Annotated in this window: 53 protein-coding genes (1 of these 53 only partly in view); 24 read left to right on the top strand and 29 right to left on the bottom strand. The window is 64.5% G+C overall.

Features of this window, described 5'->3' with window-relative positions; translation table 11 throughout:
- Positions 1-590, bottom strand: a 590-nt coding sequence (locus EP376_RS12625) for an ABC transporter ATP-binding protein (RefSeq protein WP_164744928.1), incomplete at its 3' end; no start/stop codon positions are given.
- Between the two features lie 74 nt (positions 591-664).
- A complete protein-coding gene (locus EP376_RS12630) occupies positions 665-1,648 on the bottom strand; it encodes an extracellular solute-binding protein (RefSeq protein ID WP_127655968.1) in 984 nt (327 codons plus the stop codon).
- A gap of 163 nt (positions 1,649-1,811) precedes the next feature.
- On the opposite strand from EP376_RS12630, the gene EP376_RS12635 reads away from it, so the two are divergent.
- The gene (locus tag EP376_RS12635) at positions 1,812-2,951 is read left to right on the top strand and encodes an ROK family transcriptional regulator (RefSeq protein ID WP_127655969.1); all 1,140 of its coding nucleotides are present in this window, start codon (positions 1,812-1,814) and stop codon (positions 2,949-2,951) included.
- A gap of 96 nt (positions 2,952-3,047) precedes the next feature.
- On the opposite strand, the gene EP376_RS12640 is transcribed toward EP376_RS12635, so the two are convergent.
- The 8 genes from EP376_RS12640 to EP376_RS12675 form a co-directional block, all read right to left on the bottom strand.
- Positions 3,048-3,710 carry an aspartate dehydrogenase domain-containing protein gene (locus tag EP376_RS12640; protein ID WP_127655970.1) on the bottom strand — a complete coding sequence of 221 codons (663 nt, stop codon included), beginning with the start codon at positions 3,708-3,710 and terminating at the stop codon, positions 3,048-3,050.
- Between the two features lie 68 nt (positions 3,711-3,778).
- The gene (locus EP376_RS12645; RefSeq protein WP_127655971.1) at positions 3,779-5,038 is read right to left on the bottom strand and encodes an ABC transporter substrate-binding protein; all 1,260 of its coding nucleotides are present in this window, start codon (positions 5,036-5,038) and stop codon (positions 3,779-3,781) included.
- A gap of 7 nt (positions 5,039-5,045) precedes the next feature.
- On the bottom strand, positions 5,046-6,023 hold the full coding sequence (locus EP376_RS12650; RefSeq protein ID WP_127655972.1) for a branched-chain amino acid ABC transporter permease: 978 nt from the start codon (positions 6,021-6,023) through the stop codon (positions 5,046-5,048).
- The gene (locus EP376_RS12655) at positions 6,020-6,934 is read right to left on the bottom strand and encodes a branched-chain amino acid ABC transporter permease (protein ID WP_127655973.1); all 915 of its coding nucleotides are present in this window, start codon (positions 6,932-6,934) and stop codon (positions 6,020-6,022) included. Before EP376_RS12655 ends, EP376_RS12650 begins: the two co-directional genes overlap by 4 nt.
- Positions 6,931-7,653: an ABC transporter ATP-binding protein gene (locus EP376_RS12660; RefSeq protein WP_127655974.1), complete on the bottom strand. Its 723-nt coding sequence runs from the start codon at positions 7,651-7,653 to the stop codon at positions 6,931-6,933. The genes EP376_RS12655 and EP376_RS12660 overlap by 4 nt, the downstream gene beginning before the upstream one ends.
- Positions 7,650-8,417 carry an ABC transporter ATP-binding protein gene (locus EP376_RS12665; protein WP_127655975.1) on the bottom strand — a complete coding sequence of 256 codons (768 nt, stop codon included), beginning with the start codon at positions 8,415-8,417 and terminating at the stop codon, positions 7,650-7,652. The genes EP376_RS12660 and EP376_RS12665 overlap by 4 nt, the downstream gene beginning before the upstream one ends.
- Positions 8,414-9,487: an aldo/keto reductase gene (locus EP376_RS12670; protein WP_127655976.1), complete on the bottom strand. Its 1,074-nt coding sequence runs from the start codon at positions 9,485-9,487 to the stop codon at positions 8,414-8,416. Before EP376_RS12670 ends, EP376_RS12665 begins: the two co-directional genes overlap by 4 nt.
- Positions 9,484-9,870, bottom strand: coding sequence for a TIGR04076 family protein (locus EP376_RS12675; protein ID WP_127655977.1), 387 nt, complete (start codon positions 9,868-9,870; stop codon positions 9,484-9,486). Before EP376_RS12675 ends, EP376_RS12670 begins: the two co-directional genes overlap by 4 nt.
- A gap of 71 nt (positions 9,871-9,941) precedes the next feature.
- Between EP376_RS12675 and EP376_RS12680 the strand changes: the two genes are divergently transcribed.
- Together EP376_RS12680 and EP376_RS12685 are read left to right on the top strand one after the other, a co-directional pair.
- Positions 9,942-10,589, top strand: a complete 648-nt coding sequence (locus tag EP376_RS12680; protein ID WP_127655978.1) for a GntR family transcriptional regulator — start codon at positions 9,942-9,944, stop codon at positions 10,587-10,589.
- Positions 10,590-10,602: 13 nt separating this feature from the next.
- On the top strand, positions 10,603-12,060 hold the full coding sequence (locus EP376_RS12685) for an aldo/keto reductase (RefSeq protein ID WP_127655979.1): 1,458 nt from the start codon (positions 10,603-10,605) through the stop codon (positions 12,058-12,060).
- Positions 12,061-12,312: 252 nt separating this feature from the next.
- Here the strand turns inward: EP376_RS12685 and EP376_RS12690 are convergent, their stop codons facing one another.
- The 10 genes from EP376_RS12690 to EP376_RS12735 form a co-directional block, all read right to left on the bottom strand.
- Positions 12,313-14,085, bottom strand: a complete 1,773-nt coding sequence (locus EP376_RS12690; RefSeq protein ID WP_164744929.1) for a glycoside hydrolase family 2 protein — start codon at positions 14,083-14,085, stop codon at positions 12,313-12,315.
- Between the two features lie 197 nt (positions 14,086-14,282).
- Positions 14,283-15,164, bottom strand: a complete 882-nt coding sequence (locus EP376_RS12695; RefSeq protein ID WP_127655981.1) for an intradiol ring-cleavage dioxygenase — start codon at positions 15,162-15,164, stop codon at positions 14,283-14,285.
- Between the two features lie 4 nt (positions 15,165-15,168).
- Complete coding sequence (locus EP376_RS12700) at positions 15,169-16,953, bottom strand: FAD-dependent oxidoreductase (RefSeq protein ID WP_127655982.1); 1,785 nt, start codon at positions 16,951-16,953, stop codon at positions 15,169-15,171.
- 3 nt (positions 16,954-16,956) lie between these two features.
- A complete protein-coding gene (locus EP376_RS12705; protein ID WP_127655983.1) occupies positions 16,957-18,018 on the bottom strand; it encodes a branched-chain amino acid ABC transporter permease in 1,062 nt (353 codons plus the stop codon).
- A gap of 8 nt (positions 18,019-18,026) precedes the next feature.
- Entirely contained in the window at positions 18,027-18,890 is an 864-nt protein-coding gene (locus EP376_RS12710; RefSeq protein WP_127655984.1) for a branched-chain amino acid ABC transporter permease, read from the bottom strand.
- Positions 18,887-19,594 (bottom strand): ABC transporter ATP-binding protein, encoded by a 708-nt coding sequence (locus tag EP376_RS12715; protein WP_127655985.1) that lies wholly within the window; start codon positions 19,592-19,594, stop codon positions 18,887-18,889. The genes EP376_RS12710 and EP376_RS12715 overlap by 4 nt, the downstream gene beginning before the upstream one ends.
- Positions 19,591-20,811 carry an FAD-dependent monooxygenase gene (locus tag EP376_RS12720; RefSeq protein WP_127655986.1) on the bottom strand — a complete coding sequence of 407 codons (1,221 nt, stop codon included), beginning with the start codon at positions 20,809-20,811 and terminating at the stop codon, positions 19,591-19,593. Before EP376_RS12720 ends, EP376_RS12715 begins: the two co-directional genes overlap by 4 nt.
- Entirely contained in the window at positions 20,808-21,527 is a 720-nt protein-coding gene (locus EP376_RS12725) for an ABC transporter ATP-binding protein (protein ID WP_127655987.1), read from the bottom strand. The genes EP376_RS12720 and EP376_RS12725 overlap by 4 nt, the downstream gene beginning before the upstream one ends.
- A gap of 79 nt (positions 21,528-21,606) precedes the next feature.
- A complete protein-coding gene (locus tag EP376_RS12730) occupies positions 21,607-22,884 on the bottom strand; it encodes an ABC transporter substrate-binding protein (protein ID WP_127655988.1) in 1,278 nt (425 codons plus the stop codon).
- Between the two features lie 27 nt (positions 22,885-22,911).
- Positions 22,912-23,973 (bottom strand): maleylacetate reductase, encoded by a 1,062-nt coding sequence (locus tag EP376_RS12735; protein ID WP_127655989.1) that lies wholly within the window; start codon positions 23,971-23,973, stop codon positions 22,912-22,914.
- An 88-nt stretch (positions 23,974-24,061) separates the two neighbouring features.
- On the opposite strand from EP376_RS12735, the gene EP376_RS12740 reads away from it, so the two are divergent.
- The 12 genes from EP376_RS12740 (at position 24,062) to EP376_RS12795 (ending at position 38,030) form a co-directional block, all read left to right on the top strand.
- The gene (locus tag EP376_RS12740; protein WP_127655990.1) at positions 24,062-25,012 is read left to right on the top strand and encodes a LysR family transcriptional regulator; all 951 of its coding nucleotides are present in this window, start codon (positions 24,062-24,064) and stop codon (positions 25,010-25,012) included.
- Between the two features lie 324 nt (positions 25,013-25,336).
- Positions 25,337-26,287, top strand: a complete 951-nt coding sequence (locus EP376_RS12745; protein WP_127655991.1) for a DnaJ C-terminal domain-containing protein — start codon at positions 25,337-25,339, stop codon at positions 26,285-26,287.
- Entirely contained in the window at positions 26,284-26,622 is a 339-nt protein-coding gene (locus EP376_RS12750) for a MerR family transcriptional regulator (RefSeq protein WP_127655992.1), read from the top strand. Before EP376_RS12745 ends, EP376_RS12750 begins: the two co-directional genes overlap by 4 nt.
- Before the next feature lie 139 nt (positions 26,623-26,761).
- Entirely contained in the window at positions 26,762-27,934 is a 1,173-nt protein-coding gene (locus EP376_RS12755; protein ID WP_127655993.1) for an efflux RND transporter periplasmic adaptor subunit, read from the top strand.
- A gap of 4 nt (positions 27,935-27,938) precedes the next feature.
- A complete protein-coding gene (locus EP376_RS12760; protein ID WP_127655994.1) occupies positions 27,939-29,147 on the top strand; it encodes an ABC transporter permease in 1,209 nt (402 codons plus the stop codon).
- Entirely contained in the window at positions 29,144-29,833 is a 690-nt protein-coding gene (locus tag EP376_RS12765) for an ABC transporter ATP-binding protein (RefSeq protein WP_127655995.1), read from the top strand. Before EP376_RS12760 ends, EP376_RS12765 begins: the two co-directional genes overlap by 4 nt.
- Positions 29,834-29,983: 150 nt before the next feature.
- Positions 29,984-31,840, top strand: a complete 1,857-nt coding sequence (locus tag EP376_RS12770) for an SLC13 family permease (protein WP_127655996.1) — start codon at positions 29,984-29,986, stop codon at positions 31,838-31,840.
- Between the two features lie 142 nt (positions 31,841-31,982).
- The gene (locus EP376_RS12775; protein ID WP_164744930.1) at positions 31,983-33,296 is read left to right on the top strand and encodes an MmgE/PrpD family protein; all 1,314 of its coding nucleotides are present in this window, start codon (positions 31,983-31,985) and stop codon (positions 33,294-33,296) included.
- Positions 33,296-34,687, top strand: a complete 1,392-nt coding sequence (locus tag EP376_RS12780; protein ID WP_127655998.1) for a phenylacetate--CoA ligase family protein — start codon at positions 33,296-33,298, stop codon at positions 34,685-34,687. Before EP376_RS12775 ends, EP376_RS12780 begins: the two co-directional genes overlap by 1 nt.
- Positions 34,684-36,015, top strand: coding sequence for an amidase (locus EP376_RS12785; protein ID WP_127655999.1), 1,332 nt, complete (start codon positions 34,684-34,686; stop codon positions 36,013-36,015). The genes EP376_RS12780 and EP376_RS12785 overlap by 4 nt, the downstream gene beginning before the upstream one ends.
- The gene (locus EP376_RS12790; protein ID WP_127656000.1) at positions 36,016-37,263 is read left to right on the top strand and encodes an acetyl-CoA hydrolase/transferase family protein; all 1,248 of its coding nucleotides are present in this window, start codon (positions 36,016-36,018) and stop codon (positions 37,261-37,263) included.
- A gap of 2 nt (positions 37,264-37,265) precedes the next feature.
- Positions 37,266-38,030, top strand: a complete 765-nt coding sequence (locus EP376_RS12795) for a GntR family transcriptional regulator (RefSeq protein ID WP_127656001.1) — start codon at positions 37,266-37,268, stop codon at positions 38,028-38,030.
- 4 nt (positions 38,031-38,034) lie between these two features.
- On the opposite strand, the gene EP376_RS12800 is transcribed toward EP376_RS12795, so the two are convergent.
- From EP376_RS12800 to EP376_RS12840, 9 genes are read right to left on the bottom strand one after another with little or no spacing between them, the layout of a single operon-like run.
- Entirely contained in the window at positions 38,035-39,150 is a 1,116-nt protein-coding gene (locus tag EP376_RS12800; RefSeq protein ID WP_127656002.1) for a CaiB/BaiF CoA transferase family protein, read from the bottom strand.
- Position 39,151: 1 nt separating this feature from the next.
- A complete protein-coding gene (locus EP376_RS12805) occupies positions 39,152-40,366 on the bottom strand; it encodes a CaiB/BaiF CoA transferase family protein (RefSeq protein WP_127656003.1) in 1,215 nt (404 codons plus the stop codon).
- Entirely contained in the window at positions 40,366-41,535 is a 1,170-nt protein-coding gene (locus tag EP376_RS12810) for an acyl-CoA dehydrogenase family protein (RefSeq protein ID WP_127656004.1), read from the bottom strand. The genes EP376_RS12805 and EP376_RS12810 overlap by 1 nt, the downstream gene beginning before the upstream one ends.
- A 50-nt stretch (positions 41,536-41,585) precedes the next feature.
- Positions 41,586-42,104 (bottom strand): MaoC family dehydratase, encoded by a 519-nt coding sequence (locus EP376_RS12815; RefSeq protein WP_127656005.1) that lies wholly within the window; start codon positions 42,102-42,104, stop codon positions 41,586-41,588.
- A gap of 4 nt (positions 42,105-42,108) precedes the next feature.
- Positions 42,109-42,951 carry an HpcH/HpaI aldolase/citrate lyase family protein gene (locus EP376_RS12820; protein WP_127656006.1) on the bottom strand — a complete coding sequence of 281 codons (843 nt, stop codon included), beginning with the start codon at positions 42,949-42,951 and terminating at the stop codon, positions 42,109-42,111.
- Positions 42,948-44,336, bottom strand: coding sequence for an MmgE/PrpD family protein (locus tag EP376_RS12825; RefSeq protein ID WP_127656007.1), 1,389 nt, complete (start codon positions 44,334-44,336; stop codon positions 42,948-42,950). The genes EP376_RS12820 and EP376_RS12825 overlap by 4 nt, the downstream gene beginning before the upstream one ends.
- Entirely contained in the window at positions 44,333-45,208 is an 876-nt protein-coding gene (locus EP376_RS12830; RefSeq protein ID WP_127656008.1) for a polysaccharide deacetylase family protein, read from the bottom strand. The genes EP376_RS12825 and EP376_RS12830 overlap by 4 nt, the downstream gene beginning before the upstream one ends.
- Positions 45,208-46,032: an SDR family NAD(P)-dependent oxidoreductase gene (locus EP376_RS12835; RefSeq protein ID WP_127656009.1), complete on the bottom strand. Its 825-nt coding sequence runs from the start codon at positions 46,030-46,032 to the stop codon at positions 45,208-45,210. Before EP376_RS12835 ends, EP376_RS12830 begins: the two co-directional genes overlap by 1 nt.
- A complete protein-coding gene (locus EP376_RS12840) occupies positions 46,029-46,346 on the bottom strand; it encodes an REDY-like protein HapK (protein ID WP_127656010.1) in 318 nt (105 codons plus the stop codon). The genes EP376_RS12835 and EP376_RS12840 overlap by 4 nt, the downstream gene beginning before the upstream one ends.
- Before the next feature lie 251 nt (positions 46,347-46,597).
- Between EP376_RS12840 and EP376_RS12845 the strand changes: the two genes are divergently transcribed.
- The 9 genes from EP376_RS12845 to EP376_RS12885 form a co-directional block, all read left to right on the top strand.
- Positions 46,598-48,265: an ABC transporter substrate-binding protein gene (locus EP376_RS12845; RefSeq protein ID WP_127656011.1), complete on the top strand. Its 1,668-nt coding sequence runs from the start codon at positions 46,598-46,600 to the stop codon at positions 48,263-48,265.
- Between the two features lie 61 nt (positions 48,266-48,326).
- A complete protein-coding gene (locus tag EP376_RS12850) occupies positions 48,327-49,355 on the top strand; it encodes an ABC transporter permease (protein ID WP_127656012.1) in 1,029 nt (342 codons plus the stop codon).
- Positions 49,355-50,269, top strand: a complete 915-nt coding sequence (locus EP376_RS12855) for an ABC transporter permease (protein WP_203331008.1) — start codon at positions 49,355-49,357, stop codon at positions 50,267-50,269. The genes EP376_RS12850 and EP376_RS12855 overlap by 1 nt, the downstream gene beginning before the upstream one ends.
- Positions 50,256-52,076, top strand: coding sequence for a dipeptide ABC transporter ATP-binding protein (locus tag EP376_RS12860; RefSeq protein WP_127656013.1), 1,821 nt, complete (start codon positions 50,256-50,258; stop codon positions 52,074-52,076). The genes EP376_RS12855 and EP376_RS12860 overlap by 14 nt, the downstream gene beginning before the upstream one ends.
- Positions 52,069-53,670 carry an FAD-dependent oxidoreductase gene (locus EP376_RS12865; RefSeq protein WP_238928836.1) on the top strand — a complete coding sequence of 534 codons (1,602 nt, stop codon included), beginning with the start codon at positions 52,069-52,071 and terminating at the stop codon, positions 53,668-53,670. Before EP376_RS12860 ends, EP376_RS12865 begins: the two co-directional genes overlap by 8 nt.
- Positions 53,667-54,080: a hypothetical protein gene (locus tag EP376_RS12870; RefSeq protein WP_127656014.1), complete on the top strand. Its 414-nt coding sequence runs from the start codon at positions 53,667-53,669 to the stop codon at positions 54,078-54,080. The genes EP376_RS12865 and EP376_RS12870 overlap by 4 nt, the downstream gene beginning before the upstream one ends.
- Positions 54,073-54,831 carry an SDR family NAD(P)-dependent oxidoreductase gene (locus tag EP376_RS12875; protein ID WP_164744931.1) on the top strand — a complete coding sequence of 253 codons (759 nt, stop codon included), beginning with the start codon at positions 54,073-54,075 and terminating at the stop codon, positions 54,829-54,831. Before EP376_RS12870 ends, EP376_RS12875 begins: the two co-directional genes overlap by 8 nt.
- A 12-nt stretch (positions 54,832-54,843) precedes the next feature.
- Positions 54,844-56,478, top strand: coding sequence for a GMC family oxidoreductase (locus EP376_RS12880; RefSeq protein WP_127656016.1), 1,635 nt, complete (start codon positions 54,844-54,846; stop codon positions 56,476-56,478).
- A protein-coding gene (locus tag EP376_RS12885; protein ID WP_203331010.1) for an enoyl-CoA hydratase/isomerase family protein crosses the window boundary here: on the top strand, positions 56,475-57,201 show its 5' portion. 59 nt of this gene lie beyond the right edge of the window; 727 of the gene's 786 nt are visible here — the first part of the coding sequence; it begins with the start codon at positions 56,475-56,477; its stop codon lies off the right edge, out of view. Before EP376_RS12880 ends, EP376_RS12885 begins: the two co-directional genes overlap by 4 nt.

Raw genomic sequence — 57,201 nt, forward strand, 5'->3', positions numbered from 1 at the left:
GCCTCTTCCTGATCGTGGGTGACATAGATCGTTGTGATGCCAAGGTCGCGCTGGATGCGGCGAAGCTCGGCGCGCAGGTCGACCCGCAGTTTGGCATCGAGGTTGGACAGGGGTTCGTCCATCAGAAGGACCTTGGGCTTGATCACGATCGCCCGCGCCAATCCGACCCGCTGCTGCTGACCGCCGGACAGTTCATGCGGCATCCGGTCGGCGAACTCGCTCAGCTGCACGACCTCCAGCACTTCGTCCATTCGCTTGGCGATTTCCGCCTTGGGAAGTCGACGCTGTTTCAGCCCGAAGGCCACGTTGTCGCGCACCGAAAGGTGCGGGAACACGGCGTAATCCTGAAAGACCATGCCGACGTCGCGACGATAGGCGGGCAGGCCCTCGATCGAGGTGCCATCGACCTTGATCGACCCAGAATTCTGTTCGTGGAACCCGGCGATGGTTCTCAGAAGCGTGGTCTTTCCGCAACCGGACGGGCCGAGCAGCGTGTAGAACGCGCCCGAAGGTATGGTGACCGAGATGTCCGACAAGGCGACCACATCGCCGTAAAGCTTTCGGACGCCGGCAATATCAACCTTGGCCATGCATGTGGCTCCACTGGGGCGAGATAAATCCTCGGGGCGGGGACCCTGCGGCCCACCGCCCCGAGGCCTAGGTGTTACTGAACGTCGAGGACCATGTCCTTCCACGCATCGACCAGCCGTGCGCGGTTGTCCGCGGCCCATTGCGCGTCATAGCCCACCGAATTCACCTCGTTCAGCGGGAGCAGCGCAGGGTTCGACGCGACGTCGGAGCGGACCGGACGGCGGCCCTGCTCGGCGACGACAGCCTGTGCATCGGCCGATAGCATGAAGTCTAGGAAGGCCTTGGCATTGTCGGCGTTGGGCGCACCCGCCACCAGCGCCATTGCATCGGGCGCAATCGCCGTGCCTTCGGCGGGATAGACGATCTGCACCGGCCCGCCACCTTCGACATAGCGCAGTGCCGCGTCTTCGAGCGTGACACCGATGGCCAGCTCACCGTCATTGACGAAGCGCGGAACGGCGCCCGAACTGTCGGACAGGACGAAGTTCGACAGAAGGCCTTCATAGATTTCCCAGCCGGCCTCTTCGCTCTCGAAGGCCTGCAGGACCGTCGCAAGCTGGATATAGGCCGAGCCCGAGGCTTCGGCCCGCGCCGACGAGATCATGTCGTCGTACATCGGATCGGCCAGCGCGGCCCAGCTGTCGGGCACAGGCTTGCCGTCCAGTTGACCCTCGTTGACGATCAGCGCCATCACGACCGCGGTGAAGGGCGTCCACATGTCGCTTTGCTTCATGCCATCGGCCAGCATGTCCGATCCGGCGGCCTCATAGGCTTCGAACAATGTGGGGTTGAAGTCGATCACCGTGCCATCGACGCTCCAGAGCACGTCGGCCATCGGGCTGTCGGCTTCGGCGGTCATCCGGTTCAAGAGCTCGCCCGATCCGGCCTTGATGATCTCGACCGAGATGCCGGTGTCCTCTTCGAACATCGGGACGAGCGCGTCGATGAAGTTCTGAGGAACGGCGGTGTAGACCGTGACATTGCCCTCGGCCGCCGCCATGGAGGCGGAGATGGCAAGGACGGAGGATGCGGCGATGGTTCTGATAAAGGTTTTCATGTGGCCTCCCATGTGCTGGCACCGGATCCATTGCGTTCCGGCACTCTGAAGCTGTCTGAAGCAGCGATTAAATTGCATTCCAAAACAAAACGGCTGTCAACATCCTTGATTGATCTGCAATCTCGGAGATGCTGGCACAGACGTGAAAAGTGAACCTGCGTATATGAAGACATCCATCGCCCCAAGCTTTAACGCCCGCCGGATCCTGTCGGCGCTGCGCGGCAGGGGCGTTGCCTCGCGCGCAGATCTGGCGCGCGATCTGCAGCTTACGCCATCGACGGTTACCCGGCTGACCGGGGACCTGATCGCACGGGGCCTCATTGCCGAACGGGACGAACCGATCCGCACCGGGCAAAAGGGCTATCCGGCGCGGTTGCTGGAACTGGCGCCGATGGGCCTGTGCACGGCGGGGGTCTATCTCGATCCGGATCGGATCCTGACCTGTCTTGCCGATTCGTCGGGCGGTGTCATTGTCAGTGAGGAGGTGCGCGCCGAGGATCGATCCTTCGAGACATTGATGACGGAGGCCGCGGCAAGCATCGACCGGCTGGTTGCGCAATCCGGGCTCGACAGGGCGCGGTTGGCGGGCTGTGGCGTCAGCTATCCCGGGCAATACAGCGAAGATCCGGGCCGCGTCATGCGGATCCGGCAATTCGATGGCTGGCCGGAGATTGACGTCCAGCGCGACCTGTCGCCGTTTTTCGGCATGCCGGTCAGTCATATGAACGACGCCAAGGCCGCATGTCTGGCAGAACTCTATCACGGGCGGGCCCGCGATCTGGGCAATTTCTGCCATGTCTGGCTGTCCTACGGGATCGGGGGCGCCGCCGTGGTGGACCAGAAGCCCTATCTGGGTCGCAACAACCAGGCCGCGGAATGGGGCGGCCTGTTCCCGAAATCCCGGCCCCGGCCATCGGGGCAGGATCTGCTGGGTATGCTCGAGGCGGCGGGCGTGGCCGTGACCCGGCTCAGCGATATCGACGCGTCGCATCTGCAATTGCCCGTGATGCGCGAATGGACCGCGCGGGCGATCGATCAATTGCGCTGGCTGTGTCTGGTGATCGCCCGAACCTATGCGCCGGAGGCCATCATCTTTGGCGGGACGCTTCATCCCGATCTCCTCGACGAGATCGTGGACGAGCTGTCGGGCGAAGCGCCCCTCGGCGAAGATTTCCATTTTGCGGCCCCGCCGATCCTGCGTGCCGAACAGGACCGCATGCCGCAGCTGGGTGCGGCGGCCTTGCCGGTTCATGATGTCATGGGGGCCCGGATGCGGGCGGACGAGGCGCGCCGGGGGTGGTAGCCTGATCTCCTTCACGACTGACTTCCGGTCGCACGGATCGTCGGTTCGTGGACTCCGGATCAGGCCGGGCAAGGTCTTTGGCGGGATAGGGGGCCGTCAGGGGCCCAGCCGCATCGGCGTGTCGTATCGCGCAAGGGCCGCGAGGATCGCCGAGGCCACGGGATGAGGGCCTGGCCTGTCGAAGCGGACTTCGGTCCGGATGGTCTGACCCGGCATTTCGAACCTTGCGTAGATCCTGTGCGCCGATCCCTTCGGGGTGCAGGTTAATGTCACCCGGGTGGCCGCGATGCCAGGTCCGCAAATCGCGGTGGCCGTCGCGGTGTTCAGATGATCTGGAAAGCGCGCGGCGGCATCAGAAAGCGGGCCGTCGAAAATCACGCCCGGCCTCTCGGCAAGGCCGGGCGCCGATTGCCGGATGAACAGGCGGGCCTTCGCATCGGGCGGACACAGCATCGGGCCGGCGATCCAACCGGTGAAGAGACGCATCTCGTGACCAGTGTCCCGCGCGCGGGTTTCGATCATGCGCCGGAGGCTGTCGTCAATTAGGGCCGCGGCACCGACTGTCCAGAGATCCCCCTGCCTGATGGCGCTGGGGCCAAAGGCCCGAAGCGCGGCGGGGCCGGCCGTATCTATCGTCAACTGGCTTGGGGGGAGGTCCGTCGCCTCCCGCCCGATCACGGCCACAACCCGATAGCGGGGCAGGTGGCGCAATCCCTCGGCGACGTCGGACCCGATGCGCCCGCGTCCGATAAGGGTCACTGTTATGGGATCAGGCGTCACGGTTCGGGGCGTCCCCCGGCCAGGTGATCCGGCCGGGGGCGTTCTTATCAGTTGGTCGAGGCCATGAAGGCTGCGACCTCTTCGAGCGAGATATAGCTCTGCTCGACGACACCCGAATCGTCAAAGCCCCACGAGACTGCCGGCGCAGACACGTTGCCGTTGGCATCGAAGGTCACAGCGCCGGTCGCACCCTGGTAGGAGACCGACCCGCCGCCGGAGAGGATTTCCATCGCGCTGGCGAAGCCTTCGACCGTGGCCGGAATGGGCTCGCCCGCCGGATCGGTGACCCGGGAAACCTGGGCTGCGATCTCTTCGCCCGAGGCGTCGCGTCCGGCGGCGTGATAGGCCAGAAGCGCGATCGCCGCGGCATCAAAGCTGTTGGCAAGGCCCGGGCCGCTGGGTGCCGCGTCGAAATTCGCCGTATAGGCCTCGATAAAGTCCGCCGCGCTTTGCACCCGGGGGCTCGATGTGTCGGTGCCCGTGAACTCGGCGAGGTTTTCCAGCCCGACCGTCGTCCGGAAATCGTCGGACTTGAGCGAGTTCGCCCCGATCATCGTCGTGGTGCCGCCAAGGCCGATCCATTCGCGCACGAAGGAAATGCCCTCCACCGGATAGAGCGCCAGATAGAGCGACTCGGGCTGACCACGCAGGGCCTGCGTGGCCTCGGCCCGGTAGCTTGGCTGGGCATCGGTGATTGCGATCTGGTCGAGGACCTCGATGCCCACGGCTTCGAACGCCTCGGCCGCGAGCCGGCCGATATCCTGCCCCCAGTCGTCGTTCTTGTAGACAACGGTGATGTTCTGAATCCCCGCATCGCGCGCCAGCATTGCGGCCACAGCGGCCTGAACATCGGCGGTTGCGAAGGTCCGGAACCACAGGCCGCGCGCTTCGCCGGATTCGGCGATTTCCGTCAGCCGTGACGAGGAGGAACAGCACGACATCTGCATAACGCCCGCCGGTGCCGTCACCGACGTCAGGATCGGGATCGAGATGCCCGAGGATACGGTGCCGAGCAGCAGTTCCACCTGATCGATGTCGACCAGCGCGCGGGCCGCATCAACGCCCACGCGCGCATCGTTCTGATCGTCGCGAAGGATCATGTTGACCTCGCAGCCGTCGACGCCGCCGGCCTCGTTGATCATCTCTCCGACCCAGAGGGCGGTCTCGGCGATCGGACGGCCCCAGTCGACCGAGGTCGGATAGATCGTGCCGACATTCACGCTGCAGTCCTGCGCGGCGGCCGTGCCGGCCTGCAGACCCAACGCCATCATCGAGGCGCCGGCGAGGTAAAGCATCTTGCGGTTCATTGTCTTGTCACTCCCTTGTTGAATTGGATGCGGCCTTTCGGGCCGTCATTGGTTGGCTCTTCTTGATCTTTTCGGGCAACAGCCCCTCCGGTCGCCAGATAAGCATGCAAACGATCAGCGTTCCGATCAGAATATACTGAATCGAGCCCGCGTCGATCTGCATCGAGGCCGGGGCAAGGCGCGTCAGGGCAAAGCCGCTGAGCGTCCAGACACCCCAGATCAGCACGGCACCGAGGACGGCCCCCCGGTTGTTGCCCGCCCCGCCCACGATCAGCATGGCCCAGATCTGGAACGTCAGGATCGGCAGCAGATCCTGCGGGCTGACGAAGGCGGTGTAGGAGACGTAAAGCCCCCCGCCCGCGCCCATGATCGCTGCCCCGATGACCAGCGACCAAAGCCGCAGGCGCACCGGATTCTTGCCAAGCGCGCGGGCTGCGACTTCGTCTTCGCGGATTGCGCGCAGGGCGCGTCCGAAGGGGGAATTCACCAGCCGTTCGATGCTCAGCCAGATCAGCCCGAGGACCGTCAGGACGATCAGCAGGAAGACGACGCCGAAGAGGAAATTGTTGTCGATCTGATCTTCGAACGGCCGGGGAAAGCCGCGCAGTCCGCGCGCTCCGCCGGTCAGCCATTGTGCATTGCGGGCCACGGCCTCCAGCGCGACGGCGATGCCGAATGTCGAAATGGCGAGGTAGTCATGCCTGAGACGCAGCGTCAGCAATCCCACCACCCACGCGAGCGCCCCGGCGATCACGACGCCACCCCCAAGCGCCACCAGATACGGAAGCTCGAACCCGCCGAACTGATCGGGTTGCGACGGCCCGCCAAGGATCATCGTGCCGTAGGCGCCGGCCCCGAAGAAGGCCACGACACCGCCGTTGAACAACCCGGTATAGCCCCAGTGCAGATTCAGCCCGAGGGTGATGATCGCCATGATGCCGGCCATCGTCAGAAAAAAGGTCAGATAGGAGACAAGGCCGATCATTGCTGTTCCTCCCCGAACAGGCCCTGCGGCCGAAACAAGAGCACCGCAAGGATGATCAGGAAAGGCATGGCCGGGGCGTAGCCCGGCGGCAGGATCATCAGGGCCAGACCGGAGGCGATGCCCACGATGAAACCGCCCAGCACCGCGCCATAGACGCTGCCGATGCCACCAACGATCGTCGCCGCGAAGACCGGCAGCAAGAAGACATGCCCGATCAGGGGGTTGAGCTGGTTTGTCAGCGCATAAAGCGTGCCTGCAACGGCAGACAGGCTACCAGCGATGACCCAGACCGCCGCGACCATGGTCGAGAGCCGCACGCCCGCCACCTGCGCCAGAGACGGGTTCTCGGCCACGGCGCGAAGGGCAAAGCCGAACGTCGTGCGCGTGAGGATCAGGTGCAGCGCCAGCATCAGGGCCAAGGCCAGTGCCAGAACGAAAACCTGGTCCGGCTTGATGAGGATCAGCGGATCAAAGCTGATCACGGTCGCCCGCGCGATATCCTGCGAATAAAGCTGTGCGTGATGCCCGAAGATCAGGACGATCACGTTGCGGATCACAAGCGCGACGCCGAAGCTTGCGAAGACCATGGACAGCGGGCCCGCCTTTTGTCGGATCCGCTTGAACACCAGCGCGTCGATAACGACCGCGGACAGGCCCGTCAGGACCATGGCGATCACCATCGACAAGGCCAATGCGCCGGTCAGCGTCAGAGGCGCAAACGCAGTGTCCAGCGCCGGAACGAGAACGGGAAACAGCTGATCGAAAACGAGGGCCACATAAGCCCCGATCGCCAGAAGCTCGGCATAGGCGAAATTGGCGAACCGCAGGATATGCATGATCAGTGTCAGACCGATCGCGCCAAGCGAGATGATCGCTCCAGTGAGGATGCCATCGAGGATCGACTGGATCATGACGGCTCCAGGCGCCGTCCGCCAAGATAGATTTCGCCCACCACCGGGTCGGCCGCAATCTGGGCGGCGGGGCCGTCGATCTGGTTTCGCCCCTCCGCGAGGATATAACAGTGATCGGCAACCCGAAGCGCCTGTTTCACGTTCTGCTCGACCAGAAGAACGGTCACGCCCTGTGCGGTCAGGCCGCGGACAAGATCAAGAACCTCTGCCGCGATCTTCGGGGAGAGACCCGCCGACGGCTCATCGAGCAGGATGACGCGGGGCTTGTTGGCCAGCGCCATCGCGACAGCCAGCATCTGGCGCTGTCCACCCGACAGGGCCGCCGCCCGCTCGGTGCGTTTTGCACCGAGATCGGGGAAGAGGTCGAACAATTCCTCCATCCGTGCAGCGGCTCCGGAGGAGCGGCGCAGCACGAGGCCGAGGTTCTCTCGGATCGACAGGTTGCGGAATATGTTGTCGGTCTGGGGAACATAGGCCAGCCCGTAAGTGCCCATCTGGTCCGGCCGGATGCCGGTAATATCCTGCTCCCCCAGCATGACGCGGCCCGACCCGACTGGGATCAACCCCGCGATGGCCTTGATCAGGGTCGATTTTCCGGCACCGTTGGGGCCGATGATGACCGTCAGCTTCGCGGTCTCGGCCCGCAGGCTGACCCCGTGCAGGATCGGCAGATCGCGGACATAGCCCGCCTCGAGCTTTGTAACGACAAGCGCGGTCATGCCGCCGTGCCCAGATAGGCATCGAGAAGTTCGGGATTGGTGCGGGCTTCCTCTGAGGTGCCCTGAAACATCACGCGCCCGGCCGCCATGGCGATCACGGGATCGCAATGGCGCATCACGAAATCCATGTCATGTTCGATGACGACGAATGTCACCCCGCCCTCGTTCAGCTCGCGGATCCGCTCGATCAGGATATTCGTCAGGGTCGGGTTCACCCCCGCCGCCGGCTCGTCCAGCAGGATGACCGACGGGTCGCCCATCAGGGCGCGCCCAAGTTCCAGCAACTTCATCTGCCCACCGGAAATCATGCCCGCGGGCTGATCCGCGAGGTGAGACAGCGTCACGAAATCGAGGATACCTTGCGCCTTGTCGCGCAGTGCATGTTCCTGCCGGGCCACATTGCGGCGGCGGAACAGGGCGCCGGGAACGGTCTCGCCGATCTGCGCAGGCGGGGCCAGCATCAGGTTTTCGACCACGCTCATCCGCCGAAACGGCCGCGGGATCTGGAACGTTCGCGCAAGCCCGAGGGAAAACAGCGTCTCGGGCGGGCGTCCGGTGATGTCCACATCGCCAAGCGACACCGTCCCGCTGCTGGGTTTCAGGCTGCCGGCCACCATGTTGAAAAGTGTCGTCTTGCCCGCGCCGTTCGGCCCGATCAGGCCGGTGATGCTGCCCCGCCGGATATCGAGAGTCACGTCGTCCACGGCACGGAACGGACCGAAGTCCTTCGTCAGACCCCGCAAGGACAGGGCGCTATCGGTCATGCCCCGTGCACCTTGTCGCCGGGGTTCGTGTTCAGATTGTACTTCATGATGCGTCCGTGGCGGCCATTGCGGTCGCCTTCCAGCCCGTAGACCGGCCCCGAAGGTCCGTTCGACTGCGCCAGAACCCCGCCGATCCGTGCGTTGTCTTCGGCATCGAGGGTCAGCCCGAAAACTTCGAGCGTCTTGGGCAGGTGTCGGGCATAGCGCGCGCCCACGATGGCCGCGGCCACCCGAGGCTGATCGAGAACCCACCGCGTGGCGACCGTCGACAGCGCAACGCCGTGCTTGTCGCCCACGGCCTTGAGGGTCCTCAGCAACTCCTGAAACAGATCCCAGGGGCCGAACTCGTCGATGATCAGCCGGTATTTGATCAGGCTTCTGTTCTCGAACGCATAGCCCGGGTCCGGTTGATCCAGCCAGACGTCCGTCAGGAAACCGCCCGCAAGGGTGCCATAGGCAAGGATCTGCACGTCTCGCTGTGCTGTCCAGTCGCTGAACGCGCCGGCGGGCCGGCGATCCAGAACCGAGTACTGCACCTGCGCCGACACGACATCGAACCCTGCATCGCAGAACTTGTCCATCACCGGTGTGTCCCAATTGGTCGTGCCGAGATTGGCGATCTTGCCCTTTCTCTGGCATTCCTTGAGCACCTCGAGCGCTTCGACGGCATTTCCGGTGGCCATGTCCCACCAGAAGAACTGGACAAGCGGGATCCGCTCGATCCTAAGGCGGCGCAACGACCGGTCGACGATCGCCTCGACTTCGTCGGGGCGGATATCCGACAGCCGGCCCAGATCGGGGACCAGCTTGGTATGGACAACGACCCTGTTCGCGATGTCAGAGCCGCGCCGGTTGCGGACATCGGCGATGAAATGGCCGATCATCTCTTCGACGCCGGTATAGATATCGGCGCAGTCAAAGGTCGTGATGCCGGCGTCGAGAAAGGCTTCCATGTCGGCGATGGCCTGTTCGGGCCGGACTTCGCCATGATCGCCAGCCAGCTGCCAGCCGCCCTTGATCACCCGTGAGATCGTATGCCCGGGGCGAAGCTCTGCCGTCTCGACGTTCATTCGGTCTGTTCTTTCCAGTAGGGGGTTCCGCGCTGCCCGGGCAGCCCCGTGGTTGCCGCGTGCGAAAACCAGTGCTTGCCCTCGCGGATGATCCGGAACCGCCCGCCGCAATGCGGATCGGGACAGGCGACCTCGGCATCGGTGCTCATCCAGTCGTTGTCATCGGTCGGGCGTTGTTTCGCGGGCAGAAGCGGGAGAAGAGCGGCAAGGGAATACATCGACACGCTGTGCGGGCCGTCAAAGACGAGGTTCTCACCGACCACGCGAAAGCTGTCGCCTTCGACGTGGCGGCACACCGGCGTGCGGCCGTCGAGAACGGTCTCGACCCTCAGATCGTAGAGCCAGAACCCGCGATCCGTCTCTGATGAGGTTTCGGTGGTCATCTCGTCTTGTCTGCTGACTTGCTATCTGTGATATTTAATCACAGACCTAACCCAAGGGTGTCAAGCATCCCATGGCTGCGCCAGACATCGCCCCGCTTGATCAGACGAAGCTGCGCGAAAATGCGTATTTTGCGCTGCGCGATGCTTTTACCCGCGGCGCTTTTGCGCCGGGCGATGTGCTGACCCTTCGCGATCTGGCTGCCAAGCTCGGCGTCTCGATGACCCCGGTGCGAGAGGCGGTGCGCCGTCTGGTGGCCGAAGGTGCGCTGGTGGATACGCCGTCGCGCAAGCTGATGGTCCCCGAATTCGATCAGCGGCGCGCCAGTGATCTGCTGGTCGCACGGCTGGCGATGGAGGCTCTCGCGCTGGATCAGGCGATGGACCGGATGTCGCCTGACGATGTCGAGGCACTCCGGCAGGTTCTCGACGGGGTTCCCGAAAGCCCGGGCGCGATGCCCGATCTCGTCACCAACCACGAGTTTCACTTCACCCTCTACCGGATCGGCGGCTCGGAGGTTCTGTTGCCGATAGTCGAGGCCCTCTGGCTTCAATACGGGGCCTATCTGAACCTGATCGTCATGAAGCCCGAGGCCTCGACGATCCCCGAGCATGTCCATCATTTCGAACTGCTCGACGCGCTGGGCGCCGGTGACCGTGACGCGGCCCACGCCGCATTGAGGGCCGATATCAACCGATCCTTCACATTCCTGATGTCCTGATGGAGCACGCCGCATGACCCAACGCCCCGCGCGTCTGAGGATTTCCGACCGCATTGAGATATCACGGGCGCTCACCGGCCTGTGGCAGGTCGCCGATATCGAGAAGGACGGCCAGACGATCGACCCGGATCAGGGTGCCGATTGGCTGGAGGCCTATCGGGCGGATGGGTTCGACACCTTCGACATGGCCGATCACTATGGCAGTGCGGAAATCATCGCGGGCCGGCTGATCGCGCGGGGCGGATCACCGAGGCCGATGACCTTTACCAAATGGTGCCCCGCACCCGGGCCGATGACCGCGGATATCGTCCGTCGCGGCGTCGAGGAGCGACTGGAACGCCTCAAGGTCGAACGGGTCGACCTGTTGCAGTTTCACTGGTGGTCGTTCGAGCATCCCCAATGGCTCGATGCGCTTCATGAACTCGCCCGACTACGCGAAGAGGGTCTGATCGGCGAACTGGGTGTGACGAATTTCGATGCCGCGCATTTCAATCTTGCCCTGTCCGACGGTGTTCCCCTGCTGACCAACCAGGTCAGCTTTTCGCTGATCGACCGGCGGGCGGCGGGCGAGCTGGCCGAGGTTTGCGAACGGCACGGTGCGTGGCTTCTGGCCTATGGAACGCTGAACGGCGGGTTCCTGTCCGAAAAGTGGCTGGGCAAGGCCGAACCAAACGATATCTCGGACTGGTCGAAGATGAAGTATCACCGCTTTATCCAGACCGCCGGGGGATGGGGCGCCTTCCAGTCAGTTCTGGGCGCGGCAGACACGGTTGCCCGCAAGCATGGCGTTTCGATTTCCAACGTCGCGACGCGGTGGGTTCTGGAACAGCGCAGGGTCGCGGGTGTCATCATCGGCGCGAGACTGGGTGAGGCCGTCCATACCCAGGACAATCTGCGCCTCTTTTCCTTTGAACTGGACGACGACGACAGGGACACGCTGGGCAAGGCGTTCGCGGACACACTGCCGATCCCAGGTGATTGCGGCGACGAATACCGCAAGCCCCCGTTCCTGACCGCCTCGGGGGATCTGTCCCACCATCTGAATGCGATCCCGAAACCGATGACAGCCGAGCCGGCCCTTGGGTCGGCCACGAGGGTTGTCACCGGGTCCTACTGGGAAGAGGCGGCAGGGTATTGCCGGGCGCAGCGGATCGGCGATCGGGTTCTCGTTTCCGGCACGACGGCCACCGCAGGCGTTGATCGCGCGGTCGCGCCCGATGATGCGGGCGCCCAGACGACCTATATCCTCGACCGGATCATCTCGGCCGTCGTCTCGCTTGGCGGGCGTGCCGAGGACATTGTCAGAACCCGGATCTACGTGACCGAAGACGCCGATGTTCCCGCGATCGCAAGGGCGCATGGCCGCGCGCTCGGGCAGGCCAAGCCCGCCAATACCCTCATCCGCGTCGCGGGTCTGATCGGCGATCACCGGGTCGAGATCGAGGCCGAGGCGATCATCAACCGGGACTGATGAGGTCGGCCGCTCGGCTGATCGTCCGACGATCAGATCACGGCGGGCCAGCGCCGAGAAGGAGCAGGTTGTCCAGCTTTGCCCGCGGAACATGGCGGGACGCCGATCCTTGATATTTGCGCTGCGAGGCCCGAGCCTGACGGGCGGCCTATGGCGCGCGCCACCCACAGGTCCGGAATCCGGTTCGGATGATGGCCGCAGAAAACCCCGCCCGGGCCGGGGCGGGGTGATCGTCTGTCCCGGGTCAGGCCATCAGCTTCCGACGCGAGACGGCTCTGCCGAGAAAATCTCGGCATAGGTCTCGATCGGCAGCTTGGGCACCCGGTCATAGGTCAGGACACCGTTCTGTTCCTGCTCGACATCGGTGAGCTGGGTATAGCACCAGCCGCGGATATGCGGGATGGCATTCACCGCCGCGACCTGATCGCGAATGCGGGCTTCCAGCTCCTCGATCGAGGCGGGCGCCGTGCCATAGCCCCAGGCCGCACCTGCCTCGCGCTCGGCATCTATGCTTGCATAGTCCTGCGCCTCGGAGGCGTCGAAGGCCGCGCCCCCGAATTCATCCAGGATGTAGGGCTGGCCCGCATAGTCCGGCTCGCTTTGCGGCGCATCGCGGTAGACGTCGGGATAGGGCGACAGCTGGGCCGACAGTTTTTCCGGGTCCTGCTGGTAGGAATGCACGGTCCAGATGTCGGTGTCGCGATGCACCCAGCCCGACGCATCGTTCACGGGCCGCGTCGGATCCAGAGCACGGGTAATCGCTGCCAGCCGTTCTATCAGCCGCAGATGCGGCTCCTCGATGGGCTCGTTCCGGCCCTTGCCCCATCCGCTTTCGTTATGCGGCGACCAGGCGATGATCGAGGGATGGTTACGGCATTGCGCGACGATGGCCGGCCATTCCTCGAGCATGTTGCCATTGGCCTCGTCGTCCTCGGGCTCGGCGCCCCAGGACGGGCTTTCACCCCATGTGAGATAGCCCAGCCTGTCGGCCCAGTAATGAAAACGCGGCTCGAACACCTTTTGATGAAGGCGCGCGCCGTTGAAGCCCATCGCCATCGACAGCTCGATATCGCGGCGCAGGGCGGCGTCATCGGGGGCGGTCCAGATGCCGTCAGGATAGAAGCCCTGGTCCAGCACGAACCGATGATAGATCTCGGCCCCGTTCAGCAGGATCCGGTCGCCCGCGATGGCCACATCGCGCAATCCGCAATAGGCTTGGACCCGGTCGATGACCTGCGTCCCGTCGCGCAGCTCGTAGGTCAGATCATAGAGCGTCGGGCTGCCCGGCGCCCAGGCGCGCGGCTCGGGGATCGTCAGCTGAAGCGGTGCGCCGGGCAGGAGCGGGCGCTCGGCGTCTGCGACCTGCTGGCCGTCAAGGCTGGCCGAGACATGAAACGTCAGTCCCGGGCGCCAATGCGCGGGGCGGGGCGTCAGCGTGACATGGCCCGCAGCATCCGTCACCATATCCACGGCTGAAAGGTAGGTATCGCCCGCCGCTTCAAGCCAGACCGATTGCCAGATGCCCGTGGTGCGGGTGTAGTAGCAGCCCCATGAATGGGGGCGGCGGCTCTGTTTGCCGGCGGGCTGGGTGCCGCTTTGCAGGTGGTCTTCGGCATGCACCACCAGACGGCAGGACCCGGAGGCCAGCGCATCCGTCAGATCGACGGTGAACCCGGTGGAGCCACCCCGGTGGAGCCCGATTTCCCGACCGTCGGCAAAGATGCGGGCCTGCCAGTCGACGGCCCCGAAATGCAGAAGGATCCGCTGACCGTCCCAGCCGTCGGGGCGGACGATGTCGCGCGCATACCAGACGCTTTCCATGAACCCGGTCTCACCGATACCGGACAAGACGCTTTCGGGGGCAAAGGGAACGGTGATCGTCCGGTCGAGCCCCGTGCCATCGCGCCGGTCCCGGATCTCGCCCACCGGATCGATTGCAAACTCCCACGCGCCGTTCAGGCTGTGCCAGTGCTCGCGGTGGAAATGGGGGCGCGGCTGTTCGGCGCGCGGCGTATCCTCGGTCATCTTTGTCGCTCCATAGGTATTTGATGCGGCAGCGGCCGCTCCGGTGCAGCCCGCACCCGTCAGATACATGTTCTACAAAAGTCCCTCGATGTCGAGGTGGGGCGCACCGACGTCTCCGCCCGGTTCACGCGGTCCGCCTACATCCGGTCCACGCCGGATCAGCGACATCTGAACCCCCACCCGGAGGGGTGTCGGCCTCAGGATGAGGCGAGGACGAAATCGTGCTCGACCAGGTAGAACGGGCGGTCGAACCCCGCAGCCCTGATCGCCTCTGGGTCTTCGATCAGATCGAATTTCGCCATCAGGCTTTCCTTTACCCCGAAGACCGCGTCCGAGTGGATGTAGGGATCGTCAGGATCGAAGATGTGGGTGACAAGCCTGTCGAAGCCTTCGGCTTCGATGATGTAATGCAGATGGGCCGGGCGATAGGGATGCCGGCCAAGTCTCGTCAGAAGCTGCCCGACCGGTCCGTCATCGGGGATCGGATAGAATTTCGGCTTCACCGCGCGGAATGAATAGGTGCCATCCGGTCCTGTCCGGAATACGCCGCGCAGGTTGAAATCGGGCTGGATGCCCTTTTGCTGCACATCGTAGAACCCCTCGTCATTTGCCTGCCAGACATCGATCTTGGCACTGTCGATCGGGCTCCCCTTGGTATCGAGGATGCGCCCGCGAACAAGCATCGGCTCGCCCTTGCTGTCGAGGCAGATGTCGGCCCCCATCGGCAGTTCGGGGGCGTCTTCCACATGAAAGGGGCCAAGGACGGTGCTTTCCGAGGCGCCGGAAGGTTTGCGGTTGTTGATTGCATCGACCAGCATCGACACGCCTGTCACGTCCGACAACAGAATGAATTCCTGCCGCCAGTCGTTGCAGGTCTGTCCGGTCCTGGTCAGGAACATGATGGCCTCGAACCATTCGTCCTGTGTTGGTTCCATTTCCTTGACCGCCGCATGGATGTGCTTGACGAGGATGTTCACGCAATCCCGCAGGCGTTCGTTGCTTGCATTCGCGTTGCGGGCGGCGACGACCTCCGCGCTGTTTTCCTCGGTGAAATAGCCCTGTTCGTGAACTTGGGTCATTGGTTCACTCCGCTGCCATGGATGCTGATTGCCGGTGGCCCAGAACATGGGACAGCACCCGCCGAAGTTCGGCCTCCGGATCATCGGTCATCTCTTCGGCGCGCCAGCAGACATGCTGGTCCGGGCGCACAAGCACGCAGCCGGTGTCGCCGATCTCCCGGGCCCGGGCCCAGTCGCCGGTGTGATCGACGTGGGGCTGGCGCGGTCCGATCACGTGAACCCGTATCGGCAGCCCGAATTCGGTGCCCACCTTGTCCGCCGCCGCGCCCCAGGCTTCCCCGCCGATGCCGGTCAGGATCGTGAACTGCCCGCGACCGCACAGATCAAGGGTCGAGACGCTGTCGCCCGTCTCGCGGTCGAAGACCCAGACATGCGGGATACGTGCGCCGGGCCATGTCGTCGGCTGGTAATGCAATTCGGCGTCCAGCTCGAAGGCCGGTTCCATCTGGCCATCCGTCATCACGGCGCCGGACTTGTAGCGCTGGTTCATTTCCACACCATGGGCATCGAATTCGTATTTCTTGAAGGCGATGGCCTCCCGGATCGCGTCGCGCTGTTTTTCGGCACCCGGCCCGGTGTCGCAGCGCGCGTCCATGTTGGCCTGGATCTTTTCATGATCCGTGCCGCCGGTCATGCCGAGCGCCTCGAAGATCGGCCCGAACTCACCGATCGATTTGTTGGCGCGCGTCACGATCTGCTTTGCGACCGGGGCGCGTTCGGCGCTGTAGCTCTCCAGAAGCCCGGGCGTCGCCTGCCCCTTGAGAACGGCGGCGAGTTTCCATGCCAGGTTGAAGCCGTCCTGGATCGACGTGTTAGAGCCGAGACCGTTGGAGGGCGGATGCCGGTGGGCGGCGTCGCCCATGATGAATACCCGATCCTTCTGCATATGGGTCGCGTACATGTTGTTGACCGTCCAGGTGTTGGCGCTCAGCAACTCGATCTCGAGGTCCGGATCGCCCACAAGCTGACGGGCGACCTGCGTGGCCATCGCCTCGTCCACGACGGGGGGATCCTCGTTGATGTCATAGCCCCAGACGATCAGCCATTCGTTCCATGGCCGCACCATCCGGACCAGACCCATCCCGATGCCGCCGACGTCCGATCCCGGCTGCATCACCCAGTAAAGCACGCTGGGGCGGTGGGCGACGTATCGGGAAAGATCGGCACGGAACACGATGTTCATCGACCCGCCGACACCCATCTGCCCCTCGAAGGGAAGGCCCGCGTGTTCGGCGACCATGGAATTTCCGCCGTCGGCGCCGATCAGGTATTTCGAACGAACCTCGAATTCCCGACCCGAAAGACGGTCCCGGCAGGTTGTCGTCACGCCGTCTGCGTCCTGCACATGGCTCAGGTATTCGGTGCTCATCCTCGATTGGGTTCCGCGCTTGCAGGCCGTGCCGAACAGGATCGGCTCCATGAAGGTCTGCGGAAGGTCGTTCATCATCGTCGGGCTCGACAGCAGATGCTCGGCCTTGGAAAGAGGGTGATTGCCCCACGATTTCATCCGGCCGATCTCTTCGCCGGCAAGGCTTTCGCAGAACACGTTTTCGCCCATCAGATCCTGCTCTGAGCAATGCATGTAGGCCTCTGCCTCGACCTCGGGGCCGAGATCGCGCAGCACCTCCATCGTGCGCTGGTTGGTGATATGCGCGCGCGGTGAATTGGCAAGCCAGCGGTAGCGATTGATCACCATGTTCTCGATCCCGTAGGACGACAACAGGGCCGCCGTTGCAGAGCCCGCGGGGCCGGTCCCGATGATCAGCACGTCGGTTTCGATTTCAGCCATTGTCTAGTCCTCCTTGAGAGATCCGCCGCTCAGCCGCCGCCGAACAGGGAAAAGTTGAATGCCGGTTCTTTCGGTGATCAGCCCCCAGATGCCGCGCGGGGCGACCAGCATCACGACGATGCCGATGATTCCCAGCGTGAACAGATACCAGCTGCCGTAATCCGCCAGCAGCGATTGGAGCAGGAAGAAGACGATCACCCCGATGATCGGCCCCTCGATCGTGCCGATGCCGCCGATGATGACGATGAACAGGACATAGGCGGTCCAGTCGGTCACGCTGAAGGCCGCGTCAGGGCTGATCCGTGCCTTCTGGACATAGATCAGCGCCCCGGCGAGCCCGGTGCCGAAGGCCGAGGTCAGGAACACGAACCACTTCATGCGCCCGGCATCGACGCCCACCGATTTCGCGGCCTCCGGATTATCGCGCACCGCCGAGAGGGCCAGCCCGCGTTTCGACCGCAAGAGCGCATAGATCGCCGCGATGGTGGCCGCGGCCAGCGCCAGCGCCAGCCAGTATGTCAGGATGTCCCGGGCCGCGGAGTTCCGCACGTCAAGCGCCCCGGCGATCCATTCGGTCGCCCACATCTCGCGCGTGGCCGTGCGGGGAAGCGAGGTGCCGGTGCCGCCTCCGAGGGCCTTGGCCTGCGCCATGACCAGACGCATCACCTCCGCGATGACCCATGTTCCGATCGCGAAATACGGTCCTTGCAGACGGAAGGCGAAAAAGGCCGTGGGGATGGCGACGATCAGCGCGGCAATTCCGCCCAGCAGGATCGCCGGGATCGGGTCCATGCCGGCAAGGATCACGCCGCCGAACATCGCGTAGGCGCCCATCCCAACGAAAGCCTGTTGCCCGATGGAAACAAGGCCGCCATAGCCGGCCAGAAGGTTCCAGAACTGCGCCAGAACGAGCATCGTCAGGATGAAGAACATGTCCTGGATCAGACCGCGCCCCGCAAAAAGCGGCAGAACGACAAGCAGCGCCAGGAGGGCCACCGCCGCCACCGCGGTGATCCGCGAGGCGCGGGTCCGGGTTGTCACCTCGTAGGGGCTGGATCGGGTCATTCCGGCCATCAGTCAACGGCCCTCGGAAAAAGGCCGCGGGGGCGGACAAGCAGAACAACGAGGAATGCCACGTGCCCGGCGAGGATCTGCCATTCGGGGTTGATCGCCGCGCCGATCGTTTGTGCCAGACCGATGATGACACCGCCGGCCAGCGTGCCCCAGAGGCTGCCCAGACCGCCGATGATGACCGCCTGAAACGCATAGATCAGGCGCGCGGGCCCGATACTGGGGTCGAAATTCGACCGCATCCCCAGATAAAGTGCCGCCAGCGTGACGACCAGCATCGCGATGGCCGTGGCCTTTGCGAAGATGTCACCGGGACGGATGCCCATCAGGCTTGCGGTTGTCGGATCGTCCGAGGTTGCCCGGAAGGCGCGCCCCAGCTCCGTTCTGTAGAACAGCTGGTTGAGCCCGACGATCACCACGATCGCCGAGCCGAATGTCATCAGCGGCAGCACCCCCACGTTGATCACGCCAAGGTCGAGTGAGGCCGTCGAGATCGCGCCCGTGGGCAGGCGCTGGCTGTCCGCGCTGAACCCTTCCAACAAGGCGTTCTGCAAGGCGATCGACAGGCCGAACGTCACCAGAAGCGGCGGCAGGATGTCGGTGCCGAGGGTGCGGTTCAACAGGTGCTTCTGAAGCAGCCAGCCTGTCAGATACATGATCGGTGCCGCCAGCGCGGCCGCGACGAACGGCGAAAGACCAAGAAGCGTCACCAGCAGAAGGATCAGGTAGGCGGCCATCACGATGAAATCGCCGTGGGCGAGGTTCACGAGACGCATGATCCCGAAGACAAGGCTCAGCCCGGCCGCAAAGAGGGCATAGAGCCCGCCGAGCAGAACGCCCTGCACGATGGTATCGACCCAGATCATGCACCGACCCCGAAATAGGCGGCATGGATGTCGTCCCGGCTCAGGCTTTGCGGCGTGCCCTCCAGCGTGACGCGGCCCTCCATCATGCAATAGACCCGATCGGCAACTTTCATGGCCTGCCCGATATCCTGCTCGACCACGATCAGGCTCGCTCCGCTTTCCTGAATTCTCGGCACGGCGGCGTAGATGTCCCTGATCACGACCGGCGCAAGGCCAAGGCTGATCTCGTCACACAAAAGCACCCTCGGGTTCGACATCAGCGCGCGGCCGATGGCGACCATCTGCTGTTGTCCGCCGGACAGCGCAGTCCCCGGGCTGCTGCGTCGCTCGGCCAGGATCGGGAAGAGACGATAGATCTTTTCCAGGTTCCAGTAGCCCTCGATCTTTCTGCCATAGGCCCCGATCAGAAGGTTCTCCTCGACGCTGAGCGACGGAAAGAGCCTCCGGCCTTCGGGGACCATCGCAAGACCAAGCGGCACGATTTCGTCCGCGCTCATGGCACCAATCTTCCGGCCGTCGAGTGTGATCATCTCGGGGCTGTTCCGCAGCACGCCCGAGAGCGATCGCATCAGGGTCGTCTTTCCGGCCCCGTTGGCGCCGATGATCGCGATCGTCTCGCCCTCGTTCAGCATGATATCGACGCCGAACAGGGCCTGGAAATCGCCGTAATGCGCCGTCAGTCCCCGGGTGGTCAGAAAGCTCATTTGGGTTCCCCTATCTTGCGGAAACCGGCGACGCGGCGATAACGCGCTGCCACCGCCTCGCGTTCTTCTGCCGTTATCAGATCCTCGACCCGGTCCGCCTTGCCCGTGAGCCGGGCAGCGGCGATGTCGAGCACCGCCTCTGGTCCTGCCTTGCGGTTGGCCAGCACCACATCCGTTGTCGCCGGGCGGCGGTCCGCCTCATAGGCGCGGAGGGCCGTCGGCAGGTCGGGGTCCCCGGCGACACACCGCGCAAGCGCATCGGCGTCGATGATCGCCTGGCTCGATCCGTTCGCGCCGATCGGATACATCGGATGCGCCGCATCACCCAGCAGCGTCACGCGTCCTATGCCCCAAGATGGCAGGGGGTCGCGGTCGATCATCGGATATTCCAGAACTGTCTCGGTCGCCTCCATCAGCGCGACGGTGTCGAAGTCGGACATGTCGAACGCGCGAAAGGCGTCGATGAAGTCCCGTGCGCCACGATCGACCCAATCGGCCTCGGTCGCAGGACGCGGTGCGGAGTGGCGCAGCTCCGCCACCCAGTTCAGGAGCGCCCGGCCCTGCTGGCGCAGCGGTTCCGAGATCGGGTAGCAGACGAATTTCACGTCATGGTCACCGGCGATGACCATGGTCCGCCCATCACCGAACCCGTCTGCTTCGGTTGCGCCGCGATACATCATCATGCCCTCGGCATGGGCGGGGCCTTCATCGGGATGCAGCAGGGACCGGACGGCGGAATGGAACCCATCCGCGCCCACCAGCGCGTCAGCGGTCAGAGCGCCGCCGTTTTCAAACTCCGCCACGACACCGTCAGCATCCTGCGACAGGCTGGTGAGGCGATGACCTGTCAGGATTGTCTCCGGGCCGATCCGATCGATCACCGCGTCGCGCAACAGCACCTGCAGGTGCCCGCGATGGATCGAGTATTGCGGATGGGCAAAGCCCGCCTCCACCCCGCGGGCATCGCGGGCCAGGAGATGACCGTAGCGGGTCCGGTATTCGATGGCGCTCGTGCGGATCCCGGTCCGGTCGAGCGCCTCACCCAGCCCCAGCCCATGCAGCACCCCCGCCCCGTGAGGCAGGAGATTGATGCCGACCCCGAGGGGGCGCAGCTCACGCACGGCCTCGGCGACGCGGACCCGGATGCCTTTTGCATGAAGGGCGAGAGCGGCGGTCAGTCCGCCGATCCCGCCCCCGATGATCAGAACGCTACTCATACTTCGATCCCCAGATAAATCTCACGGACATCCTGCCGTTTCATGATCTCGTCCGGTTGCCCGACCCCGATGACCTTGCCGAAATCGAGAACGAGCAGCCGTTCGACCACGCTGTTGAGAGCATGAAGCACATGTTCGATCCAGATGATCGTCACGCCGCGCACATGGACCGCCCTGATCGTGTCGATCAAGGCGACGCATTCGGCGTCGGTCAGGCCGCCCGCGATCTCGTCCAGAAGCAGGAGTTTTGGGTCCGTGGCCAGCGCACGTGCCATCTCGAGCCGTTTTCTCTGAAGAAGCGAGAGGCCGCCCGCGGGCCTGTTGGCAACGGCAAGGAGTTCGGTCTGCTCGAGGATCATCGCGCAGTCGTCCTGCACGGCGCGCTGATCCATGTTCCGGCCATGCATCGCCGCGACAAGCAGGTTTTCGAAAACGCTCAGATTGTCGAAGGGTTGCGGGATCTGGAACGACCGCCCGATGCCCGCGAAACACCGCTGCATTGCGGGCATGCGGGTTACGTCGCGGCCCTCGAATTTCACTGTTCCCGCGTCCGGCAGAAGGTTCCCCGTGATCAGGTTGAACAGGGTCGATTTGCCCGCGCCGTTGGGCCCGATGATGCCAAGTGCTTGGCCCTTGGGCACGACAAGGCTGATCCCGTCGGCCACCTTCAGCTGGCCGAAGCTCTTGGTGATATTTTCGAGTTCCAGAATGGCCATGTTCGGGTCCCGTCGGCGCGCGATCCGCAACCGCCAGAGAGGGGAAGGGCGGCAGTCGCCCCCCTTCCGGACGTTGGTGTCAGGCGGTGATCTCTTCCATCATGCCGCCGGTGGGGATGTCGGGCTGGTCTGAATTCTCGACGATCACGAGGTCATAGCCCCCGCCATCGCGGAGCCGCCATTGACCGCCGACAAGCGGTGTCTTCGCCACATTTGCCGCGGCAAAGGGCGGCAGCCCGGCGCCGTCGAATGCGATCCGGCCCACCAGACTGTCGAGCTGGGTTGCCGCGATCGCCTCAGCCACCGCATCCGCGTCGGAGGCATCGTCGACCCGGCCCATCACGTTTGCCGCCATCTCGAACAGCGCGTGGACAAAGCCGATGGGTTGGGTCCACTGACGGCCTGTCGCGGCTGTGAAACCCGCGGCCACCTCGGCCGCGCTCTGGCCGGTGACCGAAGAGCTGAATGGATGCGAAGGCGACCACCAGACTTCGGAGCTGAGGTTGTGGCCGGTGTCGCCAAGCGCCTCGACGGCCTGGGGAAACAGGATCGCCTTGCCGATCGACGCGGCCTTGGGCGTGAAGCCCTGCTGCTTGGCCTGCGTCCAGAAGGTGGTGAAGTCGGGTGGGATCGGCACGCCGGTCACGATCTCGACGTTGTTGTTGCGGAACGCATTGATCTGCGCGCTGAAGTCGTCGGTCAGGTTCTGATACCGGCCCGTGTCGGTGAGCCCGTAGCCCAGATCGGCAAGAACCGGCGGAAAGCCCACGTTGGGATCGCCCCATGCGTTTCCGTCACCGTCATTGGGGAACAGGGCCCCGACCTGCTGGTTCGTGGACAGCTGCCCCCACATCGAGGTGAAGACCGAAATCACATCCTCTAGCCCCCAGAAGAAATGGTAGCTGTAGTAGAACCTCTCCCACGAGCCGGGATCGCCGGGATTGCCCTGCTGGCCGATGAAATAGGGCTGCCACGGCGCAACCGTCGAGATGCAGGGGATTTCTTCTGCCTCGCAGGTCGTGGCGACGGGGTTCGTCGTTTCGGGCGTCGAGGCCACCAGCATCAGGTCGATCTCGTCATCGATGATCAGCTCGCTCGCGACATCGGCGGCCCGGTTCGGGTTCGACTGGCTGTCCTTGACGATGACCTCGAAATTCGCGCCGGCCTCGGAATTGGCGAAGGAGTCGAGGATGAATTGATCCGCCTCGGAAAATGCGGCCAGCGGGCCGGATTGCGGGCTGACATAGCCCAGCCGTATCCTCGCGCCCTGCGCGATGGCCGGGGCGGCAAGGCCACCTGCGGCCAGTGTAAGGCCGGCGGCGCTCGAGGTTTTCAGAAGATTGCGGCGCGTGATCATGGTCGTCCTCCCAAACGTATGAAGATGTCAGGCATGTGGGGCGGCGCCCCCCCAGGCGCGCCCGAGAAGTGCGCGTATCCCGTCATTGGTGATCTCGCGCGGGTTCCAGTAGGGGTTCGTCGTGGCCAGTTCGGCGATGCGATCGAGGTCCGCTTCCGCGACGCCCAGATCCTTCAGGGCCATTGGCGCGCCAAGCGATCTGGCGAATTCCCAAAGCCCCATCGCCGGATCGTCATGGCCGAACATCCGGGTCAACGGCGCAAGCTCGGCCGCGGCGGCAGGCCGGTTGTAGGCCGTCGCATGGGGCAGGATGATTGCATGCGTCTCGGCATGGGGCAGGTTCAGCGCGCCGCCCAGTGTGTGACAAAGCTTGTGATGCAGGGCCATGCCGACCTGTCCCAGAACCGTGCCGCAGGCCCAGGCGCCCTCCTGTGTTGCCTGCCGGGCGGAAACGGCCGCTGGTGCGCCGATCACCTCGGGCAGGGCGCGTTGGAACGACGCCAGACCGTCAAGCGCGAGGGCCGTGGTGGCGTCGGTCCGATCCTTGGCGTAAAGACCTTCCACGGCGTGGGCCATTGCGTTGAGTGCGCTGGTGACTGTCATTGCAACGGGCAACGTCACCACAAGTTCCGGATCGTACAGAACGACATCAGGCCGGAGCTTCGGATCGCTCATCGTGGTCTTGATGCCGTCTTGCGTCTGACCGAGGATCGGGGTGCATTCGCTGCCCGCATAGGTCGTGGGCAGGGCGATCTGGATAACGCCGGCCCGCAGGTCCAGCGCCTTGCCCAGCCCGATGGTCGATCCGCCACCAGCCGCGAGCACGGAATCCGCGCGGGCTTCGGCCAGATGAGCTAGGGCCTCTTCGGTAATGCCGGTCGGGGTGTGCATGGCCGCCTTGCAGAAGACCCCCGCCGCCATCGGCCCAAGCGTTTCGGCCACTTCCAGCCCGAGGTCGGATTGATCCGGCGTCGTCAGGACGAGGATGCGTTTGCATCCGGCATTGGACGCAAATTCCCGCGCCCGGTGGCGCAAGCCCGCGCCAAAGGCAACGGTCTGATCGGACTGGAATTGGTCGGTGTTCAACACGGGGTCATGTCCTCAGGTGTCCCCGCCATGATGCATCTAAAATATGGTATCTTGATCGAATCTGAACTCGGGCTCATAACTTGAAGTTATGAAATTGGACCCTCGCCACCTCGAGATGCTGTTCGCAATCGTCGAAAAGGGCGGGCTGACCGAGGGCGCCGAGATGCTGGGCAAGTCGCAACCCAGCCTCAGTCGCTCCCTGTCGATCCTCGAAGACCGGATCGGTGCGGCGCTGTTCGAAAAGGACCGTCGTCCTTTGCGCCCGACCGAACTGGGCCTCGCGCTCGCGGCCGAGGGGCGCAAGATCTATCAGGCGGGGCGCGGCAGCTCGGCGATCCTTGCGCAATACAAGGATGGAAAGACCGGCGCCGTCCGCGTCGGCGGAACCCCCTTCTTTCTTGACGGGGTGATCTCGGGGATGCTGGCCGGGTTTCAGTATGAACGCCCCGACGTCCGCATCGACCAGGTCTATGGCTATATGAATAACCTGATCCCCAGACTCGAAGACAATGTCCTCGATCTGGCCATCCTTCCCATGCGCGCGTCGTCCATCCCGCCGGGGTACGATTTCGAACAGATCCTTCCGGGGCGAAACGTCATCGCCTGCCGCGCGGGGCACCCGCTTGCGCGGCGCGGATCGGTCAAGCTCGCCGACATCGGCCAGTATCTCTGGATCGCGCCTCCGGTCGACAGCCCGCTTTATCAGGATTTGCGCGCCGTCCTGAAGGAGATCGGGATCAAGGACTTCAAGGTCAGTTTTACCGGCGGCTCGCTGAGCGCGACCGTCAACATCCTCACGGGCTCGGACGCCCTGACCGTTCTTCCGTTTTCGGTCGTGTTCATGATGCGGAACCAGCATTCCGTCAGCGCCCTGTCGATCCGGATCGGCGATCCGGATCGGCATCTTGGCATCCTGACCAAGTCGAAGTCGGAGCTGAAGCCTGCGGCCCGGAAGGTCAGAAACCACATCCGTCAGGAGTTCGAAACCCTGTCGAAGAGCATCACCCGGGTCAGCCAGGACACCGTCTGGCGGCCCTAGGATCGGCTCGGGTCCGACCGAGAGCGCCCGAGGGACATCGCGGATCAAGCCGGCATTCCCCCGGACGTTGGCTCCAACTTGCCGGGCCTCCGCGTCAGTGCTTGCGTGAGGTAACTTCAGCGGTTGCAAAGATTTGCCGCCGATCCGTTCAAAACCCACATCCGGCATCTTATATATGCAAAGATGAAAATGTGAGGGCTGCCTCGATGGACGTCGATCCCATCCGTCACCCTGACGGTCGGGCAGAACGACCGATCTGGAACCACAGTTGCGCCCGGGCCCTGCCATCGCGGGGGCCGCGACCCCACAGGATTGGATGCTACTATGAGTAACGATCCCTACAAGATACTGGGTGTTTCGAAATCCGCCACGCAGGCCGACATCAAGAAGGCCTATCGAAAGCTCGCGAAATCGTTGCACCCCGATCTCCACCCCGACGACCCCGGCAAACAGGCCGAGTTTCAGGCGGTCTCGGCCGCCTATGACATCCTCGGGGATACGGAAAAGCGCCGGCGCTTCGACGCAGGTGAAATCGACGCCTCCGGTCAGGAGCGTGCGGACCAACGCTACTACCATCAATATGCCGGACAGGACGCCGGTGCCCGGTATGATCAGGGCCAGCGTGCCGGCTTTGGCCCAGGCTTTGGGGGCGGCAGGGAAGAGGACTTTGCGGATATCTTCTCCGAACTCTTCGGACAGCGGGCCCGCCGGGGTGGTGCAGCGCATGAAGTCCACGCCCGGGGAAACGATCTGCGGTACCATCTGGAGGTTGATTTTCTGGATGCCGCGCGCGGCTCCAGACGCGCGGTCACGATGCCTGACGGCAAGTCGATCGAGATCGCGGTGCCTGCCGGCGTGCGCGACGGCCAGACCCTTCGATTGCGTGGCAAAGGCGGGCCGGGCATCGGGCAGGGGCCTGCGGGTGATGCGCTCGTGACGATCGCCGTCAGGCCGCATCCCGTTTTTGTCAGGGATGGTGATGACATCGAAATCGAATTGCCGATCACCTTCGACGAGGCCGTCCTCGGTGCAAGAGTCGACGTCCCGACGATCAATGGACCGGTCTCGATGTCGATACCGAAGGGGGCGTCCTCTGGTCAGCGTCTGCGGCTCAAGGGCAAGGGCATCGCCCGCGGCAAGACAACCGGGGATCAGACCGTGCGGCTGAAGATCGTCCTGCCCAAGAAGATCGATGATGAGATGACGGCTCTCGCCGAACGATGGAAGGAGGCGGCGTCCTTCGATCCCCGTACCGACATCAGGAGGAAGACATGACTCTCGATGAACGCACCGTTGTAACCCGGATAGAACGGCTCACGCTGCGCGATCTGCGTCTCTGGGTTCGCGAAGGATGGGTCCGCCCGGCGCAGGGTCAGCACGGCCCCGTCTTCGACGACATCGATGTGGCCCGGCTCCGGCTTTTGTGCGATCTGAAAAAGGACATGGCTTTGCCGACAGACGTGATGCCGATCGTGCTTGGCCTGATCGACCATCTGAACCGAACGCGGCGCGATCTGCGCCGGGTCACCGAGGCGCTGGACCAGCAACCCCTCGAGGTCAGACGCGCGGTTATCGCCGCAGTCCGGCATCGGGCAGAGGCCGGGGATTAGAATGCCTTTTGCCGCCGTATCATCGGCACCATGACCAACAGGCTGCGTCACATGCCGGGGCCATGCGGAATTGTTGGAGCCCGGTGGCACTCGGTGCCATTTGATAACCGCGTCATGACGCAGGAAACCGGGGCAGGCCATGAGTTCTGATCAGACACGGGCCGCGATGCCGAGGATCGAGGCGGATGGGCGCGCGACCAGCCTCGTCACAGTTCCGCGGCCACCAAAGCCGCCGCAGCCGGGACACAAACGGCGCACCGCTCTGGTCGTCGTGGCACTCGCGGGGGTTGCCTTTGCACTGGCCGGCTGGGGCCTGAGCGGGGGCGGTGCCGTGTCGCAAGCGCCTGTGACGACACTTGCCGCAGGCCCGGTCGAGAGGGTTCTGGCCGTCAGCGGACGGACGAACACCGATGTCCAGTCGGACATCAGATCGGTCGTCTCGGCTCGGGTGACGGAAGTAGACGTCACCGAAGGTGACAGGGTCGCCGTGGGCGACCCGCTTGTCTTGCTCGATGCAGCGGCGCAGCAAAGCCGCATCAGGCAGGCGCTCGCCGCCCTCGATGCCGCGATCCTTCGGGAACAGAGCGCCCGGGCTGACAGGGACCGCGCCCTTGATCTGGGTCGGACGATGTCGGATGTCGCGCGAGCCGACGCCGAACGGGATCTTGCCTTGGCAAGCGCCGAGGTCGACCGCCAGCGCGCTGCACTTGAACAGGCGCAACTGGCCCTGCCCGATTACCGGATCACCGCGCCCATAGGTGGTGTCGTGCTGGACCGGACAGTCGAGCCGGGCGATCTTGTGACCCCGTCCGACATCCTGCTGCGGATCGCGGATCCGGGAGACCTTCATGTCGAGGTGCAGGTCGACGAGATCTATGCCGACAAGGTTCAGACCGGTCAGCGCGCATGGCTTCAACTTGCAGGCCGGACCGAAACCCTGCCGGGCGAGGTCAGCTTTGTGGCCGCTCAAGTGGACGAACGAACCGGGAGCCTGCGGGTGAACCTGGCTTTTGACACGGTGCCTGAAGCTCAGATCGGGCTGACCACGGTGGCCAACATCCTGATCGACAGGGTCGAGGCGGGCCTGACCCTGCCTCGAGGCGCGCTCGTCTCCAGCGGGCCGGATGCGGCGGTTTTCGTGCTGCGCGACGGACGCGCGAGCCTGACAAGTATCGAGTATGTCGATTGGCCGGCAGACCGGGTTGAAATCACCTCGGGCCTTTCGGAGGGCGACAGGGTGGTTCTGTCACCCGAAGGCATCGTCGACGGTCAGGAACTCAGCGCGCGAGACACACCAGAGACAGGCGGCTAGGCCGATGCGCTATGGTCTGAAAGTCGCCTACCGTCACCTCGCCTCCAACCTGTCCCAGACGGGTTTACTGGTCATTGGCGTTGCGGTGGCGGTTTTCATCTTCATCTTCATGAGCGCGCTGATCGGCGGTCTGGCCGATCTCATGGTCAACCGGACGCTAGGTGGGTTTGCCCATGTCACGATCCAGGCCGAAGACAGGGAATTGCCGGTTCTCGAGACGGGTTCGAATGCCGAGCTGCTGGTCGCGCGGCAGAAGTCCACCCGGGATGCGACGGGCATCCGGGACGCTCTGCCGCTGTTGCCGGTCATCGATCAGCTGTCCGGTGTCGCGGTCAGTTCCCCCCAGATCACCGGAGGCGCGGTTCTGATCCGGGGCGAGAGAGTTCGTCAGGTGGGTGTGACGGGCGTCCAGCCCGATCGTGTCACTGCCATCGTGGCCTTTGACCGGTATCTTCAGGAGGGCAGCCTGTCTTTGACGGGTGACGGCTTGCTGATCGGCGCGACTCTGGCCTCGGACATGAATCTGTCTGTCGGTAGCCCTGTGACCTTGCGCACCGATCAGGGCAATACCGCGTCGCTTCGGGTCTCGGGCATCTATTCGACCGGCGTCGGCCAGCTGGATCGCGCCTCTGCCTATGTCGATATCCGCACGGCCCGAAGCCTGTTCGACATCCCTAATGCCGTGTCGCGGATCGAACTCAAACTCACCGATCTGTATGAGGCCGAGGCGGTCGCGGCCCGGATCACGGCCACGACCGGGCTGGATGCCGAACCCTGGACTGCTACGGCACAGCAGCTTTACGAAGGTCTTCGGGCACAATCCGACACGGGACTGATCCTGAAATCCTTTGCGCTGATCACCATTGTCATCGGCGTGGCCTCGTCGCTGATGCTGACGACCTATCGCAGACGACCCGAGATCGGCATCATGCGCGCGATGGGCGCGAGCCAGGGGTTCATCCTGTTCATCTTTGTCACGCAAGGGATGATCGTGGGGCTTGTGGGCGGGCTGATCGGGGCGTCGCTCGGCCTTGCTGTCCTGACGCCTTTGACGCCGTCCGGCGAGGTGGCCGCAGGCCAGCTGCCGATCGATGTGGCGCAGGGCTCGTTCGGGTTGGCCATCGGATTGACGATGGTCGGGGCGACGCTGGCCGCGATCCTGCCCGCCCGTGCGGCCTCGCGCATCGACCCGGTGGAGGCGATCGGCCAATGACCCCCCCGGACGCCGCACCCCTTGTCGAATTGCGTGGCCTGACCAAGACCTATGGCGAGGGTGAGACCGCGACGATGGTTCTCAAGGGCCTCGATCTGACACTCGAGAAGGGGCGCATGATCGCCCTGCTTGGTGCTTCGGGCTCGGGCAAAAGCACCTTGCTGAACATCCTCGGCACCCTGCTGCGCCCCACGGCGGGCCGGTTCACGATGCTGGGGCAAGAGTTGTTTGGCGCGGACGACGCGACCCTGACCGATTTCCGCAATCGCCACATCGGTTTTGTCTTTCAGTTCCACAACCTGTTGCCGGACTTCTCGGCGCTGGAGAATGTGATCTTTCCGACTGCGGTGCGCGAAGGGGTCGAAAGCGCACAGGCCCGGCTGCGCGGGGCGGAGCTTTTGGAACTGGTCGGTCTTGCCGATCGCACCCATTATCGGGCGACAAAACTGTCGGGCGGTCAGAAACAGCGGGTGGCCGTCGCCCGCGCCCTGATGAACAAGCCCGATCTGATCCTCGCGGACGAACCGACCGGCAACCTCGACAGCGTCTCTGCGCAGCAGGTGATGGAGCTGATCAAGGTCGTGAACCAGCGCGAAGGCACCACCTTCCTCATCTCGACGCATGACGAACGGATCGCGGCGCAATGCGAAGGCCGCCTCGAAATCCGGGATGGCCGCATCATCTGATCGACCTTGGTGGCTGGGCCGCGACGTTCCCCTGCTTTGAAGATCCTGCCGAAGGTTCGTTGGACCCCGGGGCAATCCATGTTCTCATGTCACTGAAATCCGACACGTTCGACCCGGACAAAGTGCCGGATGTTCGCAAGGCAGGTAGAGATGAGCACCGACCAAATCCTGATTTTCGCTATTCTGATCGCGACCATGGCGCTGTTCCTGTGGGGCCGGTTCCGCCACGACGTGGTGGCGCTTGCCGCGCTGATGGCGAGCGTGATCGCGGGGCTGGTGCCTGCGCCCGATGCCTTTGCCGGGTTCGGCCATCCCGCCGTGATCACGGTGGCCTGTGTGCTGATCCTCAGTCGGGGGCTTCAGACGACGGGCGCAGTGGATTGGCTGGCGCGCAGCGCCATGCCGCGTGACACGGGCCGGCTGGGCAGCATGATCGCGCTGATGGGGCTGGGTGCGGCGCTGTCGGGCTTCATGAACAATGTCGGGGCCATGGCGCTCCTGATGCCGATCGCGGTGCAGGTCTCGGACAGGCTGGACTTGACGCCCGGGCAGGTTCTCATGCCTCTGGCCTTCGGCACCATTCTGGGCGGGATGACGACATTGATCGGCACGCCGCCCAACCTGATCGTCTCGGGGTTTCGGGCCGAGGCGGGGCTCGGCCATTTCGCGATCTTCGATTTCGCGCCGGTCGGCGCTGCGGTCGCGGTGGTTGGCGTGATCTTTGTCGCTCTGGTGGGGTGGCGGCTGGTTCCGGCGCGCAAGTCGGCGACCGATGGAGGGTTCGACACCGGCGCCTATTTCACCGAACTGCGCGTGCCCGAGAAAAGCAAGGCCGTGGGCCTGACCCTTCGTGCCTTCGAAAACCAGATCGAAGAGAGCAATGTCCAGATCGTTGGTCTTGTGCGCAACGAGGTTCGGATGACCGCGCCGCATGGCGGGCGGCGCATCCGGCCCGATGATGTTCTGGTTCTCGAGGCCGATGTTGATGCGCTGGCCGAAGCGCTGTCCGTCTTTGACATCAAGCTGGAGAATGCGATCGTCGCCCCGCCCGAAGAGGCGAAGGGCGACGCGATAGAGACCAGCGGCGGCCCGGACGGCAAGGAGGATCGGGATGCCGAGGACGATGAAAGCCCGATGCAGGAGGGCAACAAGGACATCGTGCTGCGTGAGCTGGCCGTTCTGCCGGGATCGGCCATCGTGGGACGCTCGGCCAAGGACATGTCCCTGCGGACGCGCTATGGGCTGAACCTTCTGGCGGTCTCCCGCGAGGGGCATCCACCCCGCTCTGGCCTGCGGACGATCAAGCTGAAGTCCGGCGATCTCTTGCTGGTTCAGGGGCCGGCCGCTGCCGTGGACGAATTCACCAGCGACACGGGCTGCGTCCCGCTGGGGGCCCGTGATCTGCGCATACCGGACAAACGCATGGCGATCATCGCCGCCGCGATCATGCTGGGTGCGATCGCGCTGGTGACGCTGGGCCTTCTTCCGGCGGCGGTGGCATTTGCGCTTGGCGTTCTGGCGTCGATGGTGGCGCGCACCGTGCCGCTGCGGCAGATCTACACCTCCATCGACTGGCCGGTCATCGTGCTGCTTGCAACGCTGATCCCGGTGGCGGGCGCGATGCAGGCCACGGGCGCGGCCGAATTGCTGGCGCGGTTTCTGGTCGATACGGTCGCGCAGGGCAATGCGGTTGTCGCGCTTGTCGTGGTTCTGGTGACGACGATGTTTCTGTCGGACGTCATGAACAATGCCGCCACCGCCGCCGTCCTGTGCCCCATCGCGCTGGGCATCTCGTCCAATCTGGGCGTGAACCCCGACAGTTTCCTGATGGCCGTCGCGATCGGCGCCTCCTGCGCCTTCCTGACCCCGATCGGCCACCAGAACAACACCTTGATCCTCGGGCCGGGTGGGTTCCGTTTCGGTGACTACTGGAAGCTGGGTCTGCCGCTCGAACTGCTGGTCGTGGCCGTCAGCGTGCCCCTGCTGTTGCTGGTCTGGCCGCTCTGATCCCAATGGGTCCGGACCGCAGGGCCAGCGTCCCGAACGCGTGGCACGGCTTTCCGGAATTCTCTTGTAAAACACGATGATCCGTTGAAATATGTCCGGACAAATTTTGGGCATCCCAGGAACGGCTTTGACAGAGCGTGCGATGACATCCCTGACCGGTCGGTTGCTGGCGAGGCTGGAGGCGCCGGTGCGGCGCGAGGATGTGGAGGCCGCGCGCCAGCATCTGCTGGATTGGCTTGGCTGCACGATCGCCGGTGCCTCGACCGGGATCGGTCGCAATATGGCGCAGGCGGCGGACGCGGTCGATCATCCGCTCTCAGTCATGGCGTCCGGACCTGCGCAGACGGCTTTCGCCCTTGGCAGCTTTGGCAGCCTTCTCGAAATGGATGATGTTCACCGCACGGCGATCCTGCATCCCGGTCCGGTCGTCTGGCCTGCCGTTCTTGCCTGTGCCGAGGATGGAACGGCCGACCGGGTGGCCGAAGCGGCCTTGCGCGGCTACGAGGCCATGATCCGGCTTGGACGTGCTGTCGGACGGGGCCACTACGCCCGGTTTCACAACACCGCTACCTGTGGCGGGCTGGGGTCTGCGATCGCGGCCGCATGGATGCTGGAACTGGATCGGGAGCAGACGCTCTGGGCCATGGCACATGCGCTTTCGACGTCGGGGGGGCTGTGGGAATGCCGTAACGAGCCCGGAGCCACCAAGCACCTTCATGTGGCTGAGGCCGCCCGGCGCGGCGTTCAGGCGGCCTTGTCTGCGCGTGCCGGCATCGCCGGGCCCTTGCGGATACTCGAGGGCGAGCAAGGGTTCTTCGCAGGTCTGGCGCCTGATGGCGTGCCAGAAGCGCTTCTCGGAGGGGAGCCTTGGGCCCTTCACGAAACCTCGTTCAAGCCATGGCCAGCCTGTCGCCATGCCCATCCCGCCATCGATGCGGCGCTTGCGCTGCGGGGCGGCGGCCAAGTGCCCGAACGGATCGTGATCGAGACCTATGCCGATGCCGTCCTATTCTGCGATCGCCCGCATCCCACCGACCCCGGCAGCGCCCGATTCAGTTTGCAGCACGCCGTTGCGGTGGCACTTGTCGATGGTCCGCCGACGCTCGGCGCGTTCGAGGCAGGGGCGCTGGACCGGCCCGAATACGTGGCCCTCAGGGATCGTTGCGAGCTGCGCGAAGATCCCTCGATGACGGCTAACTATCCTGCCCATTTCGGCGCGCGACTTCGTCTCATCATCGACGGTGTCGAAACCACCGCCCATGTGCCGGATGCCTGGGGCGACAGCGAAAACCCGATGTCGGCCGAGGCGGTGGCTGACAAGTTCGCCCTGCTGGCCCGCTGGGCGGGCGTCGAGCCGGGGCCGTTGGCCGATGCCGTGTTGCAGGGTGATATCGCGACGCTACGCGCCCGGATGTCATCTCTGCCTGCCCCCGCCCCCCTGAAAGAGGACGCGTAATGCCACAGCCATCCTATTTCGAGGCGATGAATTACGACGCGATGATCGCGGAGTATGGCCGCCCCGAACACTTCGAAAGCGAGATTGCCCGAATGCCGCGCGACAGGCTGCGCGCGCTTCAGAACGACCGGTTCCTCAGGGTCGTGGCCTTCGCGTGGAAGATCCCCTTCTATCAGCGGCACTGGGGCAAGGCCGGGCTGACGCCCGATGACATCCGGTCGATCGACGATATCGGCAAACTGCCGCCCTATTCGAAAGAAGACCTGATGGCGAGTGTCGAGGCGCACCCTCCGATCGGCGATTTCCACGGGCTTGATGCCTATGCGCCCGAGGATCGTCCGCCGCTTGTCTTCCAGACCACGAGCGGGACGACCGGCCGGCCCCAACCGCTGTTGTTCGGGCCGAAAAGCCGGGAGATCCAGAACCTCCTGTTGGCACGGTTCTATGCCATGCAGGGCATTCGCCGGGAGGACGTGATCCATTCGGTCTATGGTCACGGAATGGTCAATGGCGGGCATTACGTTCGCGAGAGCGTGATCCATTGGACGGGGGCGCAGCTTCTGTCGGCCGGGACGGGGATCGAGACGCGCTCGGCCAATCAGGTCCGGTTGATGAAAGACTTCGGGGCGACAGCGATCATCGGCTTTGGCGATTACATCACCTATCTGTCGGGTGTGGCCCGCAAGGAAGGACTGGAGCCCGGCCGCGACATCAACATCCGCGTCATCTCTGGCCACATGGGCGCCGAGGCGCGCGAGACGATTTCCCGCGCGTGGGGCGGGGCAGAGGTCTATGACTGGTACGGGGTCGGCGATACCGGGGCCATCGCGGGCGAGGGGCCGGATCATGCGGGGATGTATGTTCAGGAGGATGCGCAATTCCTCGAGATCCTCGATGTGGACAACGGAACGCCTGTCCCCGATGGCGAAAGCGGCGATATGGTCGTGACCTGCCTCTACAAGGACGATGTCTTCCCGATCATCCGGTTCAACACTCATGACGTGTCGGCCTTCAAGACAGATGCGTCCCCCAGCGGCCTGACGTTCCGGCGGATTGTCGGGTTTCAGGGCCGAAGCGACAACATGGTCAAGCTGCGCGGCATCAACATCTATCCCACCGGTCTGGGCGTGATCCTGACCGAGAGCGATCCTGAATTGCTGAACGATTACGTCTGTATCGTGACCCGTCGTGACGGGCGCGACGAGATGGTCGTGCATATCGAGACCATGGGCGACACCAGCCGCAGTGTCGCCGTATATGAGGCGCTGCTGAAGCAGCGGCTCGGCGTCGAGATCGGGGTCGAACTGGCCGGCCCGGGCGATCTGGCGGAGCTGACCCAGATCGAGAAACGGCAGAAGCCGATCCGCCTGATCACGCGCGAGGCCACGTGACGAAAGCGGCCTCTGGTCCGGCGGTTGCCCGCGTCGAAGAGGCATTCGCTCGTATCGCCGAACGCGACGGTGACATCCGGTCCTTTGTCGCCACGCTGCAGGACAGCGCCTTGTCCGACGCCGAGGCGAGCGACCAACGCCGGAGAGACGGCTGTCTACACGGCCCGCTTGATGGTGTGGCCTTCGCGGTCAAGGACAACCTTGCCGTTGCGGGCCTGCCGACATGGAGCGGGACCAGGGCGTTCGACACGCCAGCGGCCCGGGATGCAACCGTCGTGGCGCGGATGCGCGCCGCTGGCATGGTCCTGATCGGGACGCTCAACATGCACGAGGGCGCGCTTGGCGCGACCACGGACAACCCCTTCTGGGGGCGGTGCATGAACCCGCTGAAGGAGGGCTACACGCCCGGCGGATCAAGTGGCGGATCGGCGGCGGCAATTGCCGCCGACTTCGTACCGGTCACGCTGGGCACCGACACGATGGGATCGGTGCGCATACCCGCGGCCTATTGCGGGCTTTGGGGGCTGAAGCCGACACGGGGGCGGATTCCCGCCACCGGGCTGACCCATCTGTCATGGACGCTTGATACGATCGGCCCCCTTGCGCGCGACCCCGCCACTCTGGCCGACGTGTTGCGCATCATCGAGGGCCCCGACCCCGAAGACCCGATGAGCGCGCCGAAGATGCTGGGACCCGACCTGCCGGACGGCATCTCCGGCCTGCGCCTTGGCGTTCCGGACGTGGCCTCGCTGGCAGAATGTGAGCCAGCGATCCTGTCGTCCTTCGAAGAGTTTTTAACGGCCCTGCGCGAGGCCGGTGCGGTGGTTAAGCCGATCCACATCACGGGTTGGGATCCCGGCGCCCTGCGTCGGGCCGGGCTCCTGATCTCGGAGGTCGAAGGGGCCGAGGTCATCGGCGCACGCCTTGACGGGCCGGGCTTTTCCGACGCCTTCCGCGCCATGCTCGACTATGGCAGGCGCGCAGGATCGGTGCGGCTCGCCCGCGCCTATCGCGAGGTGCAGCGGCTGTCGGCCGCCTTCGATCGCGCAATCGACGGTCTTGACGGGATCATCCTGCCGACGGCGCCGCAACGGGCCTTCCCTCATGATGCGGCCGTCCCCCCGAACCAGGCCGATTTCACGGCGCTGGCCAATGCAGCCGGCGCACCCGCGCTGACTGTGCCGTTGACCGCGCCAGACGCGGGCCTGCCCGCGGCGGCTCAGATCGTGGGCCGGCGGGGGGGTGATCACTGGCTCCTGGCGCTGGGTGGCATGATCGCGGCGCTGGGTCCTGTCCGGCGCGATGCGACCGAAGCCGAGCGTCGGTGAATGGCCAGCCCGTGCATCGCCTCCTATCTCTCTCCGCGCGAGGCCGCCGAACGCCTTCGCGGGGGCGGGCGGATCCTTGTGGGCGGCTGCACGGCCGAGCCTTGCGACATCCTCGATGCCGTGGCTGCCGATCCCGAAATCTGGCGGGGCGTCACGCTGACCGGTGCGTTCATCCCGGGGGTAAACGATCGCGATCTTTCGGCGCTCGTCCCGGATGGGCGGGTCGAGACGGTCTTCATAACTCCGGGCCTGCGCAAAGATCGCGCGAGAGGCACCGTCGCGCATCTGCCGATGCACTATACTGCTTTTCACGACCGGATCGCCCGACCCGGAGTGATCGACGCCGTGGTGATCATGGTTCCGCCACCGAAGGGCGGAACGGTCGGGCTGGGCCTTTGCGCCGATTTTGCGCCGGCCGCGATTGCCTCGGGCGCGCGCCTGATCGGACTGGTCAACCACGCGATGCCCGATGCGCCGGGCGCACCGCGCCTTCCTCTGGATCGGTTCGACGCCCTTGCCGAAGGCTCGGCGCCCTTGCCGGAACTTGCGCCGACAGAGCCTGACGCCATCAACCGCCGCATCGCGCGCCTGATCGCGGGCCTCGTCCCGGAGGGTGGTTCGCTGCAATTGGGGCTCGGCGGTTTGCAGGCGGCAATCCTCGAGGCGCTGCACGACCGGCGGGATCTGGGTTTTCATGGCGGCATGATCTCGGCCGGTGTGCTGGATGCGATCGAGGCGGGCGGTTTTTCGCGAGGTGTCACGACGGGTGTCGCGCTTGGCAACCGCGGCTTCTACGACAGGCTTGGGAACGCCGAGGCAGTCCGCTTTGCCCCTGTGAACAAGACGCATTCGATCGCCTGTCTTTCCGCAATCCCCAGCATGACATGCGTCAATTCGGCATTGCAGGTTGATTTGACCGGTCAGGTCAATGTGGAGTACGTCGGCGGACGACAGGTCAGTGGACAAGGTGGTATGGTCGATTTCATACGCGGCGCCCGCGCCTCGGCAGGCGGACGAGCGATCCTCGCGCTTCCCTCGACGGCGCGCAACGGTTCGATCAGCCGGATCGTGCCGCGGCTGGAGGCCGGTGTTCCGGTCTCCGTCGCGCGATCCGATGTCGATTTCGTCGTCACCGAACATGGGGTCGCCGATCTTCGGGAGGCGGACATGATCACCCGGCAGGCGCGCTTGATCGCCATTGCCGATCCGGCGTTTCACGACAGTTTGTGGCAAGAGGTGCAGGGGTGAGGATGGACAAGCAAATCTCGAGCGGGGTGGATGATCGCCCGCAATACGTCCAGATCAGGGACCTGATGCGCGACCGGATCGCAAAGGGTCAGTATCCGGTCGGATCATTCCTGCCCACGGAAAGCGAGCTTTGCGCCGAGTTCACATCAAGCCGCCACACCGTCCGCGAGGCGCTCAGGCTTCTGACGGAGGCCGGGTTGATCCAGCGACGGCAGGGATCGGGAAGTCGGGTCATGGCCGCGACGCCGCACCAGAATTACGTCCACGCCATGCGGTCGCTCGATCAGCTGTTTCAATATGCCAGCGACACGCGGTTCCTGGTCAGCGAAATGACCACCGGCAAACCGGAACCGACGGTATTTCCCGAAGTGGGCGATGACGTGGGCGAGTGTCTGATCGTCCGGGCCCTGCGTCTTGAACGCGACGAGGATATCCCGATCTGCGATTCGATCGTTCTGGTGAATGCGGCCTTTGCCGGGATCGCCGACGAGCTGGAGCATGGCACAGGTGCCATCTATCGCCGGATCGAAGAGCGGTTCGGCGTCGAGGTGGCGCAGGTCGTGCAGGATATCAGCGTTTGTCCCATGCCGGCAGGCTCGGCGAAACCGCTGGGCAAGACCTTGCAGGACGTGGCCGTCTGCGTGCGCCGCCGCTATCTTGGCCCGGACGGGGCGGTCATGCTGGCCTCGGTCAATTACCACCCGGCGGATCGGTTCGCCTATACGATGGACTTGCGCCGCGAGGGGCCCAAGGGCGCGTGGAGCTAAGCGATCAGCGCTTGGCCGCGGCCCTGACCTCTGCCCCGTCTTCGTCAAGCGCGGGCAGTCTCAGATCGATCTGACCGGGCTCGTCGCGGAACTTGATCGGGGTTCCGATGTGCCGGTTGCCGGCCTCATCGACGAGCAGCATCTCGCGGGCGGCGACCTGATCGGAGTGCCACGCCTCGTGCAGGTTCAGCACCGGCGCAAAACACACATCGCGCCCTTCGAACCAGTTCACCCAGTGATCGAGCGTCTGGCTTGCGAAGGTCTCTCGCAGAAATGCCTTGACGGGCTCCTGTGTCGGGCCGGGCGGGCTGATGGCGGCCTCGATCAGATCGGGGCGGCCAAGGTCGGTCAGCAGGTTGCGGGCGAATTTCGGCTCGACCCCACCCAACGTCAGGTGCCGGTCATCCGAGGTCTCGTAGATCGAAAAGAACGCATAGCCGCCGAAGCTGCGTTCATTGGCGATGATTGGGGCCCGATCCTCGGCAAAGACGGGGCCCACGACATTGGGCAGCCACGCCATCGTCGCATCCTGCATCGAGATGTCGATCACGTCGCCCTTGCCGGTCTTTTCGCGCCGCAAAAGCGCCATGAGGATCGCGGCCAGCGCGGTCATCGATCCGGCCAGATCGGCCACGGGCATATGCGGGTTCACCGGGTGCCCGTCCCGCCCCAGATTGAGCGAGACCACGCCCGCCAGTGCCTCGATCGACAGATCGTGGGCCGGGCGCCGGGCCTCTGGCCCGGTCTGGCCGAAGGCCGCGATCGAGCAATAGACGGCACGCGGATTGATCTGCATCACCGCGTCCGGGCCGATGCCCAGGCGGTCCACAACGCCGGGCCGGAACGCCTCGATGACGACATCGGCGGTGCGGCACAGGTCGAGAAAGATCGCGTGATCCTCCGCGTCCTTGAGGTTCAGGACGACCGATTTCTTGCCGCGATGCGTGTTCCGGAACCATGTCGTTGCATTGCCCTCCACATAGCCCACCTTGCGGACGGGCTCGCCTGTCGGGGGTTCGATCTTGATGACCTCGGCGCCGTGATCGGCCAGAACCTGTGTCAGCATCGGGCCGGGAAGAAACAGGCTCAGGTCGAGGATGCGATATCCCTCCATCTTCATGTCAGATCACCTTTTCTGCGCGCAATTCCGCGATGTCATCGGGGGCGAACCCGGCCTCGCGCAGGATCGCATCCGTATCGGCGCCGCGTTTCGGGGCAGGGGCCGCGCGCGCCCTCTTGCCATCAATCCGGATCGGGCTGGACAGGACGCGCAGGCCCGGCCGGTCGGGGTGCGAGACCTCCTGTATCCCGCCCGTCGCGGCGAAATACGGATTGTCGAGCGCGTCGGGCAGGGTGAGAACGGGCGCCGCCGGAACCTGCCCGGCGAAGCGGCGCATCCAGTCCGATGTGCTGCGCGTTGCAAAGGCCGCGTCCAGCAGGGCGGCCAGCGCATCGCGGTTGTCAAACCGATCGCGCGGCCCGGCAAAGCGCGGGTCGTCGGGCAGCTCGGGCAGCCCCAGGGCCTCGCATAGCTTGATCCAGAATTTCGGCAGGACGCACATCACGAAGATATGGCCGTCCGCGGTGGGAAAGACCTCGCATGGCACGACAGAGGGATGGCCGCTCCGGGGGCGGCGTTCGATCACGTCGGCCTCGTTCAAATACCATGTGGCGGGATAGGTCAGCTGGTGCATGGCGACGTCATAAAGGGTCACGTCCACGTCGCGGCCCTTGCCTGTTCGCATTGCGCCAACCAGTGCCGCGGTCAGTGCAAAGGCGGTGGTGATCCCTGTCAGGTAATCGACGATCGAAAGGCCCATCCGCGTCATCGGGCCATCGGGTTCACCCGTCAGCGACAGATAGCCCGCCTCGGCCTGCATCAGGTAATCATAGGCAGGCCATGTCGCGCGGTCGCCCACCCGGCCATAGCCCGACAGGTGGGCGCAGACGATGCGCGGGTTGTGCGGCGCCAGATCGGCATGGGTCAGGCCAAGCCGCCCGGGAAGGTCGCCGCGCAGGTTGTTCAGTACCGCGTCGGCAGAGCCTACCAGCCTGTGCAGCACTTCGCGGCCGCGCGGGTGGCGCAGGTCGAGATCGAGGCTCTTCTTGCCGAGGTTGAAGGTCTGGAAAAAGTGGCTGTCGCCCTCGCCCAGGTAATGGGGCCCGGAGGCCCGGCTGCTGTCGCCGCCGGTGCCGGGGCTTTCGATCTTGATGACCTCGGCGCCCATGTCGGACAGATACATCGAGGCGAACGGCCCGGCGCCATATTGCTCGACCGACAGGATGCGCGTGCCGGCAAGCGGGGGATCGCTGATGCCCGGCCCCGCCGTGTCCATCAGATCGGGTTCCTCTCGATCAGCTGCTTGGCGACGATGATCCGCTGCATCTCGTTCGTGCCTTCGCCGATGCACATGAGCATGGCGTCGCGGTAGAACCGTTCGATCTCGTATTCCGTGGAATAGCTGTATCCGCCAAAGATCCGCATCGCCTCCTGGGCGCATTCGACGCCCGTTTCGGTCGCAAAGTACTTGGCCATGCCGGCTTCCATGTCGCAGCGCTGGCCGCTGTCGTATTTGCGCGCGGCATCCTCGATCAGAAGCTTGGAGGCCGCGACCTTGCTCGCCATCTCGCCCAGCTTGAGCTGAATGGCCTGATGTTCTGCGATCGGCTTGCCGAAGGTCTGGCGTTCCTGCGCATAGCGTGTCGCCATCTTCAGGGCGCCTTCGGCGATCCCGGCGCCGCGCGCCGCGACATTGATCCGGCCCAGCTCAAGCCCTCCCAGAACCTGCTGCATGCCGCGCCCCTCGGTGCCACCCAGAAGCGCGTCTTCGGGAACCAGCTTGTTGTCCAGCAGCAGTTCGCAGGAATCGATCGACCGGTAGCCAAGCTTCTTGAGTTTCTTCGAGACTTCGTAGCCTTCGCCCTTCTTGGTCAGAAACGCGCTCATGCCCTTGTGGCGCGGTTGGGCCTCGGTGTCGGTCTTGGCGAGGATCATAAGGCAATTGCCGTTAAGCGAATTGGTGATCCACGTCTTCGTGCCATTCAGCCGGTAGCCCTCGTCGGTCTTGTCGGCGCGGGTGCGGATCGCTTGAAGGTCGGTGCCCGCGTTAGGCTCGGTCAGGGCGATGCCGCCCCGAAGCTCCCCGGTGGCCATCTTGGGCAGCCATTCGGCCTTTTGCGCCTCCGTGCCCGCGCGTTCGATGGCCGAGGCCATGATGAGATGCGAGTTGAAGATGCCCGATGGTGCCATCCAGACCGACGCGACCTTGATGACGATCTTTGCATAGGTCGAAGACGGAAGCCCGAGGCCGCCATATTCCGGCGAGATGATCGCACCGAACAGGCCCAGTTCCTTCATCTGCTCGACAAGGTGGTGGGGATATTCATCGGCCTGATCGTATTCACGCGCGATGGGGCGCACTTCGCCCTCGACCCATTTGTCGATGGCGTCGAGGATCGCCGCTTCGTCGTCGGCCGTCCAATCGATCGCGGTTTCTGCGTTCATATCGGTCTCTCCAAAAGCTGAATTGCGTGGCGGGCAGGCGCGGGCGGCGGTCAGTATCCGGCCGCGTCTTCGGCCGCCCAGCCGCGCTTGGCCACGAGGATGGTGCGCTGGAAATCGCACACCAGCGTGCCGTCCTGGTTGAACCCGTTCGTCTTGACCGAGACGATCCCGGCATTCGGTCGGGATTTGCTTTCGCGTTTCGAAAGCACCTCGGTTTCGGAATAAAGCGTGTCCCCGGCGAACAGGGGATGTGTCATCCGGATATCCGTCCAGCCAAGGTTCGCAATCGCTTTCTGGCTGACGTCGGTCACGCTCATGCCGACCATGATCGCCACCGTCAGGGGTGACGAGATGATGCATTTGCCAAATTCGGAATGCTTGGCGTATTCCGCGTCGAAATGCAGCGGGTGCGTGTTCATCGTCAGAAGCGTGAACCAGGTGTTGTCTGTTTCGCTCACGGTGCGGCCGGGCCGATGTTCGTAGATCTCGCCGACGTTGAAATCCTCGAAATACCGGCCGAACCGTTCACGAATCCGGTTTTCGCCGACGGGGTGAGCTGTCTGGGACATCGTCTTATCCTTCCCTTTGGGTCTGTGCGTCCCGAAGCGCAAGGATGCGCTGCATGGACCGGATCACGGGTTTTTCGATCAGCTTGCCATCGAGGACCGCCAGCCCGTTCGGACTTGCCTTGAAAAGCTCTACGACTTTCTCGGCATGGGCGATCTCCTGCGCCGATGGGCTGAAGATGGTGTTGAGCGTCGCGACATTGCCGGGATGGAGCGCGGCCTTGCCGGTAAACCCAAGCGCCTTGGCCATCTCCGCCTCGGCAGCGACTGCCACGTCATCGCGGAACGCCAGACAGGGCACATCCAGAATATCGACGCCCGCAAGCTTGGCCGCATGAACCAGCGTCGTGCGCGCATGGAACAGGGGCTCGGGTTCCACCTCGACGCCCAGTTCGGCCGCGTAGTCGACCGCGCCGAACATGGCAAAGGATATGCGGGACGACGCACGCAGGATCCCGGCGACGTTGTGCAGACCTTCGAGGCTCTCGATCAGAACGGCGATGCGCAAGGGGACGGCCGCTTCGTCGATCAGGTCAGAGGTCATGCGCACCTCGTCGGCGGTGGCGACCTTGGGCAGACAGATCGTCCCGCCGGTGGGCCGCGCATCCAGAAGCGCCACGATATCGCGCAGCCCGTCGGCGCTGCGCAGCCCATTGATCCGGACGACCCGTTCTGGCCCCGGGGCATCCGACAGGAAGGACAGGGCATTCTCCCGCGCCGCGGATTTTTCCGCGGGCGGCACGGCATCCTCGAGATCGAGGCAGACGATGTCCGCCCCCGACGCAAGCGCCTTGGAATGAATGGCGGGCCGGTTGGCCGGCGCGAAGAGGAGCGACCGGTGCGCGATCATGTCACCTCTCCTGTCGAGAGGCGCATCAGCCGGGCGATGTCATCGACCTTTTCCAGATCGGCGATGGCCGCGATCAGCGCATCCTGCGCCGGCGCAGGCAGCGGTCGGGCGGCATAGCCCGCGCATCGCCGGAACTTCGCGACATTCTCCTCGGCGCTCAGCGGATTGTCAGGGTGGCCATAGACATGAGGCAGATCACAGACATGGGTCTGTCCGTCTTTCAGCGTCACAATGATCTGCTGGGGATCAAGCGCGTTGAGGTCGGGATTGTCGTCCTTCTCGACCTGCACGAGCCGCGCATAGCGATGCACAGCCGGGTCCTGCAGATTGTCCTGCCCAAGGAAGTCGGGCACATCCACGCCGCCGCGTGCAAGAAACACGCCGGCGACAAAGGCAAGACACAGCTTTGCATAGTTGGGCTCGGGCGCGTCGATCAGCGGGCGCCCGACCAGTCGGTGATTTAGCGGCGGGACCCGCGCGATGATCGAGACGATGTCATCTGGCACGAACTCATGCCGGGCCATCAACTGGCCAAGACCGTCGATCGCCCCATGGGTCAGGCGGCCGGACGGAAAGGGTTTGTGCGACATATGCAGCATCTGCCAGTCGCGCCCGAGCGACGGCAGGAAGGCGTCGATGTTCTGGTTGTCCTGTTCGAACAGGCGGAAGTATCCGTATTGCCCGGTCAGGATGTCGTGCGGCCCGCGGAAACCGGCGGCCGCCAGATCGCACGACACGATGGCTGCGCGGGCGTTGAACCCCACCTGCATGCCCAGCATGGGCGAGCCCTCGACATGCGGCTGAAGTGTCCCGCTCGTCTGGGAATATTGTGCGCCGAGGGCGTCCTTGAGCCGGGTCTCGTCAAAGCCCGCCAGCCGGCCGATAGCCGCGACCGCGCCAAAGCCACCCGCCGTCGCGGGCCGGAAGAACCGCAGCTCCGCATCGGTCACGATGCCCAGCATGGTCGAGACATCGACACCGACGGCAAGGGCCGCGATCAGGTCGCGCCCGGTGACAGGCGCACTCCGCCCCGTCTGTCGCTCGGACCATGCCATGACGGCGCCGAGGATCGTCGCCATGGGATGCAGGACCGCACCCTCATGGACACAATCGAATTCGAGACAATGGATCTGGTAGGCATTCACGACGGCCGCTGACTGGGCGCACATCCTGTCGCCCGATCCCAGAACGCTTGCCTCCGGGTCCGATCCCCATCCGCGCGCGACCGCGATCAAGTCGGCAACCCCGGCACCCGATGATCCCGCGATGCCGACCCCGAAGGTGTCGAGAAGGAAGGTCTTCACCCGATCGACCACCGCCTCGGGCAGATCTTCCGTGCGGGTGCGCACCACATGGGCCGCGACCTGATCCAGTGGATTGCTCATGCCGTCACCGGGGCGGGGACAGCGCTGGCGAAGGCGCGTGCAATCTCGAGCCGGCTGGCGCACCAGACGTCGGGTTTGGATTGCACATGGTCAATGAACCGTTCCAGCGCGCCGATGCGCCCCGGCCGCCCAATGATCCGGAGATGCAGCCCCAGTGACATCAGCCGGGCGACACCGTCGTCGGCCTCGTCGTAAAGCCTGTCAAAGGTCGCCACGGCATAATCAAGCCATTGCTCGGGAGTGTAGCCGGGCGCGAGCCAGAACTTCATGTCATTGGTGTCGAGCGCATAGGGCACGATCACGATCGGCGTCATGCCGTTCGATGTTTCGACCACGTCCCAGCGGGGCGTGTCGTCCGAGAAGTCGTCCATGTGGTATTCGAACCCCATCTCGGCCAGCAGCCTGCGGGTGATGTCGGTGTGCAGATACCGCGACAGCCAGCCATAGGGCCGGGTGCCGGTCGAGGCCGCGATCGAATCGACGGCCTTCTGGATGAACTCCCTCTCTCGGGCTTCGTCAAAGCTGAACTGATGCACCCAGCGCCAGCCGTGGGAACAGGTCTCATGCCCGCCCGCAACGATCATCTGCGCCAGCTGGGGCGCGGTTTCGAGCGACTGCGCGGCGGCGGTGACCGTCGTCGTTATCCCCGCCTTTTCAAAGGCGCCGAACACCCGGCGGGCGCCCGCGCGGATGCCGTAATCGTAATTGCTTTCGTTGGCATAATTCCGGATCGGGATCTTGAGGGCGACGCCAAGCTCGTCGACCGGCTCGGGGCCCTTGTCCCCGCGGGCGACCGACATTTCGGAGCCTTCCTCGATGTTGATCACGAAGGACATGGCAAGACGTGCCTTGCCGGGCCACGAAAATGACATCAGTGATACTCCTCCCCGCCCGAGACATTCATCGCCTCGCCGGTGACATAGGCCGCCTGATCGGAACACAAGAACGAGACCGCATTCGCGGTGTCTTCGGGCAGGCCCGTCCGGCCCAGGGGGATGCGGGCGCGCATGGAGGCCATGTATTCCTCAAGCGTTTCTCCGCGGGCGGTGCTCATGAATTCGTTCTGCCACGCGCCAAGGCCCGTGGTCACATGGTTCGGGCAGACCGCGTTGACCGTGATGCCATGTTCGCCAAGTTCGAGCGCGGCGGACCGTGTAAAGCCCAAGAGCCCGTGTTTCGACGCGGTATAGGCCGAGGCAAAGGCAAAGCCCGACTTCGCCGCCTGACTTGCGATGTTGACGATACGACCGCCGGATCCGCCGCGGATCATCAGCTTGGCCGCATGACCGCTCAGAAGCATCGGCGCCCGTAGGTTGACGCCAAGGACGGCGTCGAGATGGGCCGGATCGGTCTCGGTCAGGGGGCCGAAGAGATAGCCGACACCGGCATTGTTCACGAGGATATCGAGGCGGCCGAAATGCCGATCGGCTGCGGCGACGATGTCCGTGATTGCATCCACCTCCAGAAGGTCGCCGGTCACGGTCTCGACCCGGCGTCCAGTCGCGTGCCGTATCGCCTCAGCGGTCGTGGCCAGCTCATCGGCCACGCCGACCCCGTGGGCCGGCGCGATGTCGCCTTCGACGGCGCCCCGGTCATGCAGCAGGATATCGCAGCCATCGGCCGCAAGCCGCGCCGCGATCGCCTGACCCAGGCCTTTCGCCCGGGCGGCACCGGTGACTAGGGCGACGCGCGTCACGGCGCGGCGGTGATGTCCTGCACCACCATGAATTTGGGATCATCGGCGAACTGCTGAAACTCGGCCGCGATTCTCTGCATCTCAGGCGTTGAGATATCGGCGCCGAAGCGGTCGTCATCGCCCACGTCGATCACCTCGACATAGGCGTAGGGTGGCGTTCCGTCGCTTCCCAGCAGACCCGTCGAGCGGAACGCATCAAAGCCGTTGATCGACGGTAAGGCCCGCACTGTCGGGATATCGGCCTTGCGGGCCCATGCCTCGTATGCGGCGGGCTCTACCCCCTCTTTGAGGTTGAACAGAACGAAGATGCGCATGACCGAACTCCCGTGCTTCACCCGCGGGTCAGCGGGGTTGCTTTGAATTTGTCCGGACAAATGAGACTGCTTTTTTCCCGCGTGTCAAATCCTTTTCTGCCGCAGGTCGGGCCTGCCCATTGCGTCATCGATCCGGTTGCCAGCAAGGGGGCTGGAGGGGTCGGACCTAGAGAAATGCCTTGACAGGTCTCCGGCGAGGGTGCGTTATTTGTCCGGACAAATAAGCACAACCAACGGGGAGTACGGACCACATGAAGACGATGATGTCGACAGCGACAGCGGCGCTGTGCGCGCTGACAGTCGCGGGGGCCGCGACGGCCCAGGAAATTCTGATATTGGCGGAAGACGTGCCCGCGGGCCTGAACTACGACGGGCCCGCAGCCGCGATTCCCTCGAGCCAGCAGGGCATGGTGACCCTCCTCGAACCGCTTGTCGGCTATGCCGATGGCGAAACCATCGACGGCGTCGTCGTGCCGGACTTCGATACGTTCGAAGGCCGCCTCGCCGAAAGCTGGGAATATGACGAGGACACCCTCACGTGGACGTTCAACCTGCGCCAAGGCGTGACAGGTTGCGGCGGCGCCACGTTCAACGCCGACGATGTGATCTATACGTTCGAGCGGGCAAAGTCGGTATCCGGCGCGGCCCCGATCGGCTGGTTCCTGTCGAACGTGGCGAGCATCGACGGCTTCGGCCCCGAGGTCTTCGGCGAAGACCCGGCTGCCAAGGAACTGGGCGACAGCATCGTCAAGATCGACGACTACACCGTTCAGCTTCGGCAGGCCGAGCCGAACGCTCTCTTGCTGCCGGTTCTGACGATCTTTGGCCTGCTGATCTTCGACAAGGAGACGATGGAGGCCAATGCGACGGCGGACGATCCGTGGTCGCATGACTACGTCAACAACACCAATGCCCCGGGCTTTGGCGGCTATTGCATCGAAAGCTGGGCCAAGAACGAACAGATCACCTACACGGCCTATCCCGATTACTATCGCGGTGCGCCCGATGCGACCCGCGTCAGCGTGCGCCGCGTTCCGCAATCGTCCAACCGCCTCGTCGTGCTGCGGTCCGGTCAGGCGGATCTGGTGACCGGCCTTACGCCACGGGAATACAACTCGATCGCCGATACGGATGGTCTGACCGTCGCGGGCGTGACCGGCAACGAGAACCTGTTCATCCACATGAACTATGATGTCGAGCCATTCGACAACATCGCTCTGCGTCGGGCCATCGCCCATGCGATCCCCTTCGATCAGATCATCGCGACCGGCTATTTCGGTGAGGCGACCCAGTGGAACGGCATGGTGCCATCGACCTACCCGGGCTACACGGAATCTGCAGGCTTTACCTATGATCCCGACATGGCCCGCGACCTTCTGGCCGAGGCAGGGTATCCGAATGGTGAAGGTCTCGATGCCTTCGCGGAAGCCTTCGCCCTGTCTTACGTGGCCGAAAAGGAATCGACGCTCGGCCCGATCGTCAACGTGATCCAGACCGCGCTGCGCGAGGTGGGTATCCCTGCCACGCTCGATCCGATCCCGCAGACCCAGTATGGTGATCGTCAGCTTGTTCGTCGCGATCTGCCCTTCGCGGTCAATGATCAGGAAAAGCCGATCGGCGTAGATGCGGGGTACGCGATCCAGCTGTTCTTCGTGTCGCCCGAAAACGGTGGCCTGAACAACATGGTCAACTACCGCAATGCAGATCTTGATGCCATGTGGGCCGAGGCCCGCGTCGATCCCGACACGGCAAGCCGTGACGCGACACTGGCGCAAATCCAGGATATGCTGGCGGCGGATGTCACCTGGTTGCCGGTTGTCGAATACCGCACCCAGTGGGCCTTCAACGATCGGATTTCGGGGCTGAAGTGGTATCCCGACAATTCGATCCGCTACACCGACCTTCAGGTCGAAGAGTAAGCAGCCTAGGGGCCTGACCGGCCATTGATCACGACCTGACCAACGACCGGAAAGGCCCCCGATGCTTCTGCGCTATATCACCCGACGGATGCTGATTGGCGTCGTCCAACTCTTCTGCCTGGTGATCGCGGTCTTCTTTCTGATCCGCCTCCTGCCAGCCGACCCCGTGTCCCGGCTGGTAGGCCTCAACTCAAGCGAAGAGGCCTATGCCCAGGCCGCGGCCCAGCTGGGCCTCGACAGGCCCCTGTTCGAACAGCTGGGGATTTACCTGGGCCTATATCCGGAGATCGCGCCGGGGCTTCTGCAAGGATCGCTGGGCGTGTCGTGGGCCACCGGCTCCACCGTCGGGTCCGAGATCGCGACCTTCCTTCCCGTGACGCTCCAGCTGATCACGCTTGCCTTCTTCCTCGCCTTCGCCGTGTCGATCCCGGTCGGGATGCTGGGTGCGCTCAATCCCGGCAAGGCGGCGGACAAGGGGGTCTTTGTCTACAGCCTGTTTGCCGGTTCGCAGCCGGAATTCTGGTGGGGCCTGCTGTTCGTCTATGTCTTCTACTTTCAGCTTGGCGTGGCGCCTGCGCCCCTTGGGCAATTGTCGCCGATGACCTTCCCGCCCGAGCCGGTGACCGGCTTCATGCTGATCGACACGCTCATCGCGGGGGAGCCCGCCAAATTCGTCGAGGCGCTGCATCACCTGATGATGCCGGTGATCACGCTGGCCTTCATTCTGTCCGGCCCGATCATCAAGATGGTGCGCCAGAACATGGTGCGCGCGCTGCAATCGGATTTCGTGCTGTATGCCAACCTCGTGGGTCTGCCGCGCAAAAGGGTCGCACGCTATGCGCTTCGCGCGGCAATGGGGCCGTCGATGACGCTGATCGGTATCCTCTACGGGTTCATGCTGTCGGGGGCGGTGCTGGTCGAGAGCGTCTTTTCGCTGGGGGGGATCGGGCAATACGCCATTCGGTCCGTGCTGGCATTCGACTACCCGGCGATCCAGGGTGTCGTTCTCGTCATCACCGCGATCAGCCTCGTGGTCTATCTTCTTCTTGATCTGATCCATGCCGCCATCGACCCGAGGATCGCCTACTGATGACCGAGTTCTCGCACGACGTCTTGCTGGATGAACCGGCCTATGTGCCACCTGCGCGCAAGGCCGACTGGCTGATGCGGATCGGCGTGACGATCGTCACGCTGGTCTGTTTTCTCGCGCTCTTCGGCCCGTATATCGGGCCCTATGATCCGACGCGGACCACGATCCGCATTGCCGAGCCGCCGCCCGGCCTGACCGAGATCCCCGGTCTCATGGCCGGGTGGATCGGCGGCACTCTCGATCATCCGCCGCATTGGATGGGAACGGATGCCAACGGCTATGACATCTTCAGCCGAGTCATCGCCGCACCGCGCACCGACCTCAAGATCGCACTTCTTGCGAACCTTCTGTCGCTAACGGTGGGTGTCTTCTTCGGCCTGGTCGCGGGCTATTGGCGCAACTGGGGGACAGAGCTTCTCGTCCGGGTTTCGGACGTGGTTCAATCCTTCCCGGTGTTCATCCTCGCGATGGTTCTGGTGGCGCTGGCCGGCCGGTCGGCGACCAACATCATCATCGCGCTCGCCTTCGTCTATACGCCGATCTACCTGCGACTGACGCGGGCCGAGGTGCTGAGCCAGACCTCGCGCGGCTTTGTCGAGGCGGCCCGCGCGATGGGCAATTCCGAGCTATCGATCGCGCTTCGGCATGTGCTGCCCAATTCGCTGACGCCCGCGCTGATTCAATCCTCCGTCACGATCGGCTTTGCGATCCTGTTGACGGCGGGCCTGTCGTTCGTGGGGGCGGGCGTGCGTCCGCCGACGCCGGAATGGGGGCTCATGATCTCCACCGGTGCGAACCAGATCGTGCTTGGCGAATGGTGGCCGTCGGTGTTCCCGGGGCTTGCAATCTCGTTGACCGTGTTCGGATTTGCCGTGCTCGGCAACGCGCTGGAGCGTCGCTATGAAAAAGGCTGAGCCGCTTCTGAAAGTGCGCGATCTGCGGGTTGGCTACGAAGTGCCGGGCGATCTGGTCGTGCCGGTCGAAGGGGTCAGCTTCGATCTCAACCCGCATGAGGTTGTGGGCCTCGTGGGCGATGCGGGGTCGGGGAAATCCACGACCGCATTGGCGCTGATGGGCCTCGCCCGTCCGCCGGGCAAGATCCTCGGCGGCACCGCGATGTTCGATGGCCGCGACCTGTTGAGCCTGCCCGACGACGAGATCCGCGCGATCCGCGGGCGTGACATCGGGATCATCGTCCAGAACCCGCGCGCGGCCCTTAATCCGATGCTCAGGGTCGGGCGGCAGATCGGCTATGCATACCGCGCCCACAATCGGGTCAGCGAGGCCGAAGCGCGCAAGCAGGCCGTGGAAATGCTGCGCCTCGTGGGCATCAACGATCCCGAACGCCGGGTCGAGGCCTATGCGCACGAGCTGTCGGGCGGCATGGCCCAGAGGGCGCTGATCGCGATGGCGCTGTCGTCAACGCCGAAGCTGCTGATCGCGGACGAGCCGACATCGGGGCTCGATGTCACCATCCAGGCGCAGTTTCTGGACGAGATGTGGAACACGGTGCAGAAGACCGGCTCCGCGATGCTGCTGGTCACACAGGAGCTTGGGGTGATCGCCAATTTCTGTGACAGGGTCCTTGTCCTGCACCAGGGCCGGATCGTCGAGGATGCGCCGGTGCGGCAGTTCTTTTCCGATCCTCAGCATCCCTACAGCCAGGAAGTGCTGCGGTTCTATCACGAACGTTCGGACGGGTTTCCGGAACAGGTCAGTGGGGGCGCCGGGTTCCTGCGCACCGAACAGCTGACCAAGCATTTTCCCTTGCGCAACTCCGACAAGGTCGTGCAGGCCGTCGACAAGGTGACGATCAGCGTCGCCAAGGGCGAGGCCGTTGGGCTGGTCGGCGAAAGCGGCTCGGGCAAGACGACCGTCGGTCGCTGCCTGATGCGGCTTGAACATCCGACGGCGGGGGCGGTTGTTCTGGATGGTCAGGACATCACGGCGCTGAATGCCGCCGAAATGCGCAAGATGCGCAGCCGGATGCAGATCGTCTTCCAGGACCCCTTCGACAGCGTGAACCCGCGCTGGACGGTGGCCGACATCCTTGATGAGCCGCTGCGTGTCCACGAGGGCGGCGACAAGGCCAAACGGCGCAGCCGTGCGATCGCCGCGCTTGAACAGGTGAATCTCGACCCGTCGCTCATGCAGGCCAAGCCTCGTGACCTCGGGGCTTCGACGCTGCAGCGGATCAACATCGCGCGCGCGCTGATCTGCAATCCCGAATTCGTGGTTCTCGATGAACCCACGAGTGTGCTTGCCCCGCGTGCCCGCAACAGCCTGATCGCCCTTCTGGCGCGGCTGCAGAAGGAACTGGGCATCAGCTATCTTTTCATCAGCCACGACCTGACGACGGTGCGGTATCTCTGCCAGAGGGTCGCCGTGATGTATCTCGGTCAGATCGTCGAGGAGGGCACGGTCGAGCAGGTCTTCAGCGCCCCGCAGCATCCCTATTCGCAGGCGCTTCTGTCGGCGCATCTGATGCCTGATCCGACCCGGCGCAGGGTCGACCATCCCGTGCCCGCGGCCCTCGACGGCGAGATCCCGTCTCCGATCGATGTGCCCAAGGGCTGCTATCTGGCGAGCCGGTGCCGCCACGTGACCGAAACGTGCCGCGCCAATCCGCAGGTCCTGAGCGAGTTGGGCGATGGCCGGACGGTCCGCTGCGAACGGGTCGTCAAAGGGGAGATCACACCGGAGGATTTCGCAGATGCCTGATGTCGTCATCGTCGGTGCCGGGGCCAGCGGCGGGGCCGCCGCCTGGAGGCTGGCGCGCGCCGGGCTCAGGGTGACCTGCCTCGAACAGGGCGATTGGGTCGATCCGGACGCGACCCCCTCGCTCCGCCCGGATTGGGAGATTGCGCGCCAGACGACCCATCATCCCAATCCCAACGTCCGCGCAGCGCCGCAGGATTATCCGGTCGATCAGACGGATGCGGCGATCAAGCCGTTTCTCTACAATGCCGTTGGCGGCTCAACGATCCTGTGGGGCGCGCATTTTCCCCGGTTCCGTCCCTCCGATTTCCGGACCCGGACGCTTGACGGCGTCGGGGACGACTGGCCCATCTGCTACGAGGACCTCGCGCCCTATTACGAGGAAAATGATCGCATGATGGGAGTGTCGGGCCTTGCCGGCGATCCCGGCAATCCACCGCGCGAGCCGCGCCAGATGCCGCCGGTGCCGCCCGGCAAGGCGGGCGTGCGGATGGCGAAGGCCTTTGACAGGCTGGGCTGGCACTGGTGGCCCGCGGACGTGGCGATCAACACCGCGCCCTACGGAGAGGGGCGCGGCGCGTGCAACAATTGCGGCCCCTGCGATCTGGGCTGCCCGCATGGCGCGCGGAGTGCGACCGATGTCAGCTATTGGCCGCAGGCGATCGCGGCCGGCGTCGAGCTGATCACCGGGGCGCGGGTCTTCGAGGTGGAAACCGATGCCGCCGGGCGCGCCACGGGCGTGGCGTGGTATGATCGCGCGGGACAGGTGCAGCGCACGAAGGCGGCCGTTGTGGCGCTGGCTTCGAACGGCGTTGGCACCGCCCGGCTGATGTTGCTGTCGACGTCGAAGCGGTTCCCGAACGGGCTGGCCAATGACACCGACCTTGTCGGCCGCCGGCTCATGCACCACCCGACTGGAATGGTGACGGGCCGGTTCGACGAGCCGATGGACGGCTGGGCCGGGCCTTTCGCAGTCTCGATCCTCAGCCAGGAATTCTATGAGACACGGCCCGAGCACGATTTCAGCCGGGGCTACCAGATGCAGCTGATCCGCTCGGACGGCCCGGTGGGGACAGCGGTCGGCGGCTATCTGCCCCGCGTGCCATGGGGGGCAGGGCATCATGCCCGGTTCCGCGACGTGTTCGGCCACACGGCAAGCCTGACCGTCACGACCGAAGACCTCCCCCGGCCCGAGAACCGCGTCACCCTGTCGGACAGCCTGACAGACAGCGACGGCATACCGGCGCCCAAGATGACCTACAGCCTCGATGACAACACGCGCGCGATGATCGCCCACGGGATCGCCCGCGCGACAGAGGCCTTCACCGAGGCGGGCGCTGCCGACATCACCGCGCAATCGCTAGTGGCCGACGCCGGGTTTCACCTTCTGGGGACGGCCTGCATGGGGGCCGATGCCGGCAGCAGCGTGACAAATGCCAAGAGCCGGGCGCATGCTGTCCCTAACCTCGTGATCCTCGATGGCTCCGTCTTCACGACGGCAGCGGCCCTGAACCCCACCTCCACCATTCAGGCGCTGGCGCTCAGGGCTGCGGATGCGCTGATCCGCGACCGTGCCGAACTTGAGGTGGCGTCATGAGCGCGCTGCTGGATACCCTGATCCCCGGCGACGCCGATTTCCCTTCCGCCGGATCGCTTGATCTTCATGAGGCACTTCTGGCGCATGACCGCTTTGGCGCGCCCTATGCGGCGGTGTCTGGCCTTTTGCCCGAGGGGTTTGCCGACCTTCCGGCAGAGGCCCGTGCGCGCCATGTCGCCGAGATCGAAGCCCGGGAGCCCGACCTGTTCAACGGGCTGATCGTCGGCGTCTACAGCCTCTATTATACGCACGCGGATGTCTCTGCCGTCATCGAGCGGCTGACCGGTCACACCGCCCGTCCGCCGCAACCCGATGGCCATCCGCTCGAACCGTTCGACCCGCGACTGGTCGAGATCCCTGCCCGGCGCGCGGGCCTTTACCGTCCAACACCGGAGCATGACGATGCCTGATCCGAACCGCCACGCCGGCAAATCCGTCCTTGTCACAGGCTCCGCCAGCGGGATCGGCCTTGGGATCGTCGAACGGTTTCTGGCCGAAGGGGCGCGCGTCACCGGGTTCGACCTGAACGAGACCAAGGCCAAGGGCGTGATGTCGATCCGGGGCGACGCCACCGACGAGGCACAGGTCCAGCAGGCCGTCGACAGGGTTGTGGCAGAGCAGGGTGGCCTTGACGTGATGGTCTGCAATGCAGGCGTCATCGCGGTCGAACCGGTGGTCGAGATGGACTATGCCAATTGGCGCCGGGTCATGGATATCAATGTCAATTCGGTGTTTCTGGGCTCGCGTGCGGCGGCGCGTGCGATGATCGCACAGGGGCGCGGCGGCGTGATCGTGAATGCCTCGAGCGGGGCGGGGCGGCGGGGCGTGCCCAACCTGTCGCATTACTGCGCGTCGAAGGCGGCGATCCTGATGCTGACCCAGTCTTTGGCCATCGAACTGGCGCCGCATCGGATCCGGGCCAATTGCTATGTGCCGGGCCACATCGAGACGCCGTTCTGGGGCGGCATCGCCGAGGGCTTTGCGAAGGTCACGGGCCAGACCCCGGAAGAGGTCGTCGAGGGATTTCGCAAGACCGTGCCCTGGGGCCGGTTCGGCACGCCGGATGACGTGGCGGCCTCGGTGTCGTGGCTTGCCACGCCGGACGCGGAATATGTCAGCGGGCAGGCCATCGCGATGAATGGCGCGGAGTTCCCGTTCTAGGAGGTCAGGGCCATGGACAGCTTCGACTATATCATCGTCGGTGCAGGATCGGCTGGCTGTGTGCTGGCCAACCGTCTGTCCGAGGATCGAAGCAAGAGAGTACTTCTTGTCGAGGCAGGCGGCAGCGACCGCAACCCGATCTTTCGCATCCCCCTGCTGGCCGGGGTGGCCTATTGGCACAAGCCCGCGAACTGGAACTATGTCACCACACCACAAGATCATCTGGACGGGCGGAAGATCAAATGGCCCCGCGGCAAGGTTCTGGGTGGTTCGTCCACGATCAACGGCATGATGTATATGCGCGGCAACGCCGCCGATTATGATCGCTGGGCGCAGTCCGGGCTGACGGGCTGGAGCTATGATGACGTGCTCCCGTATTTCCGTCGCTCGGAATGCAATCCCGAGCGATCAGGCGATCCATTCCACGGTCAGGACGGGCCCCTGATGGTCCGTAAGGCGCGGGGCGAAAACCCGCTTTATGCCGATTTCCTTGCCGCCGGTCACGAAGAGGGCGCCCGCGCGAACGACGACTTCAACGGGGCCGATCAGGAGGGCCTTGGCCTATACGATTTCAACACCCGCGAGGGGCGCCGGGAAAGCAGCGCCACGGCCTTTCTGCGGCCCGCCATGACGCGCGACAACCTGACGATCTATACCCGGACCAAGGTGCGCCGCATCATGTTGTCCGAAGGGCGGGCCACGGGCCTTGTCCTGCGGCGCGAGGGCCGGACGGTCGAGGTCGCGGCCCGGCACGAGGTGATCCTGTCGGGCGGGGCGATCAACTCGCCGCAACTCCTGATGCTGTCCGGGATCGGTCCGGGGGCAGAATTGGCCCGCCACGGGATCGAGGTCATCCATGACCTGCCCGAGGTGGGGCGCAATCTTCAGGACCATCTTGGCGTTTATCTGACCTATGGCTGCAAGGACCCGGTCACGCTCTATTCGCTGTTTCGGCCCGATCGCGCAGCGCTTGCGTTTGCGCAAGCCTTCCTGTTCGGGACGGGTCCTGCCAGTGCCGTGCCGCTCGAGGCGGGTGGCTTCCTCAAAACCCGGCCCGATCTCGAGATCCCCGACATCCACATCACCTTTGTTCCGGGCCTGAGCCTCGAGACGACCCGGGCCGGGCAGGGACGGCATGGATACCTTATCAACTTCTACCAGCTGCGCCCCGAAAGCCGGGGGACGATCACGCTGGCCTCGTCCGATCCGGGCAAGGCTCCGCTGATGGATCCGAACTACCTCTCGGCCGAGGCAGACAGGCAATGCATGCGCGATGGCGTGCGGCTTGCCCGGCGTATCGGAGAGCGCGGCCCGCTGGCTGCGCGGAAATCGAAGGATCTGTCTCCGACCGAGGCCGACCTTGCCTCTGACGACGCCATCGATGCCTGGGTTCGGGCCGGCGCGAACACCATCTTTCATCCGGTGGGCACCTGCCGGATGGGGGCCGATGCCGGATCGGTCGTGGATGCAGAGCTGAAGGTGCGCGGCATCCAGGGGCTTCGGGTCGTGGATGCTTCTGTCATGCCCACGATCATCGGGGGCAATACCAGCGCGCCCACGATGATGATCGCGGAGAAAGCCGCCGACATGATCCTCGGGCGGCCACCGCTCCCACGGGTCGAGATTGCCCAAGGGGGAAGGCCATGACGATGACCTTTGCAAACGGCGATCTGCGGCTGAAGCCGGGTCCGATCGCGCAACTGACCCTCGAGCGTCCTGACAAGCGCAATGCCATGACGGCGGCGATGTGGGAGGCGATCCCCGGGATTTGCGACACGCTGATCGCGGATGAGACACGGGTCCTGATCGTGACGGGCGAGGGCGCGCAGGCCTTTTGTGCCGGTGCCGATATTGGCGAATTCGAAACCGTCTATGGCACGGCCGAACGCACCGCAGAGTATAACCGCAAGGTCCGTGATGCGCAGGCCCGGCTGCGGGATATGCCCTGTCCGACCATCGCGGAAATCCGCGGTGCCTGCTATGGTGGGGGCTGTGGGCTGGCGCTCGCCTGCGACTTTCGGGTGGCGCAGCCCGGTGCCAGCTTTGCGATCACGCCCGCGCGGCTGGGCCTTGCCTACAGCCCCGCCGACACCTGGCAACTGATCGAGAAGGTGGGAATGCCGCGCGCGCGCGATCTGCTTCTGACGGGCCGGGCGATCGATGCGGACGAGGCGCTGCGCATCGGTCTGATCGACCGGCTGGAGGACAGCGCCGCAGAGGCGGCGAGCGGCCTTGCGGCCCACCTGACGACCCTCGCGCCAAAGGCGCTTGCCGCGATCAAGGCGATCTGCAACGGCCTGAGCACACCCGACGGGCGCGCGGATCTTCAGGACGTGTTCGAGGCGACATTCTCGGGTGCCGAGTTCAGGG

Source organism: Alexandriicola marinus (assembly GCF_004000435.1).
Taxonomy (GTDB): domain Bacteria; phylum Pseudomonadota; class Alphaproteobacteria; order Rhodobacterales; family Rhodobacteraceae; genus Alexandriicola; species Alexandriicola marinus.

Excerpts from the sequence above, each read along its gene's own strand:
- EP376_RS12760 (WP_127655994.1), top strand. The coding sequence starts at position 27,939 with ATGCGCTATGGTCTGAAAGTCGCCTACCGTCACCTCGCCTCCAACCTG.
- EP376_RS12675 (WP_127655977.1), bottom strand. The coding sequence starts at position 9,870 with ATGACCACCGAAACCTCATCAGAGACGGATCGCGGGTTCTGGCTCTAC.
- EP376_RS12805 (WP_127656003.1), bottom strand. The coding sequence starts at position 40,366 with ATGGACACGGCGGGGCCGGGCATCAGCGATCCCCCGCTTGCCGGCACG.
- EP376_RS12650 (WP_127655972.1), bottom strand. The coding sequence starts at position 6,023 with ATGATCGGCCTTGTCTCCTATCTGACCTTTTTTCTGACGATGGCCGGC.
- EP376_RS12850 (WP_127656012.1), top strand. The coding sequence starts at position 48,327 with ATGCTTCTGCGCTATATCACCCGACGGATGCTGATTGGCGTCGTCCAA.
- EP376_RS12750 (WP_127655992.1), top strand. The coding sequence starts at position 26,284 with ATGACTCTCGATGAACGCACCGTTGTAACCCGGATAGAACGGCTCACG.
- EP376_RS12710 (WP_127655984.1), bottom strand. The coding sequence starts at position 18,890 with ATGATCTGGGTCGATACCATCGTGCAGGGCGTTCTGCTCGGCGGGCTC.
- EP376_RS12635 (WP_127655969.1), top strand. The coding sequence starts at position 1,812 with ATGAAGACATCCATCGCCCCAAGCTTTAACGCCCGCCGGATCCTGTCG.
- EP376_RS12690 (WP_164744929.1), bottom strand. The coding sequence starts at position 14,085 with ATGACCGAGGATACGCCGCGCGCCGAACAGCCGCGCCCCCATTTCCAC.
- EP376_RS12660 (WP_127655974.1), bottom strand. The coding sequence starts at position 7,653 with ATGACCGCGCTTGTCGTTACAAAGCTCGAGGCGGGCTATGTCCGCGAT.
- EP376_RS12780 (WP_127655998.1), top strand. The coding sequence starts at position 33,296 with ATGCCACAGCCATCCTATTTCGAGGCGATGAATTACGACGCGATGATC.
- EP376_RS12875 (WP_164744931.1), top strand. The coding sequence starts at position 54,073 with ATGCCTGATCCGAACCGCCACGCCGGCAAATCCGTCCTTGTCACAGGC.
- EP376_RS12740 (WP_127655990.1), top strand. The coding sequence starts at position 24,062 with ATGAAATTGGACCCTCGCCACCTCGAGATGCTGTTCGCAATCGTCGAA.
- EP376_RS12695 (WP_127655981.1), bottom strand. The coding sequence starts at position 15,164 with ATGACCCAAGTTCACGAACAGGGCTATTTCACCGAGGAAAACAGCGCG.
- EP376_RS12670 (WP_127655976.1), bottom strand. The coding sequence starts at position 9,487 with ATGAACGTCGAGACGGCAGAGCTTCGCCCCGGGCATACGATCTCACGG.
- EP376_RS12745 (WP_127655991.1), top strand. The coding sequence starts at position 25,337 with ATGAGTAACGATCCCTACAAGATACTGGGTGTTTCGAAATCCGCCACG.
- EP376_RS12825 (WP_127656007.1), bottom strand. The coding sequence starts at position 44,336 with ATGAGCAATCCACTGGATCAGGTCGCGGCCCATGTGGTGCGCACCCGC.
- EP376_RS12830 (WP_127656008.1), bottom strand. The coding sequence starts at position 45,208 with ATGTCATTTTCGTGGCCCGGCAAGGCACGTCTTGCCATGTCCTTCGTG.
- EP376_RS12840 (WP_127656010.1), bottom strand. The coding sequence starts at position 46,346 with ATGCGCATCTTCGTTCTGTTCAACCTCAAAGAGGGGGTAGAGCCCGCC.
- EP376_RS12645 (WP_127655971.1), bottom strand. The coding sequence starts at position 5,038 with ATGAACCGCAAGATGCTTTACCTCGCCGGCGCCTCGATGATGGCGTTG.
- EP376_RS12860 (WP_127656013.1), top strand. The coding sequence starts at position 50,256 with ATGAAAAAGGCTGAGCCGCTTCTGAAAGTGCGCGATCTGCGGGTTGGC.
- EP376_RS12790 (WP_127656000.1), top strand. The coding sequence starts at position 36,016 with ATGGCCAGCCCGTGCATCGCCTCCTATCTCTCTCCGCGCGAGGCCGCC.
- EP376_RS12765 (WP_127655995.1), top strand. The coding sequence starts at position 29,144 with ATGACCCCCCCGGACGCCGCACCCCTTGTCGAATTGCGTGGCCTGACC.
- EP376_RS12665 (WP_127655975.1), bottom strand. The coding sequence starts at position 8,417 with ATGACCGATAGCGCCCTGTCCTTGCGGGGTCTGACGAAGGACTTCGGT.
- EP376_RS12880 (WP_127656016.1), top strand. The coding sequence starts at position 54,844 with ATGGACAGCTTCGACTATATCATCGTCGGTGCAGGATCGGCTGGCTGT.
- EP376_RS12800 (WP_127656002.1), bottom strand. The coding sequence starts at position 39,150 with ATGAAGATGGAGGGATATCGCATCCTCGACCTGAGCCTGTTTCTTCCC.
- EP376_RS12810 (WP_127656004.1), bottom strand. The coding sequence starts at position 41,535 with ATGAACGCAGAAACCGCGATCGATTGGACGGCCGACGACGAAGCGGCG.
- EP376_RS12820 (WP_127656006.1), bottom strand. The coding sequence starts at position 42,951 with ATGATCGCGCACCGGTCGCTCCTCTTCGCGCCGGCCAACCGGCCCGCC.
- EP376_RS12855 (WP_203331008.1), top strand. The coding sequence starts at position 49,355 with ATGACCGAGTTCTCGCACGACGTCTTGCTGGATGAACCGGCCTATGTG.
- EP376_RS12775 (WP_164744930.1), top strand. The coding sequence starts at position 31,983 with ATGACATCCCTGACCGGTCGGTTGCTGGCGAGGCTGGAGGCGCCGGTG.
- EP376_RS12815 (WP_127656005.1), bottom strand. The coding sequence starts at position 42,104 with ATGTCCCAGACAGCTCACCCCGTCGGCGAAAACCGGATTCGTGAACGG.
- EP376_RS12865 (WP_238928836.1), top strand. The coding sequence starts at position 52,069 with ATGCCTGATGTCGTCATCGTCGGTGCCGGGGCCAGCGGCGGGGCCGCC.
- EP376_RS12795 (WP_127656001.1), top strand. The coding sequence starts at position 37,266 with ATGGACAAGCAAATCTCGAGCGGGGTGGATGATCGCCCGCAATACGTC.
- EP376_RS12720 (WP_127655986.1), bottom strand. The coding sequence starts at position 20,811 with ATGAGTAGCGTTCTGATCATCGGGGGCGGGATCGGCGGACTGACCGCC.
- EP376_RS12700 (WP_127655982.1), bottom strand. The coding sequence starts at position 16,953 with ATGGCTGAAATCGAAACCGACGTGCTGATCATCGGGACCGGCCCCGCG.
- EP376_RS12680 (WP_127655978.1), top strand. The coding sequence starts at position 9,942 with ATGGCTGCGCCAGACATCGCCCCGCTTGATCAGACGAAGCTGCGCGAA.
- EP376_RS12685 (WP_127655979.1), top strand. The coding sequence starts at position 10,603 with ATGACCCAACGCCCCGCGCGTCTGAGGATTTCCGACCGCATTGAGATA.
- EP376_RS12755 (WP_127655993.1), top strand. The coding sequence starts at position 26,762 with ATGAGTTCTGATCAGACACGGGCCGCGATGCCGAGGATCGAGGCGGAT.
- EP376_RS12870 (WP_127656014.1), top strand. The coding sequence starts at position 53,667 with ATGAGCGCGCTGCTGGATACCCTGATCCCCGGCGACGCCGATTTCCCT.
- EP376_RS12655 (WP_127655973.1), bottom strand. The coding sequence starts at position 6,934 with ATGATCCAGTCGATCCTCGATGGCATCCTCACTGGAGCGATCATCTCG.
- EP376_RS12725 (WP_127655987.1), bottom strand. The coding sequence starts at position 21,527 with ATGGCCATTCTGGAACTCGAAAATATCACCAAGAGCTTCGGCCAGCTG.
- EP376_RS12705 (WP_127655983.1), bottom strand. The coding sequence starts at position 18,018 with ATGACCCGATCCAGCCCCTACGAGGTGACAACCCGGACCCGCGCCTCG.
- EP376_RS12715 (WP_127655985.1), bottom strand. The coding sequence starts at position 19,594 with ATGAGCTTTCTGACCACCCGGGGACTGACGGCGCATTACGGCGATTTC.
- EP376_RS12630 (WP_127655968.1), bottom strand. The coding sequence starts at position 1,648 with ATGAAAACCTTTATCAGAACCATCGCCGCATCCTCCGTCCTTGCCATC.
- EP376_RS12730 (WP_127655988.1), bottom strand. The coding sequence starts at position 22,884 with ATGATCACGCGCCGCAATCTTCTGAAAACCTCGAGCGCCGCCGGCCTT.
- EP376_RS12770 (WP_127655996.1), top strand. The coding sequence starts at position 29,984 with ATGAGCACCGACCAAATCCTGATTTTCGCTATTCTGATCGCGACCATG.
- EP376_RS12845 (WP_127656011.1), top strand. The coding sequence starts at position 46,598 with ATGAAGACGATGATGTCGACAGCGACAGCGGCGCTGTGCGCGCTGACA.